The sequence below is a fragment of the Pseudomonas sp. AO-1 genome (assembly GCF_019775695.1).
In the GTDB taxonomy this organism is placed as follows: Bacteria; Pseudomonadota; Gammaproteobacteria; order Pseudomonadales; family Pseudomonadaceae; genus Aquipseudomonas; species Aquipseudomonas parakoreensis.
In genome coordinates this window covers 1,137,543-1,194,673 of the sequence record NZ_CP079947.1, presented here as the reverse complement: position 1 = coordinate 1,194,673, position 57,131 = coordinate 1,137,543, and the positions used below count along the sequence as shown (strand labels likewise).

At 60.6% G+C, this 57,131-nt stretch carries 52 protein-coding genes and 4 tRNA genes (2 of these 56 cut by a window edge); 30 read left to right on the top strand and 26 right to left on the bottom strand.

Annotation, left to right across the window (positions count from 1 at the left end; translation table 11 throughout):
- The 16 genes from dksA to KVQ82_RS05495 form a co-directional block, all read left to right on the top strand.
- Positions 1-67 carry the final stretch of an RNA polymerase-binding protein DksA gene (dksA, locus tag KVQ82_RS05570; protein WP_108183819.1) on the top strand. 377 nt of this gene lie to the left of the window's left edge, so only the last 67 of its 444 coding nucleotides appear in the window; its start codon lies off the left edge, out of view; it ends in the stop codon at positions 65-67.
- A gap of 209 nt (positions 68-276) precedes the next feature.
- A complete protein-coding gene (gluQRS, locus tag KVQ82_RS05565) occupies positions 277-1,161 on the top strand; it encodes a tRNA glutamyl-Q(34) synthetase GluQRS (RefSeq protein WP_174377369.1) in 885 nt (294 codons plus the stop codon).
- A gap of 77 nt (positions 1,162-1,238) precedes the next feature.
- Entirely contained in the window at positions 1,239-1,415 is a 177-nt protein-coding gene (locus tag KVQ82_RS05560) for a hypothetical protein (protein WP_003176118.1), read from the top strand.
- Complete coding sequence (locus tag KVQ82_RS05555) at positions 1,399-4,353, top strand: sensor histidine kinase (RefSeq protein ID WP_161794896.1); 2,955 nt, start codon at positions 1,399-1,401, stop codon at positions 4,351-4,353. Before KVQ82_RS05560 ends, KVQ82_RS05555 begins: the two co-directional genes overlap by 17 nt.
- A 22-nt stretch (positions 4,354-4,375) precedes the next feature.
- A complete protein-coding gene (locus KVQ82_RS05550; protein WP_041065407.1) occupies positions 4,376-5,812 on the top strand; it encodes a sigma-54 dependent transcriptional regulator in 1,437 nt (478 codons plus the stop codon).
- A gap of 734 nt (positions 5,813-6,546) precedes the next feature.
- Positions 6,547-7,947, top strand: a complete 1,401-nt coding sequence (locus tag KVQ82_RS05545; RefSeq protein ID WP_041065404.1) for a polynucleotide adenylyltransferase PcnB — start codon at positions 6,547-6,549, stop codon at positions 7,945-7,947.
- A 3-nt stretch (positions 7,948-7,950) separates the two neighbouring features.
- Positions 7,951-8,436: a 2-amino-4-hydroxy-6-hydroxymethyldihydropteridine diphosphokinase gene (gene folK / locus KVQ82_RS05540; protein WP_198758344.1), complete on the top strand. Its 486-nt coding sequence runs from the start codon at positions 7,951-7,953 to the stop codon at positions 8,434-8,436.
- Positions 8,437-8,882: 446 nt separating this feature from the next.
- A complete protein-coding gene (gene panB, locus KVQ82_RS05535; RefSeq protein ID WP_041065398.1) occupies positions 8,883-9,683 on the top strand; it encodes a 3-methyl-2-oxobutanoate hydroxymethyltransferase in 801 nt (266 codons plus the stop codon).
- Positions 9,680-10,540 (top strand): pantoate--beta-alanine ligase, encoded by an 861-nt coding sequence (gene panC, locus KVQ82_RS05530; RefSeq protein WP_222018332.1) that lies wholly within the window; start codon positions 9,680-9,682, stop codon positions 10,538-10,540. Before panB ends, panC begins: the two co-directional genes overlap by 4 nt.
- A gap of 150 nt (positions 10,541-10,690) precedes the next feature.
- Positions 10,691-11,071 (top strand): aspartate 1-decarboxylase, encoded by a 381-nt coding sequence (gene panD, locus KVQ82_RS05525; protein ID WP_041065393.1) that lies wholly within the window; start codon positions 10,691-10,693, stop codon positions 11,069-11,071.
- Between the two features lie 230 nt (positions 11,072-11,301).
- The gene (gene pgi, locus KVQ82_RS05520) at positions 11,302-12,966 is read left to right on the top strand and encodes a glucose-6-phosphate isomerase (RefSeq protein WP_047296605.1); all 1,665 of its coding nucleotides are present in this window, start codon (positions 11,302-11,304) and stop codon (positions 12,964-12,966) included.
- A gap of 213 nt (positions 12,967-13,179) precedes the next feature.
- A complete protein-coding gene (acs, locus tag KVQ82_RS05515; RefSeq protein ID WP_222018329.1) occupies positions 13,180-15,117 on the top strand; it encodes an acetate--CoA ligase in 1,938 nt (645 codons plus the stop codon).
- Positions 15,118-15,168: 51 nt separating this feature from the next.
- Positions 15,169-16,041 (top strand): oxygenase MpaB family protein, encoded by an 873-nt coding sequence (locus tag KVQ82_RS05510; protein ID WP_222018328.1) that lies wholly within the window; start codon positions 15,169-15,171, stop codon positions 16,039-16,041.
- A 191-nt stretch (positions 16,042-16,232) separates the two neighbouring features.
- Positions 16,233-17,249 (top strand): class I SAM-dependent rRNA methyltransferase, encoded by a 1,017-nt coding sequence (locus tag KVQ82_RS05505; protein ID WP_222018326.1) that lies wholly within the window; start codon positions 16,233-16,235, stop codon positions 17,247-17,249.
- Between the two features lie 189 nt (positions 17,250-17,438).
- Positions 17,439-20,387, top strand: a complete 2,949-nt coding sequence (locus KVQ82_RS05500) for a DUF748 domain-containing protein (RefSeq protein ID WP_222018324.1) — start codon at positions 17,439-17,441, stop codon at positions 20,385-20,387.
- Positions 20,387-20,683, top strand: coding sequence for a DUF2845 domain-containing protein (locus KVQ82_RS05495; RefSeq protein WP_041065375.1), 297 nt, complete (start codon positions 20,387-20,389; stop codon positions 20,681-20,683). The genes KVQ82_RS05500 and KVQ82_RS05495 overlap by 1 nt, the downstream gene beginning before the upstream one ends.
- Positions 20,684-20,917: 234 nt before the next feature.
- On the opposite strand, the gene KVQ82_RS05490 is transcribed toward KVQ82_RS05495, so the two are convergent.
- Both KVQ82_RS05490 and KVQ82_RS05485 read right to left on the bottom strand, forming a co-directional pair.
- Positions 20,918-21,274, bottom strand: coding sequence for a BON domain-containing protein (locus KVQ82_RS05490; RefSeq protein ID WP_007963876.1), 357 nt, complete (start codon positions 21,272-21,274; stop codon positions 20,918-20,920).
- Positions 21,275-21,569: 295 nt separating this feature from the next.
- Positions 21,570-22,010, bottom strand: coding sequence for a pilin (locus KVQ82_RS05485; RefSeq protein WP_041065372.1), 441 nt, complete (start codon positions 22,008-22,010; stop codon positions 21,570-21,572).
- 228 nt (positions 22,011-22,238) lie between these two features.
- Here KVQ82_RS05485 and pilB point away from each other — a divergent pair, with 228 nt between their 5' ends.
- From pilB to yacG, 5 genes are read left to right on the top strand one after another with little or no spacing between them, the layout of a single operon-like run.
- A complete protein-coding gene (gene pilB / locus KVQ82_RS05480) occupies positions 22,239-23,939 on the top strand; it encodes a type IV-A pilus assembly ATPase PilB (RefSeq protein WP_222018322.1) in 1,701 nt (566 codons plus the stop codon).
- Between the two features lie 2 nt (positions 23,940-23,941).
- Complete coding sequence (locus tag KVQ82_RS05475; RefSeq protein WP_145598273.1) at positions 23,942-25,159, top strand: type II secretion system F family protein; 1,218 nt, start codon at positions 23,942-23,944, stop codon at positions 25,157-25,159.
- Between the two features lies 1 nt (position 25,160).
- Positions 25,161-26,033 (top strand): A24 family peptidase, encoded by an 873-nt coding sequence (locus KVQ82_RS05470; RefSeq protein ID WP_222018320.1) that lies wholly within the window; start codon positions 25,161-25,163, stop codon positions 26,031-26,033.
- Positions 26,030-26,653 (top strand): dephospho-CoA kinase, encoded by a 624-nt coding sequence (gene coaE, locus KVQ82_RS05465; RefSeq protein WP_095668294.1) that lies wholly within the window; start codon positions 26,030-26,032, stop codon positions 26,651-26,653. Before KVQ82_RS05470 ends, coaE begins: the two co-directional genes overlap by 4 nt.
- Positions 26,650-26,850 carry a DNA gyrase inhibitor YacG gene (gene yacG, locus KVQ82_RS05460; RefSeq protein WP_007963861.1) on the top strand — a complete coding sequence of 67 codons (201 nt, stop codon included), beginning with the start codon at positions 26,650-26,652 and terminating at the stop codon, positions 26,848-26,850. The genes coaE and yacG overlap by 4 nt, the downstream gene beginning before the upstream one ends.
- A 6-nt stretch (positions 26,851-26,856) precedes the next feature.
- Here yacG and KVQ82_RS05455 read toward each other — a convergent pair whose 3' ends face one another.
- The 3 genes from KVQ82_RS05455 to KVQ82_RS05445 all read right to left on the bottom strand — a co-directional run bounded on the left by KVQ82_RS05455 (position 26,857) and on the right by KVQ82_RS05445 (position 28,291).
- On the bottom strand, positions 26,857-27,072 hold the full coding sequence (locus KVQ82_RS05455) for a hypothetical protein (RefSeq protein WP_222018318.1): 216 nt from the start codon (positions 27,070-27,072) through the stop codon (positions 26,857-26,859).
- Positions 27,073-27,137: 65 nt separating this feature from the next.
- Complete coding sequence (locus tag KVQ82_RS05450) at positions 27,138-27,827, bottom strand: energy-coupling factor ABC transporter permease (RefSeq protein WP_222018316.1); 690 nt, start codon at positions 27,825-27,827, stop codon at positions 27,138-27,140.
- A complete protein-coding gene (locus tag KVQ82_RS05445) occupies positions 27,824-28,291 on the bottom strand; it encodes an FAD/FMN-containing dehydrogenase (protein ID WP_222018314.1) in 468 nt (155 codons plus the stop codon). Before KVQ82_RS05445 ends, KVQ82_RS05450 begins: the two co-directional genes overlap by 4 nt.
- Positions 28,292-28,420: 129 nt before the next feature.
- Here KVQ82_RS05445 and KVQ82_RS05440 point away from each other — a divergent pair, with 129 nt between their 5' ends.
- From KVQ82_RS05440 to KVQ82_RS05425, 4 genes are all read left to right on the top strand, one after another.
- Positions 28,421-29,047 (top strand): DUF1780 domain-containing protein, encoded by a 627-nt coding sequence (locus KVQ82_RS05440; RefSeq protein WP_003228301.1) that lies wholly within the window; start codon positions 28,421-28,423, stop codon positions 29,045-29,047.
- Entirely contained in the window at positions 29,044-29,571 is a 528-nt protein-coding gene (locus tag KVQ82_RS05435; protein WP_095668292.1) for an MOSC domain-containing protein, read from the top strand. The genes KVQ82_RS05440 and KVQ82_RS05435 overlap by 4 nt, the downstream gene beginning before the upstream one ends.
- A gap of 51 nt (positions 29,572-29,622) precedes the next feature.
- Positions 29,623-29,796, top strand: a complete 174-nt coding sequence (locus KVQ82_RS05430; protein ID WP_003228304.1) for a DUF3094 family protein — start codon at positions 29,623-29,625, stop codon at positions 29,794-29,796.
- 63 nt (positions 29,797-29,859) lie between these two features.
- Entirely contained in the window at positions 29,860-31,158 is a 1,299-nt protein-coding gene (locus KVQ82_RS05425) for an NAD(P)/FAD-dependent oxidoreductase (protein WP_222018312.1), read from the top strand.
- Positions 31,159-31,316: 158 nt separating this feature from the next.
- On the opposite strand, the gene KVQ82_RS05420 is transcribed toward KVQ82_RS05425, so the two are convergent.
- From KVQ82_RS05420 to rluD, 8 genes are all read right to left on the bottom strand, one after another.
- Positions 31,317-32,942 carry a methyl-accepting chemotaxis protein gene (locus KVQ82_RS05420; RefSeq protein ID WP_222018310.1) on the bottom strand — a complete coding sequence of 542 codons (1,626 nt, stop codon included), beginning with the start codon at positions 32,940-32,942 and terminating at the stop codon, positions 31,317-31,319.
- Positions 32,943-33,103: 161 nt separating this feature from the next.
- A tRNA-Pro gene (locus KVQ82_RS05415) sits at positions 33,104-33,180 on the bottom strand.
- Positions 33,181-33,277: 97 nt separating this feature from the next.
- Positions 33,278-33,353, bottom strand: a tRNA-Lys gene (locus KVQ82_RS05410).
- Positions 33,354-33,358: 5 nt separating this feature from the next.
- Positions 33,359-33,435, bottom strand: a tRNA-Pro gene (locus tag KVQ82_RS05405).
- A gap of 9 nt (positions 33,436-33,444) precedes the next feature.
- Positions 33,445-33,520: transfer RNA gene (locus tag KVQ82_RS05400), tRNA-Asn, on the bottom strand.
- A 295-nt stretch (positions 33,521-33,815) separates the two neighbouring features.
- Positions 33,816-36,380: an ATP-dependent chaperone ClpB gene (gene clpB / locus KVQ82_RS05395; protein ID WP_007963856.1), complete on the bottom strand. Its 2,565-nt coding sequence runs from the start codon at positions 36,378-36,380 to the stop codon at positions 33,816-33,818.
- 131 nt (positions 36,381-36,511) lie between these two features.
- Positions 36,512-37,234 (bottom strand): peptidoglycan editing factor PgeF, encoded by a 723-nt coding sequence (gene pgeF, locus KVQ82_RS05390; protein ID WP_222018308.1) that lies wholly within the window; start codon positions 37,232-37,234, stop codon positions 36,512-36,514.
- Positions 37,231-38,193, bottom strand: coding sequence for a 23S rRNA pseudouridine(1911/1915/1917) synthase RluD (gene rluD, locus KVQ82_RS05385; RefSeq protein WP_047296633.1), 963 nt, complete (start codon positions 38,191-38,193; stop codon positions 37,231-37,233). Before rluD ends, pgeF begins: the two co-directional genes overlap by 4 nt.
- 151 nt (positions 38,194-38,344) lie before the next feature.
- Between rluD and KVQ82_RS05380 the strand changes: the two genes are divergently transcribed.
- The 4 genes from KVQ82_RS05380 (at position 38,345) to KVQ82_RS05365 (ending at position 42,648) form a co-directional block, all read left to right on the top strand.
- Positions 38,345-39,367 (top strand): outer membrane protein assembly factor BamD, encoded by a 1,023-nt coding sequence (locus tag KVQ82_RS05380; protein WP_041065336.1) that lies wholly within the window; start codon positions 38,345-38,347, stop codon positions 39,365-39,367.
- Positions 39,368-39,492: 125 nt separating this feature from the next.
- Positions 39,493-39,726, top strand: coding sequence for a PP0621 family protein (locus KVQ82_RS05375; protein WP_027612810.1), 234 nt, complete (start codon positions 39,493-39,495; stop codon positions 39,724-39,726).
- Positions 39,716-41,305, top strand: coding sequence for a PAS domain-containing sensor histidine kinase (locus KVQ82_RS05370; protein WP_047296636.1), 1,590 nt, complete (start codon positions 39,716-39,718; stop codon positions 41,303-41,305). Before KVQ82_RS05375 ends, KVQ82_RS05370 begins: the two co-directional genes overlap by 11 nt.
- Positions 41,302-42,648 carry a sigma-54 dependent transcriptional regulator gene (locus KVQ82_RS05365; RefSeq protein WP_222018306.1) on the top strand — a complete coding sequence of 449 codons (1,347 nt, stop codon included), beginning with the start codon at positions 41,302-41,304 and terminating at the stop codon, positions 42,646-42,648. Before KVQ82_RS05370 ends, KVQ82_RS05365 begins: the two co-directional genes overlap by 4 nt.
- 90 nt (positions 42,649-42,738) lie before the next feature.
- Here the strand turns inward: KVQ82_RS05365 and thiO are convergent, their stop codons facing one another.
- The 7 genes from thiO to KVQ82_RS05330 are packed head-to-tail and all read right to left on the bottom strand — an operon-like array spanning position 42,739 to position 49,511.
- Complete coding sequence (gene thiO, locus KVQ82_RS05360; protein WP_222018303.1) at positions 42,739-43,839, bottom strand: glycine oxidase ThiO; 1,101 nt, start codon at positions 43,837-43,839, stop codon at positions 42,739-42,741.
- Positions 43,840-43,897: 58 nt separating this feature from the next.
- Entirely contained in the window at positions 43,898-44,299 is a 402-nt protein-coding gene (locus tag KVQ82_RS05355; protein WP_041065326.1) for a type IV pilin protein, read from the bottom strand.
- A 15-nt stretch (positions 44,300-44,314) separates the two neighbouring features.
- A complete protein-coding gene (locus KVQ82_RS05350; protein ID WP_222018301.1) occupies positions 44,315-47,404 on the bottom strand; it encodes a pilus assembly protein in 3,090 nt (1,029 codons plus the stop codon).
- Complete coding sequence (locus KVQ82_RS05345) at positions 47,391-47,870, bottom strand: PilX N-terminal domain-containing pilus assembly protein (protein ID WP_174377363.1); 480 nt, start codon at positions 47,868-47,870, stop codon at positions 47,391-47,393. The genes KVQ82_RS05350 and KVQ82_RS05345 overlap by 14 nt, the downstream gene beginning before the upstream one ends.
- Before the next feature lie 11 nt (positions 47,871-47,881).
- Complete coding sequence (locus tag KVQ82_RS05340) at positions 47,882-48,595, bottom strand: PilW family protein (protein WP_222018298.1); 714 nt, start codon at positions 48,593-48,595, stop codon at positions 47,882-47,884.
- Positions 48,592-49,041, bottom strand: a complete 450-nt coding sequence (pilV, locus tag KVQ82_RS05335) for a type IV pilus modification protein PilV (RefSeq protein ID WP_041065314.1) — start codon at positions 49,039-49,041, stop codon at positions 48,592-48,594. The genes KVQ82_RS05340 and pilV overlap by 4 nt, the downstream gene beginning before the upstream one ends.
- Positions 49,038-49,511, bottom strand: coding sequence for a GspH/FimT family pseudopilin (locus tag KVQ82_RS05330; protein WP_041065311.1), 474 nt, complete (start codon positions 49,509-49,511; stop codon positions 49,038-49,040). The genes pilV and KVQ82_RS05330 overlap by 4 nt, the downstream gene beginning before the upstream one ends.
- 131 nt (positions 49,512-49,642) lie before the next feature.
- On the opposite strand from KVQ82_RS05330, the gene KVQ82_RS05325 reads away from it, so the two are divergent.
- The gene (locus KVQ82_RS05325) at positions 49,643-50,212 is read left to right on the top strand and encodes a GspH/FimT family pseudopilin (protein ID WP_222018296.1); all 570 of its coding nucleotides are present in this window, start codon (positions 49,643-49,645) and stop codon (positions 50,210-50,212) included.
- On the opposite strand, the gene ispH is transcribed toward KVQ82_RS05325, so the two are convergent.
- The 6 genes from ispH to murJ all read right to left on the bottom strand — a co-directional run.
- Positions 50,169-51,113, bottom strand: coding sequence for a 4-hydroxy-3-methylbut-2-enyl diphosphate reductase (ispH, locus tag KVQ82_RS05320; protein ID WP_222018294.1), 945 nt, complete (start codon positions 51,111-51,113; stop codon positions 50,169-50,171). The genes KVQ82_RS05325 and ispH overlap by 44 nt on opposite strands.
- 233 nt (positions 51,114-51,346) lie before the next feature.
- Positions 51,347-51,784, bottom strand: a complete 438-nt coding sequence (fkpB, locus tag KVQ82_RS05315) for an FKBP-type peptidyl-prolyl cis-trans isomerase (protein ID WP_222019361.1) — start codon at positions 51,782-51,784, stop codon at positions 51,347-51,349.
- 7 nt (positions 51,785-51,791) lie between these two features.
- The gene (gene lspA / locus KVQ82_RS05310; RefSeq protein WP_041065299.1) at positions 51,792-52,304 is read right to left on the bottom strand and encodes a signal peptidase II; all 513 of its coding nucleotides are present in this window, start codon (positions 52,302-52,304) and stop codon (positions 51,792-51,794) included.
- Positions 52,297-55,128, bottom strand: coding sequence for an isoleucine--tRNA ligase (gene ileS, locus KVQ82_RS05305; RefSeq protein ID WP_108183847.1), 2,832 nt, complete (start codon positions 55,126-55,128; stop codon positions 52,297-52,299). Before ileS ends, lspA begins: the two co-directional genes overlap by 8 nt.
- A gap of 13 nt (positions 55,129-55,141) precedes the next feature.
- Positions 55,142-56,080, bottom strand: coding sequence for a bifunctional riboflavin kinase/FAD synthetase (ribF, locus tag KVQ82_RS05300; RefSeq protein WP_003228347.1), 939 nt, complete (start codon positions 56,078-56,080; stop codon positions 55,142-55,144).
- Between the two features lie 129 nt (positions 56,081-56,209).
- A protein-coding gene (gene murJ, locus KVQ82_RS05295; protein ID WP_041065293.1) for a murein biosynthesis integral membrane protein MurJ crosses the window boundary here: on the bottom strand, positions 56,210-57,131 show its 3' portion. Its footprint extends 617 nt past the window's final position; only the last 922 of its 1,539 coding nucleotides appear in the window; its start codon lies beyond the right edge, outside the window — the gene reads right to left on this strand; its stop codon occupies positions 56,210-56,212.

The window sequence follows — 57,131 nt, the reverse complement described above, 5'->3', positions numbered from 1 at the left end:
TACTGCGGATCTGTGCATCGACTGCAAGACCCTGGCGGAAATCAAGGAAAAGCAGGTCGGCAAGTAATCTCGACCTGAACGAAAAACGGAGCGTGCGAACGCTCCGTTTTTGTTTCTGCCTTTTGCCTTTTGCCCTTGTGGGAGCGAGCCTGCTCGCGAAAGCGGTGTGTCATTCAACATTTAATCGTCTGACATCAAGCTTTCGCGAGCAGGCTCGATCCCACCCGTTGACCTGCGTATCGCCTGAAAAGTAGCTTCGTTTCCATGACAGCCAAAATCTCCCCCGCCTACATCGGCCGCTTCGCCCCCACCCCCAGTGGCCACCTGCACTTCGGCTCGCTGGTGGCTGCCCTCGCTTCCTACCTCGACGCGCGCGCGGTCGGCGGGCGCTGGCTGGTGCGCATGGAAGATCTCGATCCACCCCGGGAAGAGCCCGGCGCGCAGGCGGCGATTCTCAAGGCGCTGGAAAGCTACGGCTTCGAATGGGACGGCGAGATGGTGCGCCAGAGCGACCGTCACGCCGCCTACGCCGAAGTGCTCGACAGCCTGTTCAACCATGGCCTGGCCTACGCCTGCACCTGCTCGCGCAAGCAACTGGAGCCATATCACGGGATTTATCCGGGCTTGTGCCGCAATGCCGGTCATGAACAGCAAGATGCGGCAATCCGCCTGCGCGTGCCGGAACTGGAATACCACTTCATCGACCGCGTGCAGGGCGAGTTCCGCCAGCATCTGGGGCGCGACGTCGGCGATTTCGTGATTCGCCGCCGCGACGGCCTCTACGCCTATCAACTGGCGGTGGTGCTGGATGACGCCTGGCAAGGCATCACTGACATCGTGCGCGGTGCCGACCTGCTCGACTCCACGCCACGCCAGCTCTACCTGCAAGAACTGCTGGGCCTGCGCCAGCCGCGCTATCTGCACCTGCCACTGATTACGCAGCCGGACGGCAACAAGCTCGGCAAATCTTACCGTTCGCCACCGCTTGAGGCCGATCAGGCCACGCTGCTGCTGTTGCGAGCCTTGCGTGCGTTGGGGCAAAACCCCGGTGCCGAACTGGCGCATGCCACCCCCGAGGAATTGCTCAAATGGGGCGCAGCCCACTGGGATGCATCGAAGATCCCGCGCACACTGACGTTGCCCGAGGCGCAACTGCAATGACGACACTTGCAGTGGCGCGCCCATCCGTTACCATCGCCGCACGTTTTCGGGCACGCGCATAAAAAAGAGAGGCCGGGATGTACATCTATCGCTTGGTCCTGCTTCTGGTCGTGGGAATCTATCTGTTTTCGCCAGCCATCATGGATTGGTGGATCGACGCCACGGGCGCCTGGTATCGGCCGTATCTGCTCTGGTTGATCCTGATTGTCGTGACCTTCATCCTGCAGAGCCAAAAAGATGCCGATGAGCTTTAGCCTGACCCAGATGATCCTGATCAGCGCCGCGTACCTGGCGGTGCTGTTCGGCGTTGCCTGGATCAGTGAACGGGGCATGATCCCGCGGGCGATCATTCGCCACCCGCTGACCTACACCTTGTCACTGGGGGTCTACGCCAGTGCCTGGGCGTTCTACGGCACGGTGGGCCTGGCCTATCAGTATGGCTACGGCTTTCTGTCCAGTTACCTCGGGGTGTCTGGTGCTTTTCTGCTCGCACCGGTGCTGCTGTATCCGATCCTGAAAATCACCCGCACCTATCAATTGTCGTCGCTGGCAGATCTGTTCGCGTTCCGCTTTCGCAGCACCTGGGCCGGCGCGCTGACCACGATCTTCATGTTGATCGGCGTGCTGCCGCTGCTGGCGCTGCAGATTCAGGCGGTGGCCGATTCGATTGGCATCCTCACTGGCGAACCGATCCAGAGCCGCGTCGCGCTGGCGTTCTGTGCGCTGATCATTCTGTTCACGATTTTCTTCGGTTCCCGGCATATCGCCACTCGCGAGAAACACGAAGGGCTGGTATTTGCGATTGCCTTCGAATCGGTGATCAAACTGATCGCCCTCGGCGGCGTCGGTCTGTATGCGCTGTACGGCGTGTTCGACGGCCCGCAACAACTCGAACTGTGGCTGCTGCAAAACCAGACCGCCCTCGCCGCCCTGCACACGCCCCTGCAGGAAGGACCATGGCGCACGCTGTTACTGGTGTTTTTCGCCTCGGCGATCGTGATGCCGCACATGTATCACATGACCTTTACCGAGAACCTCAATCCGCGCTCGCTGGTCAGCGCCAGCTGGGGCCTGCCGCTGTTCCTGCTGCTGATGAGCCTGGCAGTGCCGCTGATCCTCTGGGCCGGCCTGAAGCTCGGCGCCACCACCGACCCGGAATACTTCACCCTCGGCATCGGCATCGCCGCCAACAGCAAACCGCTGGCACTGCTGGCCTATGTCGGTGGGCTTTCAGCCGCCAGTGGCCTGATCATCGTCACCACCCTGGCACTGTCGGGCATGGCGCTGAACCACCTGGTGCTGCCGCTCTATCAGCCGCCGGCCGAAGGCAACATCTATCGCTGGCTGAAGTGGACGCGTCGGGCGCTGATCGTCGCGATCATCATGGCCGGTTTCTGCTTCTACCTGATGCTCGGCGCCGGGCAGGATCTGGCCAACCTCGGCATCGTCGCTTTCGTCGCCACGCTGCAGTTCCTGCCCGGCGTGCTTTCGGTGCTGTACTGGCCGACCGCCAACCGGCGCGGCTTTATCGCCGGCCTGCTGGCGGGGATTGTGGTGTGGGTGGTGACCATGCTGTTGCCGCTGGTCGGCAATCTGCAGGGTTTTTACATCCCTCTGCTGAACATGATTTACGTGCTGGACGACACCAGTTGGCACATGGCGGCGATCGCCTCGCTGGCAGCCAACGTATTGATGTTCACCCTGATCTCGCTGTTCACCAACGCCAGCCCCGAAGAAGCCAGCGCCGCCGAAGCCTGCGCGGTGGATAACGTGCGGCGTCCGCAACGCCGCGAACTGCACGCGGCCTCGCCCCAGGAATTCGCCACGCAACTGGCCAAACCGCTGGGCGCCAAGGCAGCGCAGAAAGAAGTCGAGCAAGCCCTGCGCGACCTCTATCTGCCGTTCGACGAACGCCGTCCTTATGCCTTGCGCCGCTTGCGCGACCGCATCGAAGCCAACCTCTCCGGCCTGATGGGCCCGAGCGTGGCGCAGGACATGGTCGAAACCTTCCTGCCGTACAAGGCCGGCGGCGAAAACTATGTGACCGAAGACATCCACTTCATCGAAAGCCGTCTCGAGGATTACCACTCGCGCCTCACCGGGCTGGCCGCCGAACTCGACGCCCTGCGCCGCTACCACCGCCAGACCTTGCAGGAGCTGCCAATGGGCGTCTGCTCGCTGGCCAAGGATCAAGAGATCCTGATGTGGAACAAGGCCATGGAAGAACTCACCGGCATCGCTGCGCAACGGGTGGTCGGTTCGCGCCTGAGCACCATCGCCGATCCGTGGAAGCCATTGCTGCAAGGCTTCATCAACCTGCCCGACGAGCACTTGCACAAGCAGCACCTGGCTCTCGACGGCCAGACCCGCTGGCTCAATCTGCACAAAGCGGCGATCGACGAACCGTTGGCCCCGGGCAACAGCGGCCTGGTGCTGTTGGTGGAAGACCTGACCGAAACCCAAATGCTCGAAGACAAACTGGTGCACTCCGAGCGTCTGGCGAGCATCGGCCGACTGGCGGCGGGAGTGGCCCATGAAATCGGCAACCCGATCACCGGCATCGCCTGTCTGGCGCAGAACCTGCGCGAAGAGCGCGAAGAAGACGGCGAACTGACGGAAATCAGCGGGCAGATCCTCGAACAGACCAAGCGCGTGTCGCGCATCGTGCAATCGCTGATGAGCTTTGCCCACGCCGGCAGCCATCAGCACAGCGACGAACCGGTTTGTCTGGCCGAAGTCGCGCAGGACGCCATCGGTCTGCTGGCGCTGAACCGGCGTAACTTCGAAGTGCAGTTCTACAACCTGTGCGATCCGGATCACTGGGTCGAAGGCGATCCGCAGCGGCTCGCCCAAGTGCTGATCAATCTGCTCTCCAACGCCCGTGATGCCTCGCCTGCGGGCAGCGCCGTGCGGGTCAAGAGTGAAGCCGGCGAACACACGGTCGATCTGATCGTCGAAGACGAAGGCAGTGGTATTCCGCAGAACATCATGGACCGATTGTTCGAACCTTTCTTCACCACCAAGGACCCAGGTGAAGGTACCGGTCTGGGCCTTGCACTGGTCTATTCCATCGTTGAAGAGCATTATGGACAAATCACCATCGACAGCCCGGCTGATGTACAGAGCCAGCGCGGCACCCGTATCCGGGTGACCTTACCGCGCCATGTCGAAGCGACGTCCGCTGTGAACTGAGACCGTCGAGAGTATCGAATCAATGCCGCACATTTTGATCGTCGAAGACGAAACCATTATCCGCTCCGCCTTGCGCCGCCTGCTGGAACGTAACCAGTATCAGGTCAGCGAAGCCGGTTCAGTACAGGAAGCACAAGAACGCTTCACTATTCCCACATTCGATCTGATCGTCAGCGACCTGCGCCTGCCTGGCGCCCCCGGCACCGAGCTGATCAAGCTTGGCCAGGGTAAACCGGTGCTGATCATGACCAGCTACGCCAGCCTGCGCTCGGCGGTCGACTCGATGAAGATGGGCGCGGTGGACTACATCGCCAAACCTTTCGATCACGATGAAATGCTTCAGGCGGTCGCGCGGATCCTGCGTGATCACCAGTCGGCACCTGCCGCCGGCGAAGCGCTTGCCGGCAAACCGAGCAATGGTGGCGGCAAATCGTCTGTCGACAACAGCAACGGCGAGATCGGCATCATCGGCTCGTGCCCGCCGATGCAGGACCTGTACAGCAAGATCCGCAAGGTCGCGCCGACCGACTCCAATGTCCTGATCCAGGGCGAGTCCGGCACCGGTAAAGAACTGGTGGCCCGCGCCCTGCACAACCTGTCCAAGCGTGCCAAGGCACCGATGATTTCGGTGAACTGCGCGGCCATCCCGGAAAGCCTGATCGAGTCCGAACTGTTCGGCCACGAAAAAGGCGCGTTCACTGGCGCCAGCGCCGGTCGCGCCGGTCTGGTGGAGGCGGCGGACGGCGGCACGCTGTTCCTCGACGAGATCGGCGAACTGCCGCTGGAAGCCCAGGCCCGTCTACTGCGCGTGCTGCAGGAAGGCGAGATTCGCCGCGTGGGTTCGGTGCAGTCGCAAAAGGTCGATGTGCGTTTGATCGCCGCGACCCACCGTGACCTCAAGAGCCTGGCGAAAATCGGCCAGTTCCGTGAAGACCTGTATTACCGCCTGCACGTGATTGCCCTGAAACTGCCGGCGTTGCGCGAACGTGGCGCCGACGTCAACGAAATCGCCACGGCGTTTCTCGCCCGCCAGAGTGCGCGCATCAACCGTACCGACCTGAAATTTGCCGCCGATGCCGAACAGGCCATCCGGCACTATTCCTGGCCGGGTAACGTGCGCGAGCTGGAAAACGCAGTCGAGCGCGCAGTGATCCTGAGCGAAAGCCCGGAAATCTCTGCCGACCTGCTGGGCATCGACATCGAGTTGAGCGATCTGGAAGACGACGAGTTCATCGGCTTGCCTGCGCAAACCGCAGGTAACACCAGCAACAGCAGCCATGAGCCGACGGAAGACCTGTCGCTGGAAGATTACTTCCAGCACTTCGTTCTTGAGCATCAGGACCACATGACCGAGACCGAACTGGCGCGCAAACTGGGCGTCAGCCGCAAGTGCCTGTGGGAACGCCGTCAGCGCCTGGGCATTCCACGGCGCAAGACCGGGGTCACCAGCGAGAGCTGAACGTTACCTGTCGAGTGTGCGCGTAACGCTTGAAGATGTGAAAAAACTGTTACCTCAGTCCTTTCACGTAACAGAAGCCGGGGTTATCGGTAACGAAACCCCGGCTTTTTTTCGCCCCGAGAAAACGGCTATATCGATCTAACCCCTTGTTTTATTGGGCTTCGCAAAAGTTGGCACGGCACCTGCTATGTGTTTGGTACAAGAACAATAACAAGCAATGCACAAGACAATAAAAATAAGACGAATCGACTCACGCACAATAAAAACAAGACGGCGAGAGGCGCAGCTAACTGATTCTTTTGGAGAGGCGTTGTATTTGGGGCTAGCCCCACGACCAGGCCGAGAACAACAAAAACTGTCCTAAGACAGAGCCTGTACTGGTTGGATCGCAAGATCACTGCAACACAGCGACCAAAGCAATCCGTTTGCTCTTGGCTCCCGATTGGGAGGGTCATGAAGGAAAAGCTTCATGGCGAGGGCACTCAACAAAAACAAGAAGCCCGAATCAATAATAAAAAGAGCACGCAACTACTTCTTGGGGAGCTTCGGCTCCCCTTGTAGTTTCTGTCTTTCGGCAAAAACCTCCGTTTCGACCCTGCCCGATGCCTGTAGCCTGCGGCTTGCAGCGCAAATCTGCTGCGTCCTACACCATCCCCCGACTAAATGCTAGAATCTGCGCCCATCATGCGGTCATTCTTTGGTATGGCCGAACATTCCTTCAAACAGTGCATCCCATGCTGAAGAAGCTGTTCCAGTCATTCCGAACACCCGTGCGTCGTACGCAACACATCCGCAGCACTCCTGAAGTGCTCAACAGCGGCCAACATTCGCTGCAAAAGGGGCAATTCAGCCGCTATGCGGTGAATATCGTCGAACGCTTGCAGGGCGCCGGTTACCAGGCCTATCTGGTCGGCGGTTGCGTGCGTGACATGCTCCTGGGCATCACGCCCAAGGATTTCGACGTCGCCACCAGCGCCACCCCCGAGCAAGTCCGAGCCGAATTCCGCAATGCGCGGATCATCGGTCGCCGCTTCAAGCTGGTGCATATCCATTTCGGTCGCGAAATCATTGAAGTCGCGACCTTCCGCGCCAATCACCCGGTCAATGAAGACGACGAAGACAGCAATCAGTCTTCGCGTAACGAGAGCGGACGGATTCTGCGCGACAACGTCTACGGCACCCTGGAAGAAGACGCGCAACGTCGCGACTTCACCATCAACGCCCTGTATTACGATCCGGTCAGTGAGCGCATTCTCGATTACGCCAACGGCGTACACGACATCCGTAATCACCTGATCCGTTTGATCGGCGATCCGAAGCAGCGTTACCAGGAAGATCCAGTACGGATGCTGCGGGCCGTGCGTTTCGCCGCCAAGTTGAATTTCGGCATCGAGAAGCACACCGTGCAGCCGATCCGCGACCTGGCGCCGATGCTGCGCGAGATCCCGTCCGCTCGCCTGTTCGAGGAAGTGCTCAAGCTGTTCCTCTCCGGCCACGGCGCGATCACCTTCGAGATGCTGGTCGATCTGCAACTGTTTGCCCCACTGTTCCCGGCCAGTGCCGACGCCCTGGAATACAACCCGGAATACACCCACACGTTGATCAGCGAAGCGCTGACCAACACCGACCTGCGCATAAAACAGAACAAACCGGTCACACCGGCGTTCCTGTTTGCCGCCCTGCTGTGGCCTGCCCTGCCGGCCCGCGTATTGCGCCTGCAAGAGCGTGGCATGCCGCCGATTCCGGCCATGCAGGAAGCCGCGCATGAGCTGATCGCCGAACAGTGTCAGCGCATCGCCATTCCAAAGCGCTTCACCATGCCGATCCGCGAGATCTGGGACATGCAGGAACGTCTGCCACGCCGCAGCGGCAAACGCGCCGACCTGCTGCTGGACAATCCACGTTTCCGCGCCGGTTACGACTTCCTGCTGCTGCGGGAAAGCGCTGGCGAGGAAACCGACGGTCTGGGCGAATGGTGGACGGATTATCAGGACGCCAACGACAGCGAACGTCGCGACATGATCCGCGATCTCAGCGGCAAAGGTGATGACGCCAGCGGTGCGCCACGCAAACGTCGCCGCAGCAGTGGTTCCAAGCGCAAGCGCGCCGGGGCTTCCAGCTCGACGGGCGAATAAGGCATGGAACGCATCTATATCGGTCTGGGCAGCAACCTCGCTGACCCGGCCGAACAACTGCGCAGCGCGCTCAATGCGCTGGGGCAATTGCCGCAAACTTCCCTTGCTGGTGTTTCGGCGTTCTATCAGAGCGATTCACTGCTGCCGGGACAACCGCGTTACACCAACGCGGTCGCTGCCCTCGACAGTGATCTCGCGCCGCTAGACCTGCTCGATGCCCTGCAAGCCATCGAAAACGATCAAGGTCGGGAGCGCCTGGAGCGCTGGGGGCCGCGTACGCTGGATCTGGATATCCTGTTGTTCGGTGATCGCCTGATCGACGAGCCGCGACTGAAAGTCCCGCACTACCAGATTCAGGAGCGGGCATTCGTGCTCTATCCTCTGGCCGAACTGGCACCCGCCGATCTGCACCTGGCCGATGGCCGCGCCTTGGCTGACCTGCTCGCCGCCTGCCCGTTCGTCGGCCTCGAACGCCTCTCCCACGCCTGACGCAAATCTCCCCCTGTGGATGGGAGGGGATTCATCCCCGATCGGCTGCGCAGCCGTCGCAAAACCGGCTAATACGGTGTGACTGATTAATGCGTACTACCATTTAAGGGCCGCTCCGCAGCCCATCGGGGATAAATCCCCTCGCCACAAAAGCGATGTTCCGTGTTCGTTTTTTGTCGGACAAAAAACCTCCCGATCAGTCCCGCCGTGCCGCTGAATCGCATCAGTAACGCCGGTAACACTCCCCTCGTAACAATGCGGTAACACACGCAATTGACTTCCTAGGTTCTCCTCACGACTATAGGCGTCCCGCTGCCGCCAACCCGGCACATACGGGCGCAATCCAGGCCTTATAAGCACGACAAAAGACCGTGCGCCTGAGTAGATGAAGAATCACGCGCGTTACTCGCAGTAGTTTCCAGAGCGCCTGAACGAGGATTTTTTACATGCCAGCCATCACCCTGACCACGCTCCAGAGCCTCAAGCAGAAAGGTGAAAAGATCACCATGCTGACCTGCTATGACGCGACCTTCGCCCACGCCTGCAACGAGGCCGGTGTCGAAGTGCTGCTGGTGGGCGACTCCCTCGGCATGGTTCTGCAAGGGCACGACAGCACCTTGCCGGTGACCATCGCAGAAATGGCCTATCACACCGCTTGCGTCAAACGCGGCAACACCGACGCCCTGATCCTGGCTGACCTGCCGTTCATGGCCAACGCCACGATCGAGCAAACCCTGACCAACAGCGCCACGCTGATGCAGGCCGGCGCGCACATGATCAAGGTCGAAGGTGCGCTGTGGCTGGCGGAGTCGATCCGCCTGCTGGCCGAGCGCGGTGTGCCGGTCTGCGCGCACATGGGCCTGACCCCACAGGCGGTGAACATTCTTGGCGGCTATAAAGTGCAGGGCCGCAACGAGAACCAGGCGCGGCAGATGCGTGCCGATGCGATCTCGCTGGAACAGGCTGGGGCCGCCATGCTGCTGCTCGAATGCGTGCCGAGCGAATTGGCGGCGGAAATCAGCCAGGCCGTGAAGATTCCGGTCATCGGGATCGGCGCCGGTAGCGATACCGACGGGCAGGTACTGGTGCTGCACGACATGCTCGGCCTGTCGATCACGGGGCGCGTACCGAAATTCGTCAAAAACTTCATGCAGGGTCAGGACAGCATCCAGTCCGCCCTGAAGGCCTACGTCAACGAAGTCAAAGGCGTTACGTTCCCTGGCCTCGAACACGGATTCTCTGCATGAACACTGTCAAAACCGTACGCGAACTGCGTGCCGCCGTGGCCCGTGCCCGCAGTGAAGGCAAGCGCATCGGCTTCGTGCCGACCATGGGCAATCTGCACAGCGGTCACATTGCGTTGATCACCAAAGCCACACAGCGCGTGGACTTCGTGGTTGCCAGCATCTTCGTCAACCCGCTGCAGTTCGGCGCCGGCGAAGACCTCGACAAGTACCCGCGCACCCTGGCGGCGGATCAGGAAAAGCTGCTGCAAGCCGGCTGCCATTTGCTGTTCGCCCCGACCGTCGAAGAGATGTACCCCGACGGCATGGCCGGGCAGACCCGGGTCAGCGTGCCGCAACTGTCTGAAGGCCTGTGTGGCGCCAGCCGTCCGGGGCACTTCGAAGGTGTGGCGACGGTGGTCAGCAAGCTGTTCAACATGGTGCAGCCGGACTTGGCGATCTTCGGTCAGAAGGATTTCCAGCAACTGGCGGTGATCCGCGCGTTGGTGCATGACTTGAACATGCCGATCCAGATCATCGGCGAACCGACCGTGCGTGCCGCCGACGGCCTGGCGCTGTCATCGCGCAACGGTTTCCTCAGCGAAGACCAGCGTGCGGTGGCCCCGGTGGTTTATCGGACCCTGAGCGCAATCGCCGAGTCGATCAAGCAAGGCGAGCGCAACTACCCGGCACTGATCGCCGCTCAGGTGCAACAGCTGGAAGCCGCCGGCTTGCGTCCGGACTACCTGGAAATTCGCCACGCCCTGACCTTGCGTCCGGCGACGGCTGAAGACCGCGACCTGGTGATTCTGGTGGCCGCGTTCCTCGGCACCACGCGGTTGATCGACAACCTGCACCTGAACCTCGATACCCCCGTTTAAAGCAAGATCAAAAGATCGCAGCCTGCGGCAGCTCCTACACATGAGTCCATGTAGGAGCTGCCGCAGGCTGCGATCTTTTGCGTTGTATTGCCGCCCCCAAAGCCTTCGGGCACACTGCCCGCCGTTCGCTTCCAACCCGGGAAATCCCTCATGCAAGCCATCATGCTCAAGGCCAAGCTGCACCGCGCCGAAGTCACTCATGCGGTACTCGATTACGAAGGTTCCTGCGCCATTGATGGCGAGTGGCTGGACTTGTCCGGCATCCGTGAATACGAGCAGATCCAGATTTACAACGTCGACAATGGCGAGCGCTTCACCACCTACGCGATTCGTGGCGAAGAAGGTTCGCGGATGATTTCGGTGAACGGCGCAGCCGCGCATAAAGCCAAGGTCGGCGACCGCGTGATCATTTGCGCCTACGCCCATTACAGCGAAGCGGAGCTGGTCAATTTCAAACCGCGCATGCTGTACATGGCCCCGGGCAATGAGCTGAGCCACACCAGCAACGCGATTCCGGTTCAGCTCGCCTGAGCCGCTTCGAGGCGCCACTTCCCTTCCGTTGGTCGGCCCGTTCCCGGTATTGATGTTAAAAAAGTACAGGGAACAGGTCAGAAGAAGTCAAGACAGATCGCAGCGCGAGGTTTACTGTATTCGCCCTGCGTTGAAAAATCGTGTCGACGCATTTGACCCTCGCCCAACCAGGGCGTATCGGTCTGTTCTGTGTTCAAAAGGCCGTTCAAGTAAAAAGGAAAACCGCAGCGATGGCGTACTACCGCACTCCTCATGACGTTACCGCTCTGCCTGCCTGGCAGGCGTTGAAAGATCACCGCCAAGCCATGCAGGATTTCAGCATGCGCGAGGCCTTCAACGCCGATCCGCAGCGCTTCAATCAATTCACGCTCAGCAGCTGCGGACTGTTTCTCGATTATTCGAAGAACCTGATCAACGCCGAGACCCGCAACCTGCTGGTGGGCCTGGCCAATGAAGTCGATCTGAAAGGCGCGATCAAAGCGCTGTTCGACGGCGAAATCGTCAACGCCTCCGAAGGCCGCCCGGCGCTGCATACCGCCCTGCGCCGCCCGGTGGGCGACAAGCTGTCGGTCAATGGCGTCAACGTGATGCCGGAAGTGCACAAGGTGCTGAACCAGATCACCGATCTGGTTGGCCGCATCCACGACGGTCTGTGGCGTGGTTACACCGAGAAGCCGATCACTGACGTGGTCAACATCGGCATCGGTGGCTCGTTCCTCGGCCCTGAGCTGGTTTCCGAAGCATTGCTGTCCTATGCGCAGAAAGGCGTGCGCTGCCATTACCTGGCGAACATCGACGGCAGTGAATTCCACGAGCTGACGCAGAAGCTGCGCGCCGAAACCACACTGTTCATCGTTTCGTCGAAATCCTTCAACACCCTCGAAACCCTGAAGAACGCTCAGGCCGCCCGCGCCTGGTATCTGGCGCAGGGTGGTTCGGAAGCCGAGCTGTATCGCCACTTCATCGCGGTATCGAGCAACAACGCGGCGGCCGTCGCGTTTGGCATCCGCGAAGAAAACATCTTCCCGATGTGGGACTGGGTCGGCGGTCGTTACTCGCTGTGGTCGGCCATCGGTCTGCCGATTGCGCTGGCCATCGGCATGTCCAACTTCAAGGAACTGCTGTCCGGTGCCTTCACCATGGACCAGCATTTCCAGAGCGCACCGTTCGAACAGAACATGCCGGTGCTGCTGGCCCTGCTCGGCGTGTGGTACGGCAACTTCTGGGGCGCGCAAAGCCACGCGATCCTGCCGTACGACCACTACCTGCGCAACATCACCAAGCACTTGCAACAGTTGGACATGGAATCCAACGGCAAGAGCGTGCGTCAGGACGGCACCTCGGTGTCGACCGATACCGGCCCGGTGATCTGGGGCGGCGTCGGCTGCAACGGTCAACACGCGTATCACCAGTTGCTGCACCAGGGCACCCAACTGATTCCGGCCGACTTCATCGTGCCGATCGTCAGCTTCAACCCGGTCTCCGATCACCATCAGTGGCTGTACGCCAACTGCCTGTCGCAGAGCCAGGCGCTGATGCTCGGCAAGACCCTGCCGGAAGCCGAGGCCGAACTGCGCGAAAAAGGCATGAGCGAAGAGCAAGTGCGCAAACTCGCACCGCACAAGGTGATTCCGGGCAACCGCCCGAGCAACACCCTTGTGGTCGAGCGCATCAGCCCGCGTCGTCTTGGCGCGCTGGTCGCCATGTACGAGCACAAAGTGTTCGTGCAGAGCGTGGTCTGGGGCATCAACGCCTTCGACCAGTGGGGCGTGGAACTGGGCAAGGAATTGGGCAAAGGCGTTTACAACCGTCTGGTCGGCAGCGATGAAACCGTTGCTGACGATGCTTCCACCCAAGGCCTGATCAACTACTTCCGCGGCCGTCACCGCGGGTGAGGTGAATGGCTTGCCCACAAATCCTGTGGGCAAGCCATTTCCAATGTGGGAGCGAGCCTGCTCGCGAATTCGGTGTGTCATTCAGCATCTTTGTGGCTGATACAGCGCATTCGCGAGCAGGCTCGCTCCCACAGTTGTTTCAGGGATGACTTGAACCTCCAGGCCGCTCGGCGCATCTTTATTCCTGTCGCACAACAAGAATAAGGAACCGTCATGTTCGATATCAGCACGTTCCCCAAAGCCGATGCCGTCCGCCGGGCTGCGCAGTTGAGTCAGGACGACTACAAGCGCCTGTACCGCGAATCGATTGAACACCCCAGCACCTTCTGGGCCGAACAGGCCACGCGCTTCCTCGACTGGAGCACACCGTGGCAGACCGTTCAGCGCTACGACCTGAAAACCGGTGAAGCGGCCTGGTTTGCTGGCGGCCAACTGAACGTCAGCTACAACTGCATCGACCGCCACCTCGCACAACGCGGCGAGCAGACCGCGATTCTCTGGGAAGGCGACGACCCTGCCGAATCGGCGCAGATCACTTACAAAAAACTCCACCACCACGTCTGCCGCCTGGCCAACGTCCTGAAAAGCCGTGGCGTGAAAAAAGGCGACCGGGTGTGCATCTACATGCCGATGATCCCCGAGGCGGCCTACGCCATGCTCGCCTGCGCGCGGATCGGCGCGATTCACTCGGTGGTGTTCGGTGGCTTCTCCCCGGACTCCTTGCGCGACCGTATCCTCGACGCCGACTGCCGCACGGTGATCACCGCCGATGAAGGCGTGCGCGGCGGCAAATTCGTACCGCTCAAGCAAAACGTCGACAAGGCCCTGCACAGTTGCCCGGACGTCAGCACCGTCGTCGTGGTCGAGCGCACCCAAGGCAAGGTCGATTGGGTCGAGGGCCGTGACCTCTGGTATCACCAAGCCGTGCGTGACGTCAGCGACGACTGCCCGCCGGAGCCGATGGACGCCGAAGATCCGCTGTTCATCCTTTACACCTCCGGCAGCACCGGCAAACCCAAGGGCGTGCTGCACACCACCGGCGGCTACCTGCTGCAAGCGGCGATGACCTTCAAGTACGTGCTCGATTACCGCGAGGGCGAAGTGTTCTGGTGCACCGCCGACGTCGGCTGGGTCACCGGCCACAGCTACATCGTCTACGGCCCGCTGGCCAATGGCGCGACCACGCTGATTTTCGAAGGCGTGCCGAGCTACCCGAGCACTTCGCGCTTCTGGCAGGTGATCGACAAACACCACGTCAACATCTTCTACACCGCGCCGACGGCTCTGCGCGCGTTGATGCGCGAAGGTGCCGGACCGCTGCAGGAAACGTCGCGCCAAAGCCTCAGATTGCTCGGCAGTGTCGGTGAGCCGATCAACCCGGAGGCGTGGGAATGGTACTTCAACGTGGTCGGTGAACAGCGCTGCCCGATTGTCGATACCTGGTGGCAGACCGAAACCGGCGGCATCATGCTCAGCCCGTTGGTGAGTGCCCAGCGGATCAAACCGGGTTGCGCCACGCAGCCGATGTTCGGCGTGCAACCGGTGTTGCTCGACGAGCACGGCAAGGAAATCAAAGGCGCCGGCAGCGGCGTGCTGGCGATCAAGTCGAGTTGGCCGGCGCAGATCCGCAGCGTCTACGGCGACCCGCAACGGATGGTCGACACCTATTTCAAACCCTACCCCGGCTATTACTTCACTGGCGACGGCGCACGCCGCGACGAGGACGGCGACTACTGGATCACCGGGCGTATCGATGACGTGATCAACGTCTCCGGCCACCGCATCGGCACCGCCGAAGTGGAAAGCGCGCTGGTGCTGCACGACAGCATTGCCGAGGCCGCCGTGGTCGGTTACCCGCACGACGTCAAAGGCCAGGGCATCTACGCCTTCGTCACTCCCATGAACGGCTTCGAGCCGAGCGATGAGCTGAAGAAAGAGTTGCTCGCCCACGTCAGCAAGGAGATCGGCAGCTTCGCCAAACCGGACCTGATCCAGTGGGCGCCGGCCTTACCGAAAACCCGTTCAGGCAAGATCATGCGGCGCATCTTGCGCAAGATCGCCTGCAACGAACTCGACAGCCTCGGTGACACCTCAACCCTGGCCGATCCGAGCGTGGTGCAGGGTTTGATCGACAAGCGCCTCAATCAGTAACATCCGTGGCGCGGTCACCCGGCCGCGCCCGTTCATCACCAATGAGTTGTCATGGAATTCATCCGCAGCCGTATCGAAAACCAACTCATGAGCCTGACCGGGCTGTCCCTCGGTCAACTCGATCTGGAAAACCCCAAGGGCGATCCCGGGCTGTTCGGCCCCGACTCGATCAGTTGGCAAGTGCACGGCGATTTCAGCAGCATGCTGATCGGCGGCATCAGCGCGCTGTTGCTGCAAGCCCTGCATCCGCTGGCGCTGGCCGGGGTCTGGGATCATTCGAACTTTCGTCAGGACATGCTCGGCCGCTTGCGCCGCACCAGTCAATTCGTTTCCGGCACCACGTTCGGCTCGCGCAAGGACGCCGAATGGCTGATCGACAAAGTGCGCACCATTCACCTGCAAGTGGTCGGTACCGCGCCGGACGGCCGACCGTATGCGGCCAGCGATCCGGACCTGCTGACCTGGGTGCACGTAGCCGAGGTCAGTCACTTTCTTGCCGCGCATCTGCGTTACCGCAACCCGCAATTGTCGGGGGCGGATCAGGATCGCTACTACGCAGAAATCGCCGTGGTCGCCGAGCGCCTGGGTGCGCAGGACGTGCCGAAATCACGTCAGGCCGTGGCCGACTATCTGCAACGCCTGCGCCCGCAACTGCTCTGTGATGAGCGCAGCCGCGAAGTCCTGCGCCTGCTGCTCGAAGCCCCGGCCCCAAGCGTGCTGGCCCGACCTTTTGGCGACCTGATGATGAAGGCTGGCATCGATCTGCTGCCGGACTGGGCCAGCGCCATGTTCGGCATACGGCAGAATCCGCTGCAACGCCAGCTGATCCGCGCCAGCGTCAAGCGCAGCGCGCCGATGCTGCGCTGGGCGATGCGCAATGGTTCGGTGCAGCGAGCCAAACGCCGGATGGGTTTGCTGATCTGATCTAAACACAGAACCTGTGGCGAGGGAGCTTGCTCCCGCTGGGTTGCGCAGCGACTCTCGAAATGTTGCGAGCGCTTCGCACTCGAGCGGGAGCAAGCTCCCTCGCCACAGGTCTGAGCAATGGCTCAGGGCATCTGTAGCTGCACAATGCTAAACTCCCGCGCCCACATTCTCACCAGCAAGGCGCACGCATGTCTTCCTTGAATCAGGCGCTGCGCGCCGCCCTCGACCAACGCCAGGATCTGCTCGCTGAGCTGCACAGCCAGGGCACCGATTGCTATCGGCTGTTCCACGGCAGCCAGGAAGGCGCCGGCGGCCTGACGGTGGACCGCTACGGTCCGCAATTGCTGGTGCAGAGTTTTCACCAGACACTGGAACGTGACGACCTGCTGCAACTGCACGCCATGGCCAACCAGACGCTGGGGTTTGACACCCTGCTGGTCTACAACGACCGCTCCCGCGGCAACTCGCGGGTTGACCGTGAAGACAATGTCTACAAAGCCGACGAGGCCGCGCTGGTGGATCTGGTCGGCCACGAATGGGGCCTGAACTATCGCGTGCGCGGGCGACATGCCGGGCAGGATCCGCTGCTGTTTCTCGACCTGCGCAACACTCGCGGCTGGGTCAAGGATCACGCCAAGGGCAAAAGTGTGCTCAACCTCTTTGCCTACACCTGTGGCGTCGGCCTGAGTGCCGCTGCCGGTGGCGCGCGCGAGGTGTGCAATCTGGATTTCGCCGAAGGCAATCTGGCGGTCGGCCGTGAGAACGGCCTGCTCAACCCGCAATTGCCCGAGATGCAATTTATCCAGTCCGATTATTTCCCGGCGATCCGTCAGCTCGCCGGGCTGCCGATCAGCCAGCGGCGCGGGCAGAAACTGCCGAGCTATCAGCGCCTCGAACAGCGCCAATACGATCTGGTGCTGCTCGATCCTCCGGCCTGGGCCAAGAGCGCGTTCGGCACCGTCGACCTGCTGCGCGACTATCAAAGCCTGCTCAAACCGGCGCTGCTGACCACCGCCGACAACGGCGTGCTGATCTGCTGCAACAACCTGGCGAAAGTCAGCATGGACGACTGGCGCGAACAGGTCCTGCGTTGTGCAGAGAAGGCCGGGCGACCGGTGCGCGAATGGAGCGTGATGACCCCGGGCGCGGACTTCCCGTCGCTGGACCAACAGCCACCGCTGAAAACCCTGATCCTGCAGCTGTAACCGTACTCCCTGTAGGAGCTGCCGCAGGCTGCGATCTTTTGACCTTGATGCTGAAAATCAAGAGCAAAAGATCGCAGCCTGCGGCAGCTCCTACATGGATTGCAGACAAATCTGAACAATCCTGTCCCCCACGATGTACTTCGGAACCAGAATCGCGTGCCATACTCCAAGGCACTCCGATTCAGACAGATGAAGCCGCACATGCCCAAAGGATTGATCCGCGCGATTGGCGCCTTGTTGACTGCTCTGGCCCTCTACAGCCTGCTGGGGTTTCTGATTTTGCCGGGCGTCGCCCTGCGCATTGCCAACCAGCAATTGGCGAACTACGCCACGGTGCCTGCGCACATCCAACGCATCGAGCTCAATCCGTTCAGCCTTGAAGTCACCCTGTGGGGCCTGGTCGTCGGTGAGCCGGGCAAGGAGCAGGTCGGCTTCGAGCGGCTGTACGCCAACCTGCAACTCGACAGCCTGTGGACCAAAGCACTGCACCTGGCCGATATCGAGCTGGACAAGCCCAAGACCGAAATTCTCTTCGCCAAGGACGGCCAGCTCAATCTGCTCGGTCTGTTCAAGATTCCCGCCAGCGAGCCGACCCCGGCCGACCCGAATGCCAAACCGTTCCCGCTGCGCATCGACCGCATCCAGCTGGCCGGCGGCAACGTGCATTTCGAGGACGCGCGGCCGAGCGAGCCCATCGAGTTCCTTTACGACAAACTCGACTTCGAACTGAAAAACCTCAGCACCCTGCCCGAAGACAATGCCGACATGACCCTGGTGGCTGCCGGCCCGGCCGGTGGGCAGATCGACTGGAAGGGCAACTTCAGCCTGATCCCGTTCACCTCTGAAGGCACCTTGAAAGTCACCGACGGCAAGATGAAATCCTTCTGGCCCTATGTGCGTGATGCGCTGCCGCTGGTGCTCGAAGACGGTGTGATCAACCTCAGCACCGAGTACAAACTGAATCTGTCGAAAGAAACCGAACTGCTGCTGAACAACGTCGCGGTGAATATCGCGCCGTTCGCAATCAAGGCGCCGGACGGACGTCCGCTGGCCAGACTCGAACGCCTTGATGTCAGCGAGACCTCGCTGGACCTGGCCAAACAGCAGGTAGTGGTCGGCAAGATCCGCAGCAACAAACTGGAAACCTGGGCCGCGCTCGAAGCCGACGGCCAGCTCGACTGGCAGAAACTGTTCGCCAGCCAACCCTCGAAGCCTGCCGCCAAGGCCGCCGCCGAACCCAAGACCACTCCGGCCGCCGCCGACTCGCCTAAAGCGCCGGCCGCGCCGAGCAAGCCCTGGCAGGTGCTGCTCAAGGATGTGCAGCTGCGCAACTACACCGTGCATCTCGCAGACCGTTCGGCCAACCCGCCGGTAGCGCTGGATGTGACGCCGCTGAATATCGACCTGCAGGATTTCGACAGCCTCAACGGTTCGCCCTTCAAGGTCAGGCTCGACAGCGGTCTGGGCAAACAAGGCAAGATCAACGCCGACGGCGTGGTCAACCTCGCACCGGTTACCGCCCAGCTCAACGTGAAGACCCAGGACATCGACCTGCGTGTCGCGCAGTCCTACATCAATCCGTTCATTCGCCTGGAATTGCGCAGCGGTATGCTCGGCAGTGACCTCAAGGTCAACCTCAAGAGCACCGAGCCACTGGCACTCAGCGTTACCGGGCGCGCGCAGATCGATCAACTGCACACCCTCGACACCCTGAAAACCCGCGACTTCCTCAAATGGCAGCAAGTGGTGGTTGAAGGCATCAACTATCAACACGGTGACAGTGTGTCGATCGACAAGGTCAACCTGTTCCAGCCGTATGTGCGGTTCATGATCAACGATGACCGCACCACCAACATTGATGATTTGCTGATCCCGCAACCTGCCGATTCCGGGGCGAAAACGGCAGCAGCCAAACCCGCCAGTAACTCGAAACCGCTGGGCATTCACATTGGCGGTATCGCGATCAATGACGGCTCGGCCAACTTCGCCGACTTCAGCCTGACCCCTAACTTCGCCACGGCAATCCAGCAACTCAACGGCCAGATCGGCACCATCGACAGCCGTCAGGCGAAACCGGCCAGCGTCGACGTCAAGGGCAAGGTCGACCGCTATGCGCCGGTGACCATCAAAGGTGCGGTCAATCCGTTCGACCCGATGGCCAGCCTCGATATCGCTACCAGTTTCAAACGCGTCGAACTGACCACGCTCACCCCGTATTCCGGCAAATTCGCCGGCTACCGCATCCGCAAGGGTCGGCTCAATCTCGACCTGCACTACCTGATCACCAAGGGCCAGTTGAAGGCTGAAAACAAAGTGGTGGTCGAGCAGCTGCAACTCGGCGAGAAAGTCGACAGCCCGGATGCCGTGAGCCTGCCGTTGAAACTGGCTATTGCCCTGCTCAAGGACGTCGATGGCAAGATTTCCATCGAATTGCCGGTCACCGGCGACCTCAACAACCCGCAATTCAGCGTAATGCCGATCGTCTGGCAGACCCTGCGCAATCTGATCGTCAAAGCGGCTGCCGCGCCGTTCAAGCTGATTGGCGGACTGGTCAGTGGCGGCGGCTCTGAAGACCTCGGCACCGTGTCCTTTGCCCCAGGTTCGAGCGACCTGAGCAAAGACGCCGAATCAGCGCTGGACAAACTGTCCCAGGCGCTCAAGGAACGTCCGACCCTGCGCCTGGAGATCGAAGGCACCGCCGCGCAAAGCAGCGACGGTCCGCTGCTGGCCGAACAGCGTCTGGAACGCGAATACCAGTACAACTACTACAAGATGCTCCAGCGCCGTGGCGACAAGGTGCCAGCCCAGGCTTCCCTGCTGCAAGTGCCGGAGAACGAGAAAGGCCCGTTGCTCGAAGGCATCTACCGCACGCGTCTGAAAACCCAGCCGCCGGCCGAATGGAAGGATCTGGGCAAGGAAGAACGCACGGCGAAAATGCGTGACGGCGTGATCAAGTTCTGGAGCTCCAGCGATGTCCTGCTGCGGCAGTTGGGTCAGGAACGCGCCAGCAGCATCAAGGACTATCTCGTCGACAAGGGCCAACTGGCCGATGACCGGGTGTACTTCATCGATGCCAATCTGGGCGAGGCCGAGAGCGATGGCCGGGTCGTGACGCAAATGCACCTGGACGCCGAATGATGAACCGCAAATGGCGGGTGGCTTTGACGCTGCTGCTCGCCGCCAGCCCTGCGCTGGCCTCCGACACGCTGCGCTGTGGCAGCCAACTGGTCAGTCTCGGCGACCGTGCCAGCGAAGTGCTGCAGAAATGCGGCGAACCGGTCAGCCGCGATGTCCTCGGCTACAAGCGCAGCGCCAACCGCCGCGAAGAATTTCAGGTCGAGGAATGGACCTACGGCCCGAGCAACGGCATGTATCAATACCTGCGCTTTGAAGGCAATCGCCTGCGGCAGATCAACAGCAAGCGCGGTAACTGAAAGATCAAAAGATCGCAGCCTCCGGCAGCGCCTACAGGGAAATGCATTCCACTGTAGAAGCTGCCGGAGGCTGCGATCTTTTGCTTCTACCCAATAGAACAGGCCCCGACACAAGTGCCGGGGCCCGTAATGGTCACATCCGTGTGACCGTTCGCATGAACTCTAAAGTTGCGGCAGACGTATTGCTCGGCCCGTCTGTCGCGTCTTCTCCCGGTCCAGGCGAGAAGTCATGCCTTACTCGGCTTTCAGGCCGTCAGCGGAGACCGCTTTGACGCCTTTGATTTTCTTGGTGATGTTCACAGCGGTGGTTTTCTGAGCTTCGGTGACAGCGACGTCAGAAGACAGGGAAACCACACCTTTGTTGGTTTCGACTTTGATGTCGGTACCAGGAATGCCTTTTTCGGTTACCAGGTCGCTTTTGACTTTGGTCGTGATCCAGGTATCGGAAGTAGCTTCTTTAGCCTTGGTCATTTCACCAGCAGCCAGAGTCATTGGAGCCTGAGTAGCCTGGGTGGATTGTGCGAAAGCACCGGAAGCCATGGTCAGGGTCAGCGCGGTAGCAGCAGCGGCAGTGATAGCGAACTTCTTCATACGAGTAACTCCTGTTTTTCTGGAAAGTCTGCTGGTTGTCTTGTCAGCAGGGTTACTGGGTATATTGCGAACGCTGTGCCAACTTTTCGAAAGACAATAAATCGTTATAAATCAATAAGCTATGAATTAGATAAATTTTCGAAATCATGCAATTTGCATGACGCGTGGATTATCGACATGCAAGTTGCGGTTTTTTGGAAAGTTCCTAAATGGCTGAAATTATTGAAGCTTTTTTTACTGCTCTGGAAATGAAAATGCCCCGAAGATCGGGGCATTTGCCATTCAGGCCCTCGCATCAAGTGCCACTGGCAGTGCAACCTTTTGGCGAGTAGTCAGGGTTGACGGTGGTTGCGCAGGTCCACACGCCAGAGGTGCTGCCCGTTGCAGCGCCTGAACGGGTGAGCGTGATTGTCTTACCCAATACCGGACCCGGTGCGTTCACCAGTGTGCACGTGATGGTGCCGGCACCGGTCGAGGCCGTCCCAGAGGCCGCCAGTGTGCAGTTCGACGTGGTCGCGGAAGCGCCGCCCGCCACCAGTGTCAGCGTCGGATCCGTACCTTGATTGATGGTGTCTTCAAACGGCACTTTGAGCGCGCTGATTTCTGCCAGACCCGCTGTCACTTTCGAACGGGCCTGGTATTTCGAGTATTGCGGCAGGGCGATAGTCGCCAGAATGCCGATGATCGCCACCACGATCAGCAGCTCGATCAGTGTGAAACCCTTTTGGTTGTTCATAGACAGGCTCTCCATGCATGAGTCGGAATCTCATGATCTGCAAAGGGCTCAGCACAGGCCATGCCAACCGCCTGCAGACCCCGTGCGCTGGGCATCAACGCGCGATATCGCGCTTTCCTACAACCTCTAACCGCACTATCTGACACTTTTTGTCACCTGTGCCGGGCGTGTTTGGCGCTGTCACTTGACTAGGCTATAAGTCATGAACTGTCAGCATCCGGAATCCCCATGAATGACATCGCTCTGAGCGGTCTGGCCAAGCAATTGGTACAGGCCGAACTGCTTACGGAAAAAAGCGCCCAGCAGGCCTGGCAACAGGCGCAGCGCAATCGGCTGTCGCTGGTCAGCTACTTGGTACAGAACAAACTGGTGAAGAGTTCACAGGTGGCCGAGATTGCGTCGGAGCATTTCGGCATGGCCTTCATGGACCTCAATTGCCTGGACAAGGAAACCCAGCCCAAAGGCCTGGTCAGTGAAAAACTGGTGCGCCAGCACCACGCCCTGCCCTTGTGGCGCCGTGGCAACAAACTGTTCGTGGGCATTTCCGACCCGAGCAATCATCAGGCGATCAATGACATTCAGTTCAGCACCGGGCTGAGCACCGAAGCCATTCTGGTGGAGGACGACAAGCTCACAGAGGCCATCGAGAAATTCTTCGACACCCACGCCAGCGGTCTGGAGGACATGGCCGACGTCGATCTCGACGGCATGGATGTCGAGTCCGTCGACGACAGCCGCCAGGACGCCATCGGCGGGCTCGACGCCGATGACGCGCCGGTCGTGCGCTTCGTGCACAAGATGCTGCTCGACGCGATCAAGAGTGGCTCCTCCGACCTGCACTTCGAACCCTACGAGAAAAACTTCCGGGTGCGGGTGCGCACCGACGGCATCCTGCGCGAGGTGGCCAAACCGCCGATCCAGTTGGCCGGGCGAATCGCCGCACGCCTGAAAGTCATGGCCAGCCTCGACATCTCGGAGCGGCGCAAACCGCAGGACGGGCGGATCAAGATGCGCCTGTCGAAGACCAAGTCGATCGACTTCCGGGTCAACACTTTGCCGACCCTGTGGGGCGAAAAAGTGGTGATCCGGATCCTCGACCCGTCCAGCGCACAGATCGGCATCGATGCATTGGGTTACGAGCCGGCGCAGAAAGACCTGTACATGGCGGCGCTCAAGCAGCCGCAGGGCATGATTCTGGTGACCGGGCCGACCGGTTCGGGGAAAACCGTATCGCTGTACACCGGCCTGAATATTCTCAATACCGTCGACATCAACATTTCCACCGCCGAAGACCCGGTGGAAATCAACATGGAAGGCATCAACCAGGTCAACGTCAATCCGAAACAGGGTCTGGATTTTGCCCAGGCCCTGCGTTCGTTTCTGCGGCAGGACCCGGACGTGATCATGGTCGGCGAGATCCGCGACCTGGAAACTGCCGAAATCGCGATCAAGGCTGCACAGACCGGCCACCTGGTGCTGTCCACGCTGCACACCAACAGCGCCGCCGAAACCCTGACCCGCCTGCACAACATGGGCATTCCCGGGTTCAACATCGCCACCTCGGTAAGCCTGATCATCGCCCAGCGCCTGGCGCGCAAGCTGTGCAACCACTGCAAGAAACCGATCGAAATCCCCCGCGAAACGCTGATCAAGGAAGGTTTCCCGCCGGAACAGATCGGCAATTTCACGATCTACGAGCCGGTCGGTTGCGATCACTGCAACGGCGGCTACAAGGGACGCGTGGGGATTTACGAAGTGGTGAAAAACACCCCTGATCTGCAACGACTGATCATGGCCGAAGGCAACTCGCTGGAAATCGACAGCCAGATGCGTCGCGACGGCTTCGACGATCTGCGCACCTCGGGCCTGCACAAGGCCATGCAAGGCATCACCAGCCTGGAAGAAATCAACCGGGTCACCAAGGACTGAACATGGCGGTCAAGGCAGCGAAAATCAGCATCTACGCCTGGGAAGGCACGGATCGCAAAGGCAGCAAAGTCACGGGCGAGTTGAGCGGGCAGAACCCCGCGCTGATCAAGGCCCAGCTGCGCAAACAAGGCATCAACCCGGGCAAGGTACGGAAGAAATCAACGTCCTTGCTCAGCCTCGGCAAACGCATCAAGGCCCAGGACATCGCCCTCTTCACCCGGCAGATGGCAACCATGATGAAGGCTGGCGTGCCGTTGTTGCAGTCGTTCGACATCATTGGCGAAGGCTTCGACAACCCGGCGATGCGCAAACTGGTGGACGAAGTGAAGCAAGAGGTGGCGGCCGGCAACAGCTTCGCCGCCGCCCTGCGCAAGAAGCCGCAGTATTTCGATGAGCTGTATTGCAACCTGGTGGATGCCGGCGAGCAATCCGGTGCACTCGATACGTTGCTCGAACGGGTCGCAACCTATAAGGAAAAAAGCGAAGCGCTCAAGGCCAAGATCAAGAAAGCCATGACTTACCCCACAGCCGTGGTGCTGGTGGCGATGGTGGTCACGGGGATTTTGCTGGTGAAAGTGGTGCCGCAGTTTCAGGCGGTATTTTCCGGTTTTGGCGCTGAACTGCCGGCCTTCACGCTGATGGTGATCAGCATCTCCGAGTTCATGCAGCAATGGTGGTGGGCGGTGCTCGGCGCCCTGATTGCAGCAGTGTTCGGCGTCCGTCATGCGCTGAAGACATCCCAGGCATTGCGCGACCGCAAGGACACCTGGCTGCTGAAGCTGCCGCTGGTGGGCACGCTGATGTACAAATCGGCGGTGGCGCGATTCGCCCGCACCTTGTCGACCACCTTCGCCGCTGGCGTACCGCTGGTGGAGGCACTGGATTCGGTGGCCGGCGCTACCGGCAACGTGGTGTTCAAACGTGCAGTGCTGCGTATCCGCCAGGACGTCGCCACCGGCATGCAGCTGAATTTCTCGATGCGCAGCACCGGAGTGTTCCCGAACATGGCGGTACAGATGACCGCGATCGGTGAGGAGTCGGGCGCGCTGGATGACATGCTCGACAAGGTCGCCGGTTTTTATGAGGACGAAGTGGATAACATGGTCGACAACCTCACCAGCCTGATGGAGCCGTTCATCATGGTGGTGCTCGGGGTCATCGTCGGCGGGCTGGTCGTGGCCATGTACCTGCCGATTTTCCAACTCGGCTCAGCGATCTGACATGCCTATCGACGAACTCTTCAGTCTGTATCCGCTGGCCTTCGTACTCGCCGCCCTGCTGCTGGGGCTGGTGGTCGGCAGTTTTCTCAACGTGCTGGTCTGGCGTCTGCCGAAAATGCTCGAGCGCGATTGGCGCCAGCAGGCGCAGGACGTCCTTGGCCTGCCGAGCGAAACGCCGCTGCCGACCTACAACCTGATGCTGCCGCACTCCCAGTGCCCGCACTGCGGCCACCGGATTCGGGCATGGGAGAACATTCCACTGCTCAGCTACCTGTTCCTGCGCGGACGCTGTTCGGCGTGTGCCGCCCCCATCAGCAAACGTTATCCCCTGACCGAACTGGCCTGCGGCCTGCTCTCGGCATTCGTCGCCTGGCATCTGGGGTTCGGCTGGCCGGCCGGTCTGTTGATCGTCCTCACCTGGGGGCTGCTGGCGATGAGCCTGATCGACACCGAACATCAATTGCTGCCCGATGTGCTGGTGTTGCCGTTGTTGTGGCTGGGGTTGATCGTCAACAGCTTCGGGCTGTTCGTCTCCCTACACGCCGCGCTGTGGGGCGCGGTGGCCGGCTACATGGCGCTGTGGTCGGTGTTCTGGCTGTTCAAGCTGCTGACCGGCAAGGACGGCATCGGCCACGGCGATTTCAAGCTGCTGGCGCTGCTCGGGGCCTGGGGCGGCTGGCAGATTCTGCCGCTGACGATTCTGCTGTCGTCGCTGGTGGGGGCGATTGTCGGGGTGATTCTGCTGCGGCTGCGTGAGCAGAAAACCTCGACGCCGATGCCCTTCGGCCCGTATCTGGCAATTGCCGGCTGGATTGCCTTGCTCTGGGGTGGTCAAATAACCGACTTCTATTGGCAGTTTGTCGGTTTGAAATGAATACCCCTGTGGAAAAACCCTGGATTCTCGGCCTGACCGGCGGCATCGGCAGCGGCAAAAGCGCTGCGGCCCAGCACTTCATCGATCTCGGGATCCATGTGGTCGACGCTGATCACGCAGCGCGCTGGGTGGTCGAGCCGGGGCGTCCGGCGCTGGCGAAGATTGCCGAACACTTCGGGCCCGGCGTCCTGCAAGCCGATGGCACGCTGGACCGTGCGGCCCTGCGCAAGTTGATCTTTGAAGTGCCGGAAGAACGCCGCTGGCTCGAAGCCCTGCTGCATCCGTTGATCGCCGAGGAAATCGCTCACCATCTGGCGCTGGCAAAATCGCCTTATGCGATTCTGGTGTCACCGCTGCTGATCGAATCCGGACAATACGCGATGACCCAACGCATTCTGGTGATCGACGCCCCGCAACAATTGCAGATCGAACGCACCTTGCAGCGCGACCAGACCAGCGAGCAGCAGGTCCAGGCGATCCTCAAGGCCCAGTCGAGCCGCGAAGACCGCCTGAGCCGTGCCGACGATGTGGTGGTCAACGACCGTGACCTCGCCTGGCTGCACAGCGAAGTCGAGCGCCTGCATCACTTTTACCTGACTTTATCCGGAGGCCAAGCATGAGCCCAATCCCAACCGTTGACTGCCCAACCTGCGGCGCCCCCGTGGAATTCACCCCAGAGAACAAATTCCGCCCGTTCTGCTCCGATCGCTGCAAGCTGATCGACCTCGGCGCCTGGGCGTCCGAAGAGCACAAGATTCCGGTCGCCCCGGATGCCGAAGACGAAATGTTCTCCGGCGATTTCGACCCGCGTCACTGATCGCGATCAGGGCCGCATGAAGCCGTAGTCCTGATCGTCGTCGAGGTTTTCCGCGAGAAAGCGCAACTCGTCGGCCAGGTCTTCGGCGTTGCGCACCGTCTTGCTCTGTTGCACCACCGCGCTGAGCAAGGCGCGCAAACTCAGGCCCGGATCGAAACCGACCTCCAGCGCCATCTCCAGATTCTGCCGCGTTTCCTGCCTCGCCCACTCGTAAACACTCATGCCGCTGCTCCTGAAGGAATTTGGCCGAGCATGAAATGCCGTGCGGGTGGCGGGTTTGATGTGGATCAAGACTTGGGATCGTCGTCCTTCCAGGGCGCCGAAAGGTAGCGGGTGCGGTTGAAGGTTTCCAGCCACTCGGGACTGAACACCACCAGCGCGCTGATCACCATGCCGTTGATAAAGGCTTCGGGGAAAATCAGCAGCCACAGGTAGCCGATGAAGTCTTCCAGCCATTCCGGCATGGCAAACAGACCGTCGTACCATAGCAGGCTCAGGCTCAACGTCAGGCACAACAAGGCCGACAACGCCGCGGCAAAGAATCCGGAACAGAAGATATACACGAACGGATTTCGCGGCTGGGCACGCTCGACGATGATCGCCACGCACTCAGTGATCAACACCGGCAACAGGATCAGCAACGTACCGTTGACCCCGACCGCCAGCAGATCCTGACGCCCGAGCAACACCAACCCGATCTGCGCCACCAGCCCGCCGACAATCGCCAGCGGCCAGTCCAGCAAAAGTGTCACCGCGGTCATGCCGATGAAGTGATAAGAAACCCCGGTGTCGAAATCCCTGCGCACCATCCACAGCAAAAACACGGCGAACACGGTGCCGAACAGCAGGTGCTGACGGCGACTGTCACTGAACAACTCGACCCACGGCGCACGACAGATCGCCCAGATAAGCACCGGCAGATAGATCAGCCAGCCGACCGTCAGGCTTTGCGATGACAGCAACTCGGCGCCGATCATGGGCGGGCCTTCTCCAGTGCCTCGTGCAGTTGGGCCGCGTCGGTGTATTCACGCTGCTCGAGCAGTCGGCCGTCCTTGAGTTGCAGCCACAGCACCGAGCCTTCGGCGCCGGGATAACGCGACGCCACCCTGCCTTCACGATCAAGCATGACCCGATAGCTGTAGTCACGCATCGCCGGAACCGCGAACATCTTCGCGATCAGCGCCGGCATGCGCTGGATGTCAGCGACGAACACTGCGTGACGCGCCTCCAGATAGCCTTTTGGCTGGTCTTTCAACGCCTGCTTGATCAGCTTGGCGCCGTCCATGTCGCGCGCCACCAGCAGCGTCGTGGTGCGGTTATCGAGGGTAAAGGGCTGATCGTATTGATCCAGCAACGTCCAGGGCGCCAGCCGCTCACCGATTTCAAGCGCCTGGGCCCACAGCGGAATCACAGCCAACACCAGCAGCCAGCGAAATTTCACGTTCATCCCCTCGATTTGGCATTAATGGACGGTTTTCCTCAGTCTACACCGCCCATTGCAACCGCCCACTGACACACATTGCCGCGTGGTGCTTTCAGCTTGTCGCAATTGAACGCTAAGCTTGGGCTTATGGATGACTCAGATTATTTACGCCTGCTGACCATCGCGGCCGAGCAAGCCAACGCGTTCCTGTCCAATGCCCGCAAATGGGAGCGTGAGCGTTGGGTCTGCCAGCGCCTGCTGCAAGGCTTGAACATTCCTTACCGCGCCGATGAGTTTGCCCCTGCTGGCGAGCCGCCGGATGTGCTGTTTCGCGATGCCAATTTCGAAGTGTTTTTCGTACTCGACGAAGGCCGCCGACTCAACGATGAATGGCGCGACGAACTGCAACGCCGGCGCAGTGCATTTTCCCTCAGCCAACTGGTGCGCCGTGAAGCCAAGCCACGGCGGATTCCGGCCAATGAATTCTTGCTGCGGCTGGCGCCGACCTTGCGCAAAAAAGCGCACAACTACAAGGAACGCGGCATGGATCTGGGCGAACTGGACATCATCGCCTTCGCCAGTCTCAAGCGCGAGGTGCTGGACCTCAACAGCCACTTCCCACCGCCCACCGAGTATCTGCGTCAGGGCTGGCGCTCGCTGTCGCTGGTCGGGCCGACCTTCGCCCGGGTGCTGTTCGCGCATCCTGATGCACCGGATTTCCTGCGCAGCAACCTCGGTCGCAGCATCGTCTTCGATGTCGGGATCAGCCTGTGACGCCGCTGCAGCAGTTGATTGCCGACGTCCCGCAGACCGGGCGCGTGCGCTGGATCGGCGTGCGCCCCGAGTCTCGCGGGCCGATGATCGAACTCGACGCGGTGGAAGCACGACTGGAGGCCGGACTGACTGGCGATCACGCCCGGCCGGGAGTACGCAACGCGCGGCAGGTGACGTTGATTCAGTTCGAACACCTGGCCGTGATCAGCGCGTTGATGGGCCGGTCAGAGGATCATCCGGTCAAGCCTGAAGACCTTCGGCGCAATCTGGTCATCAGCGGTATCAATCTGTTTAGTCTCAAGGGTCGGCGCTTTCGCATTGGTCAGGCAATATTCGAGACCACTGGCTGGTGTCAGCCCTGCGCGCGCCTGCAAAACAACCTCGGCCCCGGCACCTTTCAAGCGGTGCGCGGGCATGGCGGAATTACCGCCCGGGTGTTACAAAGCGGGATCATCCGCCTCGACGACGGTGTTTCTGTCGAACCGGTTCCGGCCAGTGGCTATGCTGCGTTCAACCCGGGATAAAAACCGCTGTAGCGTCTCCACCTTCAGCAACGTCTACCTGACGAGGCCTTTATGACCAGCCGCCTGAACCCCGAAGACCAGAAGCATGTCGAAGAGTACCTGCAGTTGTCCCAACACCGTGTCGAGCGCCGGCCTTTCCGGCCGTGGATGCTCCTGGTGCTGGTGCTGGCAGTGACCATTGGTCTGGGCTTGCTGAGCCGACTTATCAGTTACCTGACGCTATGAGCTGCCTGGCGCTCGCTCGGGTAACCGCACCGATTTCCTTTAAAAACCTTGCGAGTTATCCCTATGTCCCATCGTATTGTCATTGTCGGCGGCGGCGCCGGCGGTCTGGAGCTGGCTACCCGTCTGGGTAAGACTCTGGGCAAGCGCGGCACGGCCAGCGTGATGCTGGTCGACGCGAACCTGACGCACATCTGGAAACCCCTGCTGCACGAAGTGGCCGCCGGATCGCTGAACTCTTCCGAAGACGAACTCAACTATGTTGCCCAGGCGAAATGGAACCACTTCGAGTTCCAGCTGGGGCGCATGAGCGGGCTTGATCGGGCGCAGAAGAAAATCCAGCTGGCCGCCACCTACGACGAGAACGGCGTGGAACTGGTACCGGCGCGTGAAGTGCCTTACGACACGCTGGTGATCAGCGTCGGCAGCACCACCAACGATTTCGGCACCCAGGGCGCGGCGCAGCACTGCCTGTTCCTCGACACCCGCAAACAGGCCGAGCGTTTCCACCAGCAACTGCTCAACCACTATCTGCGCGCGCATGCCGGACAGACCGATGTGGTCGAGCAGATCAGCGTGGCCATCGTCGGTGCCGGCGCCACGGGTGTCGAGCTGGCGGCAGAACTGCACAACGCGGCGCATGAACTGGCGGCTTATGGTCTGGACCGGATCAAACCGGAGAACATGCACATCACCCTGATCGAAGCCGGCCCGCGGGTGCTGCCAGCCCTGCCGGAGCGCATCAGCGGCCCAGTGCACAAGACCCTGGAGAAACTCGGGGTCAATGTAATGACCAATGCGGCGGTCAGCGAAGTGACCGCCGACAGCCTGATCACCGCCGATGGCAATGTGATCAAGGCCAGCTTGAAAGTCTGGGCCGCCGGGATTCGCGCACCGGGTTTCCTCAAGGACATCGACGGCCTGGAAACCAACCGCATCAATCAGCTGCAAGTGCTGCCGACGTTGCAGACCACCCGCGACGAAAACATTTTCGCCTTCGGTGACTGCGCCGCGTGCCCGCAACCGGGTTCGGATCGCAACGTGCCGCCGCGTGCACAAGCCGCACACCAACAGGCATCGTTGCTGGCCAAGTCGCTGAAGCTGCGTATCGAGGGCAAAACCCTGCCGGAGTACAAGTACACCGACTACGGCTCGCTGATCTCGCTGTCGCGTTTTTCCGCTGTGGGTAACTTGATGGGCAACCTGACCGGCAGCGTGATGCTCGAAGGCTGGGTGGCGCGGATGTTCTACGTGTCGCTGTATCGCATGCACCAGATGGCGCTGTACGGACCGTTCCGCACGGCAATGCTGATGCTGGGCAGCAAGATCGGTCGCGGTACCGAGCCACGCCTGAAGCTGCACTAAAACCAAAACTTGTGGGAGCTGGCTTGCCAGCGGTAGCGGTCGCTCAGTCGGCGATGATGTCGACTGATCCGCCGCTATCGCGGGCAAGCCACGCTCCCATATTGTTTTGTGCAGCTCACAAAATCAGCAGGCTCACTCCTGCAATCGATCACCGCTCATCAGAGCTGGAAGCGGCGCACCATGCCTTGCAGTGCGTTGGCCAGTTGCGACAGTTCTTGGCTCGACGCACGGGTTTGATCGGCACCCGTCGCCGAACGGACCGACAGGTAGCGAATGTTCACCAGATTACGATCCACTTCCCGCGCAACTTGCGCCTGCTCTTCGGCGGCACTGGCGATCACCAGATTACGCTCATGGATCTCATGCACCGAAGCGGTGATGGTTTCCAGCGCTTCCCCGGCGCGCTCGGCCAATGCCAGTGTGGCCGTGGCCCGTGCAGCGCTGGCCTGCATTGAGTCCAGCGCCAGGCTTGAACCACTGCGCATGCCCTGCACCATCTGCTCGATCTCCTGCGTCGATTGCTGGGTGCGATAGGCCAGCGCCCGCACTTCGTCGGCGACCACCGCAAAACCTCGTCCGCTTTCCCCTGCACGGGCCGCCTCGATGGCGGCGTTGAGCGCAAGCAGGTTGGTCTGCTCGGCAATGGCACGGATCACATCCAGCACTTTGCCGATGTCCTGTGACTGGTTGGCCAGCGATTGCACCAACTCGCCGGTGTGCTGCACGTCGCTGGCCAGCGCATTGATGGCCGATGCGGTATCAATGACCCGCGCCTGCCCCAGTTGCGCCGACTCACTGGATTGGCGGGTGGCATCGGATGTCGACACGGCATTGCGAGCGACTTCTTCAACGGCTGTGGTCATTTCATTGACCGCCGTCGCTGCCTGTTCGATTTCGTTGTTCTGCTGCTGCAGGCCTTGTGTGCTGTCGAGCGTCACCGCGTTGAGCTCATCGGCAGCGGTGGCCAATTGCGTGGCCGAACCGCTGATGCCTTGCAGCGTTTCCCGCAGGTTTTGCTGCATGGTTGCCAGCGCCTTGAGTAAGCGGCTGACTTCATCGTTACCGGGGGTTTCGATCAGCCGGGTCAGGTCGCCCCGAGCCACACTTTCGGCAGCGCTGACGGCGCTGCTCAGCGGACGGACGATGCTGCGGGTGAGCAACATCGCCAGCGCCACCGTGGCCAGCGCCGCCAGCGCTATGAAGAGGCTGACGATGGTGCGCGAGGTCCGGTAGTGGTCAGCGGATTTCTGGCTTTCCGCGGCAACCTGTCTGGCGAACAGATCCGCCAGGTCATTGAGCTGCTTGCCGGAGCCATCAACCACGGTCTTCATATCAATCAGCAACAGTTTGGTCAGTTCGTTACGCTGGCCTTGATCGGCCAGGATGAAGGATTGCGCAATGCCGGTGCGATAGGCAGCGAAGGTTTTTTTGAACTGGTCATAGAGCTGCTGGCCTTCCGGCGTGGTGACCAGTTTGTCGTAGGCGGCGATCTTCTCGCTCAGTTCCCTGTCGCGGGTGTCCATCTGGCTGCGGTAAGTCGCGATGTTCTGCGGATCCTGATCAAGGGCCATGCGCAGGGAAATCGTACGGATCCGCAACATCAGCTCGCGAATTTCGTCACCGCCGCGAATGCTCGGCAGCCACTGGCTCTCGACCGCGACCTCACTGTCACGGATGCTCGACATCTGCCCCAAGGCAAATACGCCGAGCAACGCCACCAGGACCGCGATCAGGGCAAAACCCAGCGCGGCACGTGGAGCAATATTCAACTGACGAAGCAACATGACGAACGCCCTTATTCTTGTATTGGCCAGATTGAAGGGGCGAACAGTGGCAGCCCCTCTCGTTAGCGGGCTATCGGCAAGTTGTACGATGACTTGAAAGGAATTGTCTGACGCGAGGACAAAAAAAATCCCCGTATCTTTCGATACGAGGATTTTTAATATGGTCGGGGTAAGGGGATTCGAACTCCTGACATCCTGCTCCCAAAGCAGGCGCGCTACCGGACTGCGCTATACCCCGGTAAAAAAAAGGCGACCTTTCAAAGATCGCCTTCTTCGATCAGCGCTTTTGGCCTCTGATCTTAAGATTCGATCCCAGTGTTACCTGGTTTCAAAAATGGTGGGTCGTGTGGGATTCGAACCTACGACCAATTGGTTAAAAGCCAACTGCTCTACCAACTGAGCTAACGACCCAAAAATGGTCGGGGTAAGGGGATTCGAACTCCTGACATCCTGCTCCCAAAGCAGGCGCGCTACCGGACTGCGCTATACCCCGGCTTGAAATTGGCTCCGTGACCAGGACTCGAACCTGGGACCCAATGATTAACAGTCATTTGCTCTACCGACTGAGCTATCACGGAACTACATATTTCAATTTACAACGGTGAAACTTACAGCTCTTAGACGTCGTTCGCATCGCTGCGTTCGTGTGTCTGAGGCGCGCTATTCTACAACCTAGAACACCTCTGTCAACCCCCTAAATCGCTTTCAAGTTAATGATTTGCAACTTATTTCAGATTTCAGCTCAGTGAGCTGAGATGCTGCGGGTGACTGACTGCGGGGCGCACTTTACAAGCCTTTTCCTTAGAGTTCAACAGCCTAACGAAAAAAAGGCCTCGCAAAGCGAGGCCTTCCTTATTTCATTGGCTTTACCGCTCAGTCGAAAACGATTTCGTCGTTCACGACCTTGCCGGTTGCCGTGTCGCCCGGCAGGAAATGCCCCGACAGGATCAACTGCGCCAACGGGTTTTCGATCCAGCGCTGGATCGCACGTTTGAGCGGACGTGCGCCATACACCGGGTCGTAACCCACGGCAATCAGCTTGTCCATCGCTTCCGGGCTCAGTTCCAGCTTCAGCTCGCGCTCGGCCAGACGACTGCGCAGACGGCCCAGCTGGATCTCGGTAATGCCCGCGATCTGATCCCGCGCCAATGGCTCGAAGATCACCACTTCGTCGACTCGGTTGATGAACTCGGGACGGAAGTGCGACGTCAGCGCGTCCATCACCGCTGCACGCTGGGCCTCACGATCACCGACCAGTTCCTGGATCTGCGACGAGCCGAGGTTCGAGGTCATGACAATCACGGTATTACGGAAATCCACCGTACGTCCGTGGCTGTCGGTCAGGCGTCCATCCTCCAGCACTTGCAGCAGGATGTTGAACACGTCCGGGTGCGCCTTCTCGACCTCATCCAGCAGGATCACCGAGTAAGGCTTGCGGCGCACCGCTTCGGTCAGGTAACCGCCCTCCTCGTAACCCACGTAGCCTGGTGGTGCCCCGATCAGCCGCGCCACGGAATGTTTCTCCATGAATTCGGACATGTCGATCCGCACCATCGCCTCTTCGGTATCAAAGAGGAATTCGGCCAGCGCCTTGCACAGCTCGGTTTTACCGACACCGGTCGGGCCGAGGAACATGAACGAGCCGCTCGGACGATTCGGATCCGCCAGTCCGGCACGCGAGCGCCGTACGGCGTTGGCCACCGCGACCACTGCTTCGTCCTGACCGATCACGCGCTGGTGCAACAGGCTTTCCATCTTCATCAGCTTGTCGCGCTCGCCTTCGAGCATTTTCGACACCGGAATACCGGTCCACTTCGAAACGACTTCGGCGATTTCCTCTTCGGTCACCTTGCTGCGCAGCAACTGGTTCTCGCTCTTGCCGTGCTGGTCGACCATTTGCAGGCTGCGCTCCAGATCCGGGATCACCCCGTACTGCAATTCGGCCATGCGGTTGAGGTCGCCTTTACGGCGCGCGGCTTCCAGTTCCTGACGCGATTGCTCGATCTTTTGCTGAATCTGTGCCGAACCCTGTACCTCGGCTTTTTCCGAGTTCCAGATTTCTTCCAGATCCGAATACTCACGTTCGAGGCGGACAATTTCTTCCTGGAGTTTTTCCAGGCGCTTCATCGCCGCTTCATCGCTTTCTTTCTTCAGTGCCTGGGATTCAACCTTGAGCTGAATCAAGCGACGCTCCAGACGATCGAGCACTTCCGGCTTGGAATCGATCTCCATGCGGATGCGGCTGGCGGCCTCGTCGATCAGGTCGATGGCCTTGTCCGGCAGCTGCCGATCAGTGATGTAGCGATGGCTGAGCTTGGCGGCCGCAATGATCGCACCGTCAGTGATCGCCACCTTATGGTGAACCTCATAACGCTCCTTGAGGCCACGCAGGATGGCGATGGTGTCTTCTTCGCTCGGCTCGTCCACCAGCACTTTCTGGAAGCGCCGTTCGAGGGCCGCATCCTTCTCTATATATTGGCGGTACTCGTTGAGCGTGGTTGCGCCGACGCAATGCAACTCGCCGCGAGCCAATGCCGGTTTGAGCATGTTGCCGGCATCCATCGAGCCTTCGCCCTTACCGGCGCCGACCATGGTGTGCAGCTCGTCGATGAACAGAATGATCTGCCCTTCCTGCTTCGACAGTTCGTTGAGCAGCGCTTTGAGGCGTTCTTCGAACTCACCGCGATACTTGGCACCGGCAATCAGCGCGCCCATGTCCAGCGACAACAGGCGTTTGCCCTTGAGCCCGTCCGGCACTTCGCCGTTGATGATGCGCTGGGCCAGACCTTCGGCAATCGCGGTCTTACCCACACCAGGCTCACCGATCAGCACCGGGTTGTTCTTGGTGCGACGTTGCAGCACCTGAATGGTGCGGCGGATTTCGTCGTCACGGCCGATCACCGGATCAAGCTTGCCGTCTTCGGCGCGCTTGGTCAGGTCGACGGTGTACTTGTCCAGTGCCTGACGCGACTCTTCGTGGTTGGCGTCATTCACCGCCTCACCACCGCGCAGGTTGTTGATTGCGTTCTCCAGGGCTTTCTTGCTCACGCCCTGGCCGAGCAGCAGTTTGCCGAGCTTGCTGTTCTCGTCCATCGCGGCGAGCAGCACCAGCTCGCTGGAAATGAACTGGTCGCCCTTCTGTTGGGCCAGACGATCAGCCTGATTGAGCAGACGCGCCAGATCCTGCGACATGTTGACGTCGCCGGTCGGGTTCTGGATTTTCGGTAATTGATCGAGCTCTTTGGTCAGCTCTTTGCGCAGGCTGTTGACGTCGAAGCCCACTTGCATGAGCAGGGGTTTGATCGAACCACCCTGCTGTTCAAGCATGGCTTGCATCAAGTGCGCCGGCTCGATGGCCGGATGATCGTGGCCAACGGCCAGGGATTGGGCGTCGGACAACGCCAACTGTAATTTGCTGGTTAAACGGTCTATACGCATGGGGTCACCTTCCTTTTGAGCAGGTCGGACCTAAAAACCATCCTGAATAAAGAAACCTGCCAGATACCACTGTAGATGCGGTCGATTCTGGGAGATTCAAGCGTCGGGAGATTGATGTAGATCAGACAAGCTTAGCGGGTGAGCCAGACAAGGGAGGCAAAGCGCCCCGTGCGCGACGTACGGCGGTAAGAAAAGAAGCGCGGATCGGTCACCGTGCAGAAACCGCCACCATAAACCGCCGTGACACCTTTGGCCGCCAGACGCAGGCGCGCCAGCAGATAGATGTCAGCCATGAACTTGCCAGCATTGTGGCTGGGCACGAAGGCGGCTGCTGCTTCCGGCAGTTGCTTGACGAAGACTTCGCGTACTTCCGGGCCGACTTCAAAGGCTTTCGGGCCGATGGCCGGACCGAGCCAGACCAGCACGTCCGCCGCAGCGGTGTCGAGATGATCGAGGGTGGCTTCCAGTACGCCGGCCGCCAATCCGCGCCAACCGGCATGGGCCGCCGCGACGCGAGTGCCGGCCCGGTTGCAGAACAATGCCGGCAGGCAATCGGCAGTCATCGCCGTGCAGGCAATCCCGGGAGTTGCCGTCCAACTGGCATCGGCGGTGGCCACCACGCCCGGATCAGCATGAGCCACGACAATGCCGTGCACTTGCTGCAACCAGGCAGGCTTTATAGAGAAATGTTCGGTCAGACGCCGACGATTCTCGGCGACTGCGTCCGGGCGATCATCGACATGATCGCCCAGATTGAGGCTGTCGAACGGCGCCTCGCTGACACCTCCCTCGCGGGTGGTGACACAGGCCCTGACGCTGGCCGGCGCAGGCCAGTCCGGCGTCAGCCAGTTCATCCGACGAAGGCCTCGCGATCCTGCTTGAGCAAGGTCAGCAGCCAGACGAAATCTTCCGGCAACGGCGATTCCCAGCTCATGCGTTCACCGGTGGTCGGATGATCCAGCTCAAGGAAGCGCGCGTGCAGTGCCTGACGCGGGAAGTGCTTGAGTGATTCGACCATGGTCGGGTTCGCCGCCGGCGGAATGCGGAAACGCCCGCCGTACGCCGGGTCGCCGACCAACGGGAAGTTGATGTGCGCCATGTGCACACGGATCTGGTGGGTCCGGCCGGTTTCCAGCTTGACCCGCACGTGCGTGTGGGACCGGAAACGCTCCAGCACGCGGTAGTGACTGACGGCCGGCTTGCCGCCCTCCATCACGGCCATGCGCTGGCGCTGCTGACCATGGCGACCGATCGGGGCGTTGATCTTGCCCCCGGCGGTCACCACACCGATCACGATGCACTCGTAGATCCGGCTGACGCTACGGCTCTGCAGCTGGGCAACGAGCTTGGTCTGCGCCTGAATGGTCTTGGCCACCACCATCAGACCGGTGGTGTCCTTGTCCAGCCGATGCACGATACCGGCACGCGGGACATTGATGATGTCCGGCACGTGGTGCAGCAAGGCATTGAGCAAGGTGCCATCGGCGTGGCCGGCAGCCGGGTGCACCACCAGGCCCGCAGGCTTGTTGATCACCAGGATGTCGTCGTCTTCATAGACGATGTCGAGCTCGATGTCCTGGGCGATCCACTCGCCCTGGGCTTCCTGCTCGGCAGTCAGCTCAAGGACGGCACCGCCATGCACGATGTCGCGCGGGCGGATGACCGCCCCGTCCACAGTCAGGCGACCTTCTTTGATCCAGGCGGAAAGGCGCGAGCGTGAGTGCTCAGCGAAGAGTTGGGCGGCGACTTGATCGAGGCGTTGGCCGCCCAAATCGGACGGCACCTCTGCGCGAAGTTCAATTTTATCGGACATGCTCTGACTGGGCGTCGGCACAGCCTTTGGTTTCGGCTGCGCGCTTGTGGTTAAATACGGCGTCTTTTGCCCCGAGGCTTTTCAACGGGGCGCTCATCATAACAGGACGGCCCCGCCCAAGACAGCGGCCGTCATAGGGACGCAAGCCGCCATGCAAGTGAAACACCTGCTGCTGATCGCCATCCTCGCATTGACCGCTGCTTGCTCATCGAAGGAAGTCGTCGACGAAAACCTGAGCGAAGCCGAGCTGTACCAGCAGGCTCAGACCGACCTGGACAACAACAGCTACACCAGCGCCACGGCCAAGCTGAAGGCTCTGGAGTCGCGTTATCCGTTCGGTCGCTACGCGGATCAGGCACAGCTTGAACTGATTTATGCCAACTATAAAAACGCCGAGCCGGAAGCTGCCAAGTCCGCCGCCGAACGTTTTATCCGTTTGCACCCACAGCACCCGAACGTGGACTATGCCTATTACCTCAAGGGCCTGACCTCGTTCGACCAAGACGTCGGCCTGCTGGCGCGCTTCCTGCCGCTGGACATGACCAAGCGTGACCCTGGCGCTGCCCGCGACTCGTACAACGAGTTCGCCCAACTGACCAGCCGCTACCCGAACAGCCGCTACGCGCCGGACGCCAAGCAGCGCATGATCTACCTGCGCAACCTGCTGGCCGCCTACGAAATCCACGTAGCCGACTACTACCTGACCCGTCAGGCCTACGTCGCTGCCGCCAACCGTGGCCGTTATGTAGTGGAAAACTTCCAGGAAACTCCATCGGTCGGCGACGGCCTGGCGGTGATGACCGAGGCTTACCAGCGTCTGCACCTGGACGAACTGGCCGCTACCAGTCTGGAAACCCTGAAACTCAACTACCCGAATCACCCGAGCCTGCAGGACGGTCAGTTCGTGCCATCGGTTGCCGAAGCCGACAACCGCTCGTTCCTGAGCAAGGCGACTTTGGGCCTGATCGAGTCGCGTCCACCGCTGCCGCCGGGAGAAACCCGCGCCAACCAGGACGTGCAGAAGCAGTTCCAGGACGCGAAAGACGCGATCCCGAACGAGCTCAAGCCTAAAGACGAAAACGGCGACGTGATCGAGGAAGAGCGTCATGAAGCCGAAGGCAACAACGAAGATCGTTCGTGGTTCAGCTACATGACCTTCGGCGTGTTCGACTGATCACATCGGTTACATGAAAAGGGAGATCTGCGGATCTCCCTTTTTTGTGGCGGCGCGTTAATAGTCTGTGCGCCTGCCGGCTCCTTGGCTAAACTGCCGGATCATTAGCCGAAAAGCCGCCCATCATGCTTCGTTTACTGTTCTGGATTGTCCTGATTTTCGCCGCGGTATGGCTGTGGCGCAAATTCAAGGCGCCCGCCTCGTCTGCTCAATCGCCCCGCGAGCAAGACGCCGCACCGATGGTGCGCTGCGCCCACTGCGGCGTGCATCTGCCCCGCGACCGCGCGCTGAACCTTCAGCAACAATGGTATTGCAGCCAGGCTCATCTTGAGCAAGGCCCGGGTGCCAGTGATCGCTGAGGCCGCCAACGCCGACCGTAAACAGGCACAGCGCCTGCTGCGCCTTTATCATCTTTACCGTTTGAGTGTCGGCATCACACTGGTGCTGCTGATCTCCAGCAATATGGACAATCGCCTGCTGACGTCGGCCGACGACGATCTGCTGCGCAGTGGCAGCTGGTTGTATCTGGTGCTGAACATCCTGCTCGTGGTGTTTCTGGAAAATACCCGGCGGCCCTCGCAGCTGTTCAGTCTGGCGCTGGTGGATGTGCTGCTGTTGTGCGGTTTGTTCTACGCGGCGGGCGGGGTGGCCAGCGCGATCGGCAACCTGCTGATTGTCTCGGTGGCGATCAGCAACACCTTGTTGCGCCGGCGCATTGGCCTGCTGATCGCCGCCATCGGCGCACTTGGCATTGTCGGCTCAAGCTTCCTGCTGAGCTTGAGCCATCCCCTGAGCGCCAATGACTATCTGCAAGCCGGAACCTTGGGCGCCTTGTGTTTTGCCGCATCGCTGCTGGTCCAGGGCCTGATCCGGCGCCTGGAAGTCAGCGAAAATCTCGCCGAACAGCGCGCCAGCGAAGTCACCAGCCTTGAAGCCCTCAACGCTCTGATTCTGCAACGCATGCGTACCGGCATTCTGGTGCTCGACGAGCAGCGCCGGGTCCAGCTGGCCAACCACAGTGCGAAGACGCTGTTGGCCCAGTCGCATCTTGAAGGCCATTTGATCAGCGACTATTCGCCGGCATTGGTCGAGCGCCTGCAACTGTGGCTGAGCAACCCGACCCTGCGCCCGCAGAGTCTGAAGATTCCCGGCAATGGCCTGGAACTGCAACCGAACTTCATCGCCCTCGATCAGAGCCCCAACCAGCAAACCCTGGTGTTCCTCGAAGATCTGGCGCAAGTCGCGCAGCAGGCCCAGCAACTCAAGCTCGCCGCGCTCGGGCGCCTGACCGCCGGCATCTCCCATGAAATCCGCAATCCACTGGGCGCCATCAGTCACGCCGCGCAGCTGCTGGGCGAGTCCGAGGAACTCGATGGTGCGGATCGGCGTCTGACGCAGATCATTCAAGACCACTCCCAGCGCATGAACCGAGTCATCGAAAACGTCCTGCAACTGTCGCGCCGCCAGCAGAGCGCCCCTCAGCGCCTGGATCTCAAGCCATGGCTGGAGCACTTCGTTGCCGAGAGCCGCGAACAGGCGAGCGAGCGGCAGTCGATTCATTTGCGGATCAATTCCGGGGACTTCATCACGTTGATGGATCCGGATCAGCTCACGCAGATTCTCGACAATCTGTTACGTAACGGCTGGCGCCACAGCGCCTTGCTGCACGAGCAGGCCGAGGTCTGGCTGGCGCTGTTCATCGACCCCGAGAGCCAGCTGGCGGTGCTTGAAGTCCAGGACAATGGCCCCGGGGTACCACTGGATCAACAACCGCATCTGTTCGAACCCTTCTTCACCACCAGCAGCCAGGGCACCGGCCTTGGGCTTTATCTGTCCCGTGAGCTGTGCGAAAGCAACCAGGCGCGCCTAGACTTCAAACCACGCCAAGGCGGCGGCTGCTTTCGCATCACCTTTGCTCACGGACGGAAACAAAGTTGAACACGAGCCCACGGCAAAAAATCCTCATCGTCGACGACGAGCCGGATATCCGCGAACTCCTGGAAATCACCCTGGGACGGATGAAACTCGACACCTTCAGTGCTCGCAACCTCGGCGAAGCCCAGGCGCTGTTGCAACGCAATGCGTTCGACCTGTGCCTGACCGACATGCGCCTGCCCGACGGCAGTGGGCTGGACCTGGTGCAGCACATCCAGCAACGTCATCCACAACTGCCAGTGGCGATGATCACCGCGTATGGCAGTCTGGAAACCGCGATCAACGCGTTGAAGGCTGGCGCCTTCGACTTCCTCACCAAGCCGGTTGATCTGACGCGCTTGCGCGAACTGGTCAGCACCGCGTTGCGCATACCGGCGGTGGGCGGCGCCGGCACGTCGATAGATCGGCGCCTGCTCGGCGACTCGCTGCCCATGCGCGATCTGCGCAAACAGATCGACAAGCTGGCGCGCAGTCAGGCGCCGGTCTACATCAGCGGAGAGTCGGGCAGCGGCAAAGAACTGGTCGCACGGCTGATCCACGAACAGGGACCGCGCGCCAGCAAGCCATTTGTGCCGGTCAATTGCGGGGCGATTCCGTCCGAGCTGATGGAAAGCGAGTTTTTCGGCCATCGCAAGGGCAGCTTCACCGGCGCGGTCGAGGACAAACCCGGGCTGTTCCAGGCCGCGCATGGCGGCACCCTGTTTCTCGACGAGGTGGCGGACCTGCCGCTGGCGATGCAGGTCAAACTGCTGCGGGCGATTCAAGAGAAAGCCGTGCGCAGTGTCGGCGGCCAGCAGGAAGCGGTGGTCGATGTGCGCATTCTCTGTGCGACCCATAAGGATCTCGAGGCCGAGGTCGCCGCCGGGCGCTTTCGCCAGGACCTGTATTACCGCTTGAACGTGATCGAACTGCGCGTGCCGTCCCTGCGCGAACGGCGCGATGACATTCAGGTATTGGCTGCGCACATGCTCCAGCGTCTGGCGGCAGGCAGCGGTCGAGCGGCGGCCCGCCTGCACCCACAGGCGCTTGAGGCGCTGAAAAGCTACCGCTTCCCGGGGAATGTGCGAGAGCTGGAAAACGTCCTCGAGCGGGCGCACACGCTGTGTGAAAACCAGTTGATCGAGGCGGCGGACTTACGCCTCAGCGAAGGTAATTGCGCGGTCGAGGGTGGCATCGCCGATCTTACCCGGATCGACAACCTTGAGGATTATCTGGAGAACGTCGAGCGCAAGCTGATCCTGCAGGCGCTGGAGGAAACCCGCTGGAATCGCACGGCAGCGGCGCAGCGCTTGAGTCTGTCATTTCGCTCGATGCGCTATCGGCTGAAGAAACTCGGTCTGGATTGATTCGTTAAAAGATCGCAGCCTGCGGCAGCTCCTACAGGAAATGCATTCCAATGCAGGAGCTGCCGCAGGCTGCGATCTTTTGCTTTTGCCTTAAATGCGACCTTCAGGCGCATACGGCGCCGGATCGATAATCGGCGTACGCCCGAGCATCACATCGGCAAACAACTGACACGACGCCGGCGCCAGCACCAGGCCGTTGCGGTAATGCCCGCAGTTCAGCCACAAACCGTCAAACCCCGGCACCCGGCCGATATACGGAATACCCTCCGGCGAACCCGGGCGCAAACCGGCCCAATGCCCCACCACTTCGGCCTCCGCCAGCGCCGGCAGCAACTCGACTGCCGAAGCCTTGAGGCTCTCCAGCGCGACCTCGGTCGGGGTCTTGTCGAAGCCTTCGTGCTCCAGCGTGCTGCCGATCAGAATGTGCCCGTCGCGACGCGGAATCGCATAACGTCCCTTGGCCAGCACCATGCTCGGCAGGAAATCCGCTGCACACTTGTAGAGAATCATCTGGCCCTTGACCGGCTCGACCGGGAGCGTCAGATCCAATGTCTTGAGCAGATCACCGCTCCATGCCCCGGCCGTCAGCACGATCTGCTCGCCGCGGATCAGGCCCTTGGACGTCTCGACGCCACTCACTCGCTCGCCTTCGCGAACAAACCCGCTGACTTCGCATTGCTCGTGAATCGTCACGTTCGGCAGCGCCAGCAACGCCGCTTTCAGCGATTTGACCAGACGCGGGTTACGCACATTGGCCACATCGGCCATGTAGATCGCCCGGGAGAACCCGCCACCCAGCACCGGCACCGCGTCGTGCGCCGCCGAGATATCCACAGCCCGCAGCGGACGGTTTTCCCGTTCGGCCCAGGCCAGTGCTTCGGTTTCATCTTCAAGATCCAGCCAGTACAGGCCGGTGGTGTGCACTTCGGGATCAACTCCGGTATCGGCAAACAGCCGCTCGCCCAGCTGTGGATAAAAATCCTGCGACCAATGCGCCAGCGCAGTGACGGCCGGGCTGTAGCGCCACGGGTACAGCGGGGAAACGATGCCGCCACCGGCCCAGGACGATTCCTGGCCGACGTTCGAGCGATCCAGCAGCACCACGCTGCGCACTTCGGAGGCGATGTTGTAGGCGGTCAGCAGGCCAATCACCCCGCCACCGACAATCACCACTTGCTGTTGCCTGGTCATGTTTGATCCAACCGTAATAAAGACAGCGGGCGCAAAGAGGCGCCCGTAAGAAGTTACCTCAGCGGCCCCAGCAATCCTTGGTGGTCAGCCCGGTGGTAGCGTTGTTCATGCTTCTGACGCCGGTGTTGGTCAGGGTGAAATCCCCGCACTTGTCGGTCGCCATGGTCGTACCGGCCTTGCGGGTGGCGGTCAGCAGAAAGGTCTGGTCAGCGATCGTCGGGGTGATGGTGTAGAAATCATTGCCCGTGCTCAGACCGGTGATGCCGGTGTAGACGTTGTTTTTGGTGTAAAAGCGCTCGAGGATTTGCGCCTGTTCCGAAAGCAGCGACACCACTTCGGCGCGCCGGCCCTTTTTCAGGTACTCGGTGTAGCTCGGTGCGGCGATGGTGATGATGATCCCGATGATCGCAATCACGATCATGATTTCGATCAGGGTGAAGCCCCGGTTGAATCTGCGCATGCCTCAAACTCTCACTTACTGTATTTGTCGCCACATGATACGACGGCTGCCGCCACCGGGTTTTTCCACCAGCGTGGTCACGGTGCCACTGGAATCGTTGACAAACTTGCGAGCCCCGCCGTTGACGATGGCGTTCAGGGTCGGAATCCCGCCGGTGAACACCACGCCACTGGAGATCGTGTCGTTGCTGTCGACCACGCCATCGGAACTGGTGTCGAGCACCGCGTAGTTGAGCATCTTACCGCTGAACGCATCGAGTTCGACCAGTTTGCCGGTACCGAAACTGGCACAAGGGTCCGTGGTGTCGACACTGGCGGTGGTAAACACGATGCGTCCGAGCACCAGACTGGCCTGATTGATCACCCGCTCGCCAGTCAGCACATTGTTGTACACCAAAGGCAGATACCAGCCCTTCTCCCCCGGATAGGTCGTGTCGTTCTGGCTGGTAGTGATGAACTGCCCGGTGCTGCCGGAGAACACTCCGGTCACCGCCTGCGCCTGCAGACTGCTGACCGTCAACTGTCCGGAACCGCCGTCGGCATCCCACACCGAGTAGAACGCCTGCAAATCCTTGTTGGTCTTGTCGGCGGTCTCGTTGAATTTGCCGGTGCCGACGAAGATCTGTTTGCCCCCCAGCGAATTGTCCGCCAGCAGCGGCTGCGCGGTGATCGGCTGAGTCGCACCGCCCGCCGTGGTGAACAGTGGTTTGCCGGAAAACGCCACGCCCCAGCTGTCGGTCGACGTCGCGCTCAGATCGAATTTCCACAGGCGCCCTTTCAAATCACCGCCATAGGCGGCCTGCACCACGTTCGAAGAATTGACCTTGAGCTTGACCGACGACAGACCATTGGTGGTCTCGGTGCTGTCGATGACGATCTTCTTGATCAACGAACCGTCACGCACATCCAGCACATACAAAGCCGCCACTCCGGAGTTGCTGCCATAACCATTGGCAATGAACGCCGCCCAGCGACCGTCGGCCAAGCGTGCCACTTCCGGCCGCGCGTAGGCATAACCCAGATCATTAAATGCGTTGGCTGTGTTCGCTGTGGCGGGTGCGCTGACTTCCCACAAGGCATTGAGCACATTGCCCGCAGACGCGTCGAACAGTTGCAGCGCGTAGAAAGTCTTGCCGCCAGCACCGGTGCCGCCGATGGCCAGGGTTTTCCAGGCGCTGTTGATTTGCGCGTCATACACACCGACCTGACCGTCCACCAGAAACTTGTGGCTGACACCATTGATGTACGCCGGATCGGCAATCAGCCGTAGCGACGGCAACACGCTGGACGGCATGTAGGCATAACGTCGAGTGCCGTTGGCCGAGTTGATCACGTTGACGAACCCGTCGTTGGCATTCACCACCAGACTCGAATTCATGTTCGCTGCTTTGGTGGTCAGGTACGTGGTGTAAGTGGTGTCGCCCGATAGGTCGGAGGCGGTTTTATCACTGGGCGAAGCCAGCACCAGTGGCGAGTTGATGATGTCGCCGAGCAATACGCTGCGCACCTTGAGCCCGGTCTTGTTGGTGCCCTTGCTCCACTCCACCAGATCGCTGCCGCTGATGCCGGTGGGCAGGCTCTGGCTGAGCGCCGTCTGTTGGGCCGCGGAAAAGTTGCCGTAGGCCAGCGTCACGGCGGCGTTGCTGCTGGTGTTCCACGATTGATAGGTCGGTGCGGTCGCGCCCGGGACGATAGTGGTATCGGTGGTCCACAGGGCCGCCGAGGTGTTCACCGCGCCCGCCGAAGTGAAGCCGAATGACTTGATCGTGCCACGCCAGTCCTTGGGGTCGTAGCTGGTCTGGAAATAACTGGTGCCACTGGCCAGCGTGGTGCCGCTGGTGACTCCCGCGCCGCCGGAACCGGCCTTGGAGGTGATATCGCTCAACGCCGAAGACAAAGCGGTGTTGAGACCGGTGCTGTCGGTCGCCTGGTAATAGCGGCCCTGCCCGTAGCTGGCAGCGTCCGAGAGCATGTCGTTGTCGGCGGTAAAACCGACGGTGTAGGTATTCATGTTCTGCTTGGGAAAATCCACCGCGTTCCAGCTTTTGCCGGCAGCGTCGGTCCCCGTCGAACGCATGTCGATGTCGAAGGCGAATTTGGCAATGTCATCCAGATACAGCGTGTCACCCTCGTTATCGCCATTGAGGTTGTTGCCGTCATTGTTGATGCCGTCCCAGTTCGGCAGACGACTGCCACCCAAAGGATCATTGCTCGGGAAGGTGCGGTCGTAAGTCGGCAAACCGTCGGTGATGACCACGCCGTAGTTTTTCTGGCAGCGGTACTGGATCGGACTGGTGTAAGTCGTCGGCGTGCTGTTGTAGTACGGCGCCATGCCGCGCATGTAGCGGGTGATTTCGTAGTAGGTTTCCGCCAGCGGCGTGTTGGCCACGGCACCTAAAGCGTTAATCGAGGAAATCAGCGCGTTGTAGTTGGTGTCGGCCTGCGCCTGGGTCACGCTGCCGGACACCGGAGACAGGTCGCTGATGGCGCGGGCGATGTAGCCACCATTCCCCGGATTGTTGTTGGTGACCGGGTTGAAGGTCGACAGGCCCATGCGCAAGTTACGGTTGCTGGTGACCAGGGCGGTGGACACGTTGCGCGCGACGTTGATCCGGTAGTCGTTGGGAATCGCCCCGGTGGTGAAGTCGCGGGTGCCACTGTTGATCGCCAGACTGACCACATAAGAAATGTAATCCCCCGTGTAGCGCGTATTGCCGCCGCCCACCGGATCAGGCAGTTTCAGGCACAGCGGTGCAATGCTGTTGTTGTAAAAGGCGAAGGCACCGCCGGAACAACCGGATGTCGGCAGGTTCGATAAAAACACCGGATCGCCGGTAATCGCGGGCGCATTCAATGCCGAACACAGGCCAAGGAACGCATTGCACTGCCGGGCCGGGGTGCGCGTGACGTTCGGGTCGAATCCTGCCGCGTAAATGATGCTGTTCATACTGCCGGAATCGTCGATCAGCAACATCACGTTGGGCGGCACCGCCGCTGCGCTCAAGAGTGGCGAATCGGACGGCGTGAACGCATACGCCGGCGCCGCCAGATACAAGCCCAGCAGCATGCCCGTCAACAGTGTCCAGCAGCGCTCAATACTTCGCATAGACACTCTCCACCACACTGCGCGACGTACCGGCAATGCCGACTGCCGTAACCCGATACAGGGTCGCCGACGTGTTGCTCGGCACGTTGACCGCCGTCAGAGTGGTACCGATATTCTGTACACCATAAAAGCCGTTACCGGCTGCAATCCACGTTACGCCGGAAGTCGAATTGAGCCCCGCCGCACTGACCACCGAGGACTCTGCTGGCGGCGCACACTGCGTGGTATTGGCACACACCGCCAGCGAATAACTGTCGAGTTGCACCGCACTCTCGCCGATACGCAGCGCAGCCTCGGCGGTCTGGAACGACTGATTGCGCAGGCTGACGCTGCCGGCCATTTTCTCCTGCAGGTTGGCGCTCTGCATCGAGGACAGCCCGATCAAGGTCAACAGCAACAGGAACACCAGACTGACCAGCAGCGCCATTCCGCGCTGGTTTTGCCGCTGGTTGAATGCAACGTTCATCAGCCCGGCCCTCACTGCAAGCGGTTGCGCAACGCGGCAACCACGTTGAAGGTTTGATTGGCCACCCGATTGTTCGGGTCGGTGAGGGTCAGGCTCAGGCGCACACTGCGAATACGCGCCGGATCGCTGGGGTTGGCGCTGTAGGAGGAAGCCGCGACGTCGGTGGCGGACGCGGCCAGGCCGAAGGTCACATTAAAGGCACTGACGTTATTCACCAGGACCTGTTGGGTCGGGGTGCCGCTGCCGGCGCCCATGAGAATCTGGTTGTTGCTGAAGCTGTAGATCAAGCGGCGGATCGGAAAAGCGATCTGCCCGCTCGCCGCCGCCCGCAACCCGGTATAGGCCGTGGCGCTGTTGCGGCAATCGGAGAGCACCGTCCAGGTCGGTGTGCCGCCACTGCCGCCAACATCGGCGGTGACCAGGGTCAGCTTGAGGTTGCTGTTGTCCCAGTTGATCGGCGTAACCTGCGCCGCGTAGAAATCCCCTGCCGAACTCGCGTCAGTAATTGTGCCCAGGCAGCCAAACATGCCGACCATGCGCAGTTCCTGGATCATCTTGCTCAGGACAAAACGCGCGTCTTCCTGCATCGCAGCGGCGGTGTTCTGGCTGACGTAAGTGTTTTTGGCCGCAAGGAACGTCTGCACCACCCCCAGTACGATGATCAGCCCAAGCGCCAGCGCGATGAGCATTTCGATCAGGCCGAACCCCCGCTGATCATGCTTCATGGCGTGGCCACCGGGTCGACCGTGGCGCGACTGGTCAGAACAAAGCTGCGTGTGGTGCCGGTGGCATTCGCGGCCCGCGAGTCATTCCAGTTGATGGTGATGGTGTACACCCGCTGATTGAGGGTGATCGTGCCCGTGGCGGTGGGCCCGCCGAAATTGACGATGTTGGTGGTGAAGTCGTAAAGATCCTGATCGCGGGCCACACCGAGATTGCCCGAGGTCGGCGGCGTCACCGTGTAGTCGGCGGCAGCGTTGGCGCGGATGCGGTCCATCATGTCGTAGGCGATAAAACTGGCCTGACTGGTCATTCGTGAACTGTCAGTGTATTTCAGCGCATTGAGTTGCACGGCGGCTGCGCCCAATATCCCGACCGTCAGAATCAGCAACGCGACCAGCACTTCGATCAGCGACATGCCTTCCTGTGCCTGTGTGCTCCCTGCCCTCATCCGCAACTTCCACCCGATTGAATTCGTCCGTTCAGACACACGTTCAGCGTCCTGCTTTGCGTTCCCAGCACGTAACTGATGACCACCGCTGTCGACGGCGCCGCCAGGCCACCCAGATTATTGAAATCCAGTGCGGACACTCCTGAGGGTAGCGTCAGAGTCGCGCCGCTGCTCATCGCTGGAACAACCCGCAATACATTGGCCGCAGTGCCAGTACCATCGTAGACCGACAATTCGCCGGTCCACACGCTGCCGCCGGCGCTCGGTCGCAAGCGTGTGGTCACGCCGCGATCAATCGCCTCCAGCCGCGCAAAGTTGATGGCACGCTGCAGGTCGCCCATTTCCGTATCGGCCTTGCTGCTCTGGATCGAGCGGGTGAAACCCGGCACCGCCAGGGTGATGAGGATCACCAATACGGCGACCGCAGCCAACAACTCGGGCAGCGTGAAACCTTTTGTACGATGATCCATCGATGCCCTCCGTTGCCGTCGGCTATACCTGCTTCTACAAACTAGAACATTCGACCGGCCTGCGTCGGTTGATTTGCCCTGCCCGGTAAAAAGGATCGTGCCGGGCTTCATGCTCCACGGAGGGAGTCGTCATGCCGCAACAGGGTTTCAGCCTGATCGAATTGCTTATGGGACTGGCGATTGGCGCAATTGTTCTGTCACTGATCAGTCCGGCGTGCGCCGCCTTCACCGAATCAACCCATCGCGAGCAAGCAGCGCGGTCACTGCTCGAGGGCATTCGCAACGCCCGCACCCTGGCCATCACCCGCAATCAGAGTGTGGTAATCCATGGCATCGGTGGCGACTGGAGTCAGGGCTGGCGGATCATTCTGGATCTCAACGGCAAGGGGCCGCAGGACAGCAGCAATCCGCTGCTGGTGGAAAAGGCGAGTGACGGACGAATACCGATCGTCGGCAATTGGGCGGTGAGTCGTTATGTGCGTTTCAGCAGTCTGGGACAACCGCTGATGCCCGGGCGGGCGTTTCAGGCGGGGACGCTACATATCTGCTCGGCACGCGAGCCGGTCAGCCAACTCCAGGTGGTGCTGGCGGCAACCGGTCGGGTGCGCCTGACCAGCGCAAAGGCTGAGCAGGCGCTGTGCCTGAAGACGAAGAACGTCAGATCGAGCGGACGCGCAGCTCTTTCGGCATCGAGAAGGTGATGTTCTCTTCGCGGCCGGCCAGCTCATCGGCACCCGTCGCGCCCCAGGCCTGCAACTGCTGGATCACGCCGCGAACCAACACTTCCGGCGCGGAGGCTCCGGCGGTGATGCCGATGCGCTCAACGCCATCGAACCAGCTTTTCTGCAGGTCTTCGGCGCCGTCGATCAGGTAGGCCGGCGTGGCCATGCGTTCGGCCAGTTCACGCAGGCGATTGGAGTTGGAGCTGTTCGGGCTGCCCACCACCAATACCACGTCGCACTCGTCGGCCAGTTGCTTGACCGCGTCCTGACGGTTTTGCGTGGCGTAGCAGATGTCGTCCTTGCGCGGACCACCGATGGCCGGGAAACGTGTGCGCAGGGCATCGATCACGCGACTGGTGTCGTCCATCGACAGGGTGGTCTGGGTCACGAACGCCAGTTTTTCCGGGTTACGCACCTGCAGTTCGGCCACGTCTTTTTCGTCTTCGACGAGGTAGATCGCGCCGCCATTGCTGGCGTCGTATTGGCCCATTGTGCCTTCGACTTCCGGGTGGCCGGCGTGGCCGATCAGGATGCATTCACGACCGTCGCGGCTGTATTTGGCGACTTCGATGTGCACCTTGGTCACCAGCGGGCATGTGGCGTCGAATACCTTCAAGCCACGGCCGGCCGCTACATTGCGCACGGCCTGGGAAACACCGTGGGCACTGAAGATCACGATGACGTCGTCCGGCACTTGATCCAGTTCCTCGACGAAGATCGCGCCACGGTTGCGCAGGTCTTCGACGACGAATTTGTTGTGCACCACTTCATGACGCACATAGATCGGCGGCCCGAAGACTTCCAGGGCGCGGTTGACGATTTCGATCGCCCGGTCCACGCCGGCGCAGAAGCCACGGGGGTTGGCGAGTTTGATTTGCATGCTGTGCCTCGTGTCTTGCGCGCAAGAAATAGCGAAAACGGTTGAAAACATTGTGGGAGCGAGCCTGTTGTGGCGAGGGGATTTATCCCCGATCGATTGCGAAGCAATCGTCAAAACAGTCAACGCTTTCCGGCTCTGGATCGCGGTGATCGGATTCGGGGGCGCTTCGCACCCCATCGGGGATAAATCCCCTCACCACAAAAGCCCACTCCCACAGTGGTTCTGCTGTGTACTCAGATCGCTTTGACGTTGATGATCTCGACGTCAAAGGTCAGCGTCTTGCCGGCCAGCGGATGGTTGAAGTCGATGGTCACTTGCGCGTCATCGAACGCTTTCACCACACCCGGCAGCTCAGTATTGGCCGCATCATTGAAGATCACCAGCAGACCCGGCGACAGTTCCATGTCGGCAAACTGCGAGCGCGGGATGATCTGTACGTTTTGCGGGTTCGGCTGGCCGAAGGCGTTTTCCGGCTCGACGGTCAGCGTACGCTTGTCGCCGGCCTTGAAGCCGAACAATGCCGCTTCGAAACCCGGCAGCAGGTTGCCGTCGCCGACCTTGAAAGTCGCCGGGGTTTTGTCGAATGTGCTGTCGACCGTGTCGCCGTTCTCCAGGCGCAATGCAAAGTGCAAAGTGACTTCCGTGTTCTGGCCGATGCGTTGCTCAGCCAATACCTGTTCAGTCATGAACGGCTTCTCCGGTTTTCTTACTTTTGAACATGTCCAGTGCCAGCATCACCGCACCGACGGTGATGGCGCTGTCGGCGAAGTTGAACGCCGGGAAGTACCAGCGGTTCTGCCAGTGCACCAGAATGAAGTCGATCACATGGCCCAGGGCAATGCGGTCATACAGATTGCCCAGCGCGCCACCCAGCACCAGCGCCAAGGCGACGGCCAGCCAGGTATCGTTGCGGCCCAGACGCTTGAGCCAGACTACCAGCACCGCACTGACCACGATCGCGATCAAGGCGAACAGCCAGCGCTGCCAGCCGGAGCTGTCAGCCAGGAAGCTGAACGCCGCGCCGGTGTTGTAGGCCAGGGTCCAGCTGAAGTAATCGGGAATGATCACGATCTGCTGGAACATTTCGAGCTTGCCTTCGAAGTAGAACTTGCTGGCCTGGTCGATGACCAGAACCAGCAAGCTCAACCAGAGCCAGCCCAACCGTCCGAAACGGCCAACGGCGTTAGGCATAGTGACGAACCTCGCCGGCGCCATCGATGTTGTCCACGCAACGGCCGCAGATTTCCGGATGCTCCGGGTTCACGCCGACGTCTTCACGGCAGTGCCAGCAACGGGCGCACTTCGGGAAGGCCGATTTGACGATCTTCAGTTTCAGGCCGCTGACTTCGGTGGCTACCGCGTCCGCAGGAGCCTGAACGAAAGGTGCCACGCTGGCAGTCGAGGTGATCAGCACAAAGCGCAGCTCGTTGCTCAGCTTGGCCAGGTCGGCACTCAGCGCGTCTTCGGCGAACAGCGTCACTTCGGCTTGCAGGTTGCCACCGACGGCTTTGGCCGCACGCTGGATTTCCATCTCTTTGTTGACCGCCACCTTCACTTCCATGATGCGATCCCAGTAGGCGCGACCCAGCTCGAAGCCTTCCGGCAGCTCGGTCAGACCTTCGTACCAGGTGTTGAGCATCACCGATTCATTGCGCTCGCCCGGCAGGTACTGCCACAGCTCGTCGGCGGTGAACGCGAGGATCGGCGCGATCCAGCGCACCAGCGCTTCGGAGATGTGGAACAGCGCGGTCTGGCACGAGCGGCGTGCCTTGCTGTCGGCACCGGTGGTGTACTGGCGGTCCTTGATGATGTCGAGGTAGAAACCACCCAGCTCCTGCACGCAGAAGTTGTGGATCTTCGAGTAAACGTTCCAGAAACGGTATTCGCCGTAGTGCTCTTGCAATTCGCGTTGCAGCAGCAGCGTGCGATCCACCGCCCAGCGATCCAGTGCGAGCATGTCTTCAGCCGGCAGCAGGTCGGTGGCCGGGTTGAAACCGGTCAGGTTGGAAAGCAGGAAGCGCGCGGTGTTACGGATGCGACGATAGGCGTCCGCGCTGCGCTGCAGGATCTGCTCGGACACGGCCATTTCGCCGGAGTAGTCGGTCGACGCGACCCACAGACGCATGATGTCGGCGCCCAGGGTGTCGTTGACTTTCTGCGGCGCGATCACGTTACCCAGCGATTTGGACATCTTGCGCCCGGACTCATCGACGGTGAAGCCGTGGGTCAGCAGTTCGCGGTACGGCGCGTGGTTGTCGATGGCGCAACCGGTCAACAGCGACGAGTGGAACCAGCCGCGGTGCTGGTCGGAACCTTCCAGGTACAGGTCGGCACGCGGGCCGGTCTCGTGGCCCATCGGGTGCGAACCGCGCAGAACGTGCCAATGCGTGGTGCCCGAGTCGAACCAGACGTCGAGGGTGTCGCTGATCTTGTCGTATTGCGGGGCTTCATCGCCCAGCAGTTCGGCAGCGTCGAGTTTGAACCAGGCTTCGATGCCTTCGACTTCGACGCGCTTGGCGACTTCTTCCATCAGTTCGACGGTGCGTGGGTGCAGCTCGCCGCTTTCCTTGTTGAGGAAGAACGGGATCGGCACGCCCCAGTTGCGCTGACGGGAGATGCACCAGTCCGGACGGTTGGCGATCATCGAGTGCAGGCGCGCCTGGCCCCAGGCCGGCACGAACTTGGTGTCTTCGATGGCCTTGAGCGAGCGTGCGCGCAAGGTGTCGCCGCTGACTGGTTCTTTGTCCATGCCGATGAACCACTGCGCGGTGGCGCGGTAGATCAGCGGGGTCTTGTGGCGCCAGCAGTGCATGTAGCTGTGTTCGATGACGGTGGTGTGCAGCAGCGCACCGACTTCGGTCAGTTTTTCGACGATGGCCGGGTTGGCCTTCCAGATGAACTGGCCGCCGAAGAATTCCAGCGACGGCACGTACACGCCGTTGCTTTGCACCGGGTTGAGGATGTCATCGTTGACCATGCCGTATTTCTTGCAGGTCACGAAGTCGTCCACACCGTAGGCCGGAGCGGAGTGAACCACACCGGTGCCGGCGCCCAGTTCGACGTAGTCGGCCAGGTACACCGGCGACAGGCGGTCGTAGAACGGGTGGCGGAAGTTGATCAGTTCCAGCTCTTTACCGGTGGTGGTCGCGATGACCGAGCCTTCAACGCCGTAACGCGACAAGCAGGACTCAACCAGCTCTTCAGCCAGGACCAGCAGCTTGTCGCCGATATCAACCAGCGCGTAGTTGAATTCCGGGTGAACGTTCAGTGCCTGGTTGGCCGGGATGGTCCACGGGGTGGTGGTCCAGATCACGATCGAAGCGGGTTTGCTCAGCGATGGAAGACCGAACGCGGCGGCCAGTTTGGCTTCGTCGGCGATCGGGAAGGCCACGTCGATGGTCGAGGACTTCTTGTTCTCGTACTCGACTTCGGCTTCGGCCAGGGCCGAACCGCAATCGAAGCACCAGTTCACCGGCTTGAGGCCCTTGAACACGAAACCGCCCTTGACGATTTCGGCGAGGGCGCGGATTTCACCGGCCTCGTTCTTGAAGTCCATGGTTTTGTACGGGTTGGCGAAGTCGCCGAGCACGCCGAGGCGGATGAACTCGGTCTTCTGCCCTTCGATCTGCTCGGTGGCGTAGGCACGGCACAGCTCGCGGGTCTTGTCCGCGCCCAGGTTCTTGCCGTGGGTCACTTCAACCTTGTGCTCGATCGGCAGGCCATGGCAGTCCCAACCCGGAACATACGGCGCGTCGAAACCCGACAGGGTTTTCGAGCGGATGATCATGTCCTTGAGAATCTTGTTCAGTGCGTGACCGATGTGGATCGTGCCGTTGGCGTACGGAGGGCCGTCGTGCAGGACGAACTTCGGACGATCCTTGCCAATCTCGCGCAACTTTCCGTACAGGCCAATACTGTCCCAGCGCTGCAGGATCTGCGGTTCGCGCTGTGGCAGGCCGGCCTTCATTGGGAAGGCGGTGTCCGGAAGGTTTAGCGTGGCTTTATAGTCGGTCATTTAAGGCTCTTCATTAGCGATGGGCGCTAGGTGCGGCTAGTGCACGGGCGGCGGCGACATCCGCGTTGATCGCCGTTTTCAGTGCCTCCAGGGAGGCGAAACGCTGCTCTTCACGCAGCTTTTGGTGGAAAACCACCGTCAGACGCCGGTCATACAGATCGCCGGCAAAATCCAGTAGATGAACTTCAAGGTGGGCTTTGCCATCACCTTGGACCGTGGGCCGCACGCCGATATTGGCGACGCCAGGCCAGGTCTTGCCGTCGATGTCCACATCCACCAAGTAAACCCCGGTGAACGGCACACGACGACGCTTGAGTTGAATGTTGGCAGTGGGCGTACCCAGTTGCCGGGCCAGTTTCTGGCCGTGCAGCACGCGACCGGCGATCCGGTACGGGCGGCCGAGCAAGCGTTCGGCCAAGGCAAAATCGGCGGCGGCCAACGCGTTGCGCACCTGGGTACTGCTGACGCGAATGCCGTCCAGCTCAACGGTTTGCGCGGCTTCCACGGTAAAACCGTGGACCTGGCCGGCCTGCAGCAGAAAATCGAAATCGCCAAGGCGATCGCAGCCAAAGCGGAAATCGTCGCCGACTTCCAGATGCTGCACGCCGAGGCCGTCCACCAGGATGGTATCGACGAACTCACTGGCGCTGAGCTTGCTCAGGCGCTGATTGAAAGCCAGGCACAACACCCGGTCGACGCCTTCGGCGGCCAGCAGCTGCAATTTGTCGCGCAAGCGGGCCAGACGTGCCGGCGCGGTCTCCGGGGCAAAGAACTCCCGGGGCTGCGGCTCGAAAATCACCACGCAGCTGGGTACGCCCAACTCAAGCGCACGCTCACGCAGGCGGGCCAGGATAGCCTGGTGACCACGGTGAACACCGTCAAAGTTGCCAATAGTGGCGACGCAGCCCCGATGCTGGGGGCGCAAGTTGTGGAGGCCTCGAACCAGCTGCATAACGCGCTTCTTGCTCATAAAGTGGTCGATTATAACCACACCCGACGGTCGACGACAGGCAACACCGTAACGCAAAGTGATCGAGCCGACAAAACTGCCGGCCCGTGCCCGGTTATAAAGGCTGAAACCTCAGCTCAAAGCCTTGCGATTGAAGTCGCGCAGACGGAAACCGAGCAGCAGCAACATACCGAAATACGCCACCACACCAGCAACCACCAGCGCCCCCAGACGCAGGAAGCGCTCCAGCATGTGCCCCTGATCCCAGGCCGGCATGAAATGCATGCCCAGCAGCAGCACTGCCGACATCACCGCCACCGCTACCACCAGCTTGAAACCGAACATGTACCAGCCCGGTTGCGGCTGATACATCTTTTGCTTGCGCAGTTGATAGAAAAGCAACCCGGCATTGAGGCAGGCTCCGGCACTGATCGCCAGCGCCAGACCGGCGTGAGCCAGCGGACCGATCAACACCAGATTGAACAGCTGCGTGCACACCAGCGTGAAAATTGCGATTTTCACCGGGGTGCGGATGTTCTGTTGCGCATAAAAGCCCGGCGCCAGCACTTTGATCACGATAATCCCCAGCAGACCGACAGAATAGGCAATCAGCGCACGCTGGGTCATGGACGCATCGAACGCGCTGAATTGCCCGTACTGGAACAGGGAAACAGTCAGCGGTTCGGCGAGAATCCCCAGCGCCAATGCACACGGCAGCACCAGCACAAAGCACAGGCGCAGGCCCCAGTCGAGGATCCGCGAATACTCGTGGCGATCCTTGCTCGCGTAGGTCTTGGCCAATGTCGGCAGCAGAATCGTGCCCAGCGCTACGCCGAGCACGCCGGACGGCAGCTCCATCAAACGGTCGGCGTAATACATCCACGACACCGAACCGGCCACCAGGAACGAAGCGAAAATGGTGTTGATGATCAGCGAAATCTGACTCACCGAGACGCCAATGATCGCCGGCAACATCTGCTTCATCACTCGCCAGACACCGGTATCACGCAGGTTCAGGCGTGGCAGCACCAGCATGCCGATCTTTTTCAGGTGC

Excerpts from the sequence above, each read along its gene's own strand:
- pgi (WP_047296605.1), top strand. The coding sequence starts at position 11,302 with ATGGCGTACTACCGCACTCCTCATGACGTTACCGCTCTGCCTGCCTGG.
- KVQ82_RS05555 (WP_161794896.1), top strand. The coding sequence starts at position 1,399 with ATGCCGATGAGCTTTAGCCTGACCCAGATGATCCTGATCAGCGCCGCG.
- KVQ82_RS05330 (WP_041065311.1), bottom strand. The coding sequence starts at position 49,511 with ATGGATCATCGTACAAAAGGTTTCACGCTGCCCGAGTTGTTGGCTGCG.
- panC (WP_222018332.1), top strand. The coding sequence starts at position 9,680 with ATGAACACTGTCAAAACCGTACGCGAACTGCGTGCCGCCGTGGCCCGT.
- KVQ82_RS05440 (WP_003228301.1), top strand. The coding sequence starts at position 28,421 with ATGGATGACTCAGATTATTTACGCCTGCTGACCATCGCGGCCGAGCAA.
- KVQ82_RS05450 (WP_222018316.1), bottom strand. The coding sequence starts at position 27,827 with ATGATCGGCGCCGAGTTGCTGTCATCGCAAAGCCTGACGGTCGGCTGG.
- KVQ82_RS05350 (WP_222018301.1), bottom strand. The coding sequence starts at position 47,404 with ATGCGAAGTATTGAGCGCTGCTGGACACTGTTGACGGGCATGCTGCTG.
- thiO (WP_222018303.1), bottom strand. The coding sequence starts at position 43,839 with ATGACCAGGCAACAGCAAGTGGTGATTGTCGGTGGCGGGGTGATTGGC.
- ileS (WP_108183847.1), bottom strand. The coding sequence starts at position 55,128 with ATGACCGACTATAAAGCCACGCTAAACCTTCCGGACACCGCCTTCCCA.
- KVQ82_RS05475 (WP_145598273.1), top strand. The coding sequence starts at position 23,942 with ATGGCGGTCAAGGCAGCGAAAATCAGCATCTACGCCTGGGAAGGCACG.
- KVQ82_RS05490 (WP_007963876.1), bottom strand. The coding sequence starts at position 21,274 with ATGAAGAAGTTCGCTATCACTGCCGCTGCTGCTACCGCGCTGACCCTG.
- KVQ82_RS05550 (WP_041065407.1), top strand. The coding sequence starts at position 4,376 with ATGCCGCACATTTTGATCGTCGAAGACGAAACCATTATCCGCTCCGCC.
- yacG (WP_007963861.1), top strand. The coding sequence starts at position 26,650 with ATGAGCCCAATCCCAACCGTTGACTGCCCAACCTGCGGCGCCCCCGTG.
- rluD (WP_047296633.1), bottom strand. The coding sequence starts at position 38,193 with ATGTCCGATAAAATTGAACTTCGCGCAGAGGTGCCGTCCGATTTGGGC.
- lspA (WP_041065299.1), bottom strand. The coding sequence starts at position 52,304 with ATGCCTAACGCCGTTGGCCGTTTCGGACGGTTGGGCTGGCTCTGGTTG.
- KVQ82_RS05505 (WP_222018326.1), top strand. The coding sequence starts at position 16,233 with ATGTCTTCCTTGAATCAGGCGCTGCGCGCCGCCCTCGACCAACGCCAG.
- KVQ82_RS05560 (WP_003176118.1), top strand. The coding sequence starts at position 1,239 with ATGTACATCTATCGCTTGGTCCTGCTTCTGGTCGTGGGAATCTATCTG.
- KVQ82_RS05430 (WP_003228304.1), top strand. The coding sequence starts at position 29,623 with ATGACCAGCCGCCTGAACCCCGAAGACCAGAAGCATGTCGAAGAGTAC.
- KVQ82_RS05425 (WP_222018312.1), top strand. The coding sequence starts at position 29,860 with ATGTCCCATCGTATTGTCATTGTCGGCGGCGGCGCCGGCGGTCTGGAG.
- KVQ82_RS05375 (WP_027612810.1), top strand. The coding sequence starts at position 39,493 with ATGCTTCGTTTACTGTTCTGGATTGTCCTGATTTTCGCCGCGGTATGG.
- ribF (WP_003228347.1), bottom strand. The coding sequence starts at position 56,080 with ATGCAGCTGGTTCGAGGCCTCCACAACTTGCGCCCCCAGCATCGGGGC.
- KVQ82_RS05495 (WP_041065375.1), top strand. The coding sequence starts at position 20,387 with ATGAACCGCAAATGGCGGGTGGCTTTGACGCTGCTGCTCGCCGCCAGC.
- KVQ82_RS05355 (WP_041065326.1), bottom strand. The coding sequence starts at position 44,299 with ATGCGCAGATTCAACCGGGGCTTCACCCTGATCGAAATCATGATCGTG.
- pilB (WP_222018322.1), top strand. The coding sequence starts at position 22,239 with ATGAATGACATCGCTCTGAGCGGTCTGGCCAAGCAATTGGTACAGGCC.
- panD (WP_041065393.1), top strand. The coding sequence starts at position 10,691 with ATGCAAGCCATCATGCTCAAGGCCAAGCTGCACCGCGCCGAAGTCACT.
- ispH (WP_222018294.1), bottom strand. The coding sequence starts at position 51,113 with ATGCAAATCAAACTCGCCAACCCCCGTGGCTTCTGCGCCGGCGTGGAC.
- coaE (WP_095668294.1), top strand. The coding sequence starts at position 26,030 with ATGAATACCCCTGTGGAAAAACCCTGGATTCTCGGCCTGACCGGCGGC.
- folK (WP_198758344.1), top strand. The coding sequence starts at position 7,951 with ATGGAACGCATCTATATCGGTCTGGGCAGCAACCTCGCTGACCCGGCC.
- acs (WP_222018329.1), top strand. The coding sequence starts at position 13,180 with ATGTTCGATATCAGCACGTTCCCCAAAGCCGATGCCGTCCGCCGGGCT.
- clpB (WP_007963856.1), bottom strand. The coding sequence starts at position 36,380 with ATGCGTATAGACCGTTTAACCAGCAAATTACAGTTGGCGTTGTCCGAC.
- KVQ82_RS05345 (WP_174377363.1), bottom strand. The coding sequence starts at position 47,870 with ATGAACGTTGCATTCAACCAGCGGCAAAACCAGCGCGGAATGGCGCTG.
- KVQ82_RS05455 (WP_222018318.1), bottom strand. The coding sequence starts at position 27,072 with ATGAGTGTTTACGAGTGGGCGAGGCAGGAAACGCGGCAGAATCTGGAG.
- KVQ82_RS05545 (WP_041065404.1), top strand. The coding sequence starts at position 6,547 with ATGCTGAAGAAGCTGTTCCAGTCATTCCGAACACCCGTGCGTCGTACG.
- KVQ82_RS05500 (WP_222018324.1), top strand. The coding sequence starts at position 17,439 with ATGAAGCCGCACATGCCCAAAGGATTGATCCGCGCGATTGGCGCCTTG.
- pgeF (WP_222018308.1), bottom strand. The coding sequence starts at position 37,234 with ATGAACTGGCTGACGCCGGACTGGCCTGCGCCGGCCAGCGTCAGGGCC.
- KVQ82_RS05510 (WP_222018328.1), top strand. The coding sequence starts at position 15,169 with ATGGAATTCATCCGCAGCCGTATCGAAAACCAACTCATGAGCCTGACC.
- panB (WP_041065398.1), top strand. The coding sequence starts at position 8,883 with ATGCCAGCCATCACCCTGACCACGCTCCAGAGCCTCAAGCAGAAAGGT.
- KVQ82_RS05470 (WP_222018320.1), top strand. The coding sequence starts at position 25,161 with ATGCCTATCGACGAACTCTTCAGTCTGTATCCGCTGGCCTTCGTACTC.
- KVQ82_RS05485 (WP_041065372.1), bottom strand. The coding sequence starts at position 22,010 with ATGAACAACCAAAAGGGTTTCACACTGATCGAGCTGCTGATCGTGGTG.
- KVQ82_RS05420 (WP_222018310.1), bottom strand. The coding sequence starts at position 32,942 with ATGTTGCTTCGTCAGTTGAATATTGCTCCACGTGCCGCGCTGGGTTTT.
- pilV (WP_041065314.1), bottom strand. The coding sequence starts at position 49,041 with ATGAGGGCAGGGAGCACACAGGCACAGGAAGGCATGTCGCTGATCGAA.
- KVQ82_RS05380 (WP_041065336.1), top strand. The coding sequence starts at position 38,345 with ATGCAAGTGAAACACCTGCTGCTGATCGCCATCCTCGCATTGACCGCT.
- KVQ82_RS05340 (WP_222018298.1), bottom strand. The coding sequence starts at position 48,595 with ATGAAGCATGATCAGCGGGGGTTCGGCCTGATCGAAATGCTCATCGCG.
- KVQ82_RS05325 (WP_222018296.1), top strand. The coding sequence starts at position 49,643 with ATGCCGCAACAGGGTTTCAGCCTGATCGAATTGCTTATGGGACTGGCG.